Annotated in this window: 16 protein-coding genes (1 of these 16 running past the window's edge); 5 read left to right on the top strand and 11 right to left on the bottom strand. The window is 76.6% G+C overall.

The window, feature by feature from the left end; translation table 11 throughout:
* From ACFRQN_RS04905 to ACFRQN_RS04870, 8 genes are all read right to left on the bottom strand, one after another.
* On the bottom strand, positions 1-1,879 hold the 5' portion of the coding sequence (locus ACFRQN_RS04905; protein ID WP_380738288.1) for a DUF2264 domain-containing protein. The gene continues 182 nt to the left of window position 1, outside the view; 1,879 of the gene's 2,061 nt are visible here — the first part of the coding sequence; it begins with the start codon at positions 1,877-1,879; its stop codon lies beyond the left edge, outside the window.
* An 81-nt stretch (positions 1,880-1,960) separates the two neighbouring features.
* Complete coding sequence (locus ACFRQN_RS04900) at positions 1,961-2,473, bottom strand: GNAT family N-acetyltransferase (protein ID WP_375873067.1); 513 nt, start codon at positions 2,471-2,473, stop codon at positions 1,961-1,963.
* Between the two features lie 93 nt (positions 2,474-2,566).
* On the bottom strand, positions 2,567-2,770 hold the full coding sequence (locus ACFRQN_RS04895) for an MbtH family NRPS accessory protein (protein WP_049649584.1): 204 nt from the start codon (positions 2,768-2,770) through the stop codon (positions 2,567-2,569).
* A gap of 128 nt (positions 2,771-2,898) precedes the next feature.
* A complete protein-coding gene (locus tag ACFRQN_RS04890) occupies positions 2,899-22,767 on the bottom strand; it encodes a non-ribosomal peptide synthase/polyketide synthase (RefSeq protein ID WP_380738285.1) in 19,869 nt (6,622 codons plus the stop codon).
* A gap of 13 nt (positions 22,768-22,780) precedes the next feature.
* Positions 22,781-40,180: a non-ribosomal peptide synthase/polyketide synthase gene (locus tag ACFRQN_RS04885; protein WP_380738283.1), complete on the bottom strand. Its 17,400-nt coding sequence runs from the start codon at positions 40,178-40,180 to the stop codon at positions 22,781-22,783.
* A 140-nt stretch (positions 40,181-40,320) separates the two neighbouring features.
* On the bottom strand, positions 40,321-41,688 hold the full coding sequence (locus ACFRQN_RS04880; protein WP_380738281.1) for a serine hydrolase domain-containing protein: 1,368 nt from the start codon (positions 41,686-41,688) through the stop codon (positions 40,321-40,323).
* A gap of 919 nt (positions 41,689-42,607) precedes the next feature.
* On the bottom strand, positions 42,608-44,020 hold the full coding sequence (locus tag ACFRQN_RS04875; protein ID WP_380738279.1) for a glucose-6-phosphate dehydrogenase: 1,413 nt from the start codon (positions 44,018-44,020) through the stop codon (positions 42,608-42,610).
* Complete coding sequence (locus tag ACFRQN_RS04870) at positions 44,017-45,846, bottom strand: glycoside hydrolase family 15 protein (protein WP_380738277.1); 1,830 nt, start codon at positions 45,844-45,846, stop codon at positions 44,017-44,019. Before ACFRQN_RS04870 ends, ACFRQN_RS04875 begins: the two co-directional genes overlap by 4 nt.
* Positions 45,847-46,097: 251 nt before the next feature.
* Here ACFRQN_RS04870 and ACFRQN_RS04865 point away from each other — a divergent pair, with 251 nt between their 5' ends.
* Positions 46,098-47,144 carry a lactonase family protein gene (locus ACFRQN_RS04865; RefSeq protein WP_380738275.1) on the top strand — a complete coding sequence of 349 codons (1,047 nt, stop codon included), beginning with the start codon at positions 46,098-46,100 and terminating at the stop codon, positions 47,142-47,144.
* A gap of 55 nt (positions 47,145-47,199) precedes the next feature.
* Here ACFRQN_RS04865 and ACFRQN_RS04860 read toward each other — a convergent pair whose 3' ends face one another.
* The 3 genes from ACFRQN_RS04860 to ACFRQN_RS04850 are packed head-to-tail and all read right to left on the bottom strand — an operon-like array spanning position 47,200 to position 52,335.
* Positions 47,200-49,947, bottom strand: a complete 2,748-nt coding sequence (locus ACFRQN_RS04860; RefSeq protein ID WP_380738273.1) for an alkaline phosphatase family protein — start codon at positions 49,945-49,947, stop codon at positions 47,200-47,202.
* A gap of 4 nt (positions 49,948-49,951) precedes the next feature.
* The gene (locus ACFRQN_RS04855; RefSeq protein ID WP_380738271.1) at positions 49,952-51,394 is read right to left on the bottom strand and encodes an ABC transporter permease; all 1,443 of its coding nucleotides are present in this window, start codon (positions 51,392-51,394) and stop codon (positions 49,952-49,954) included.
* On the bottom strand, positions 51,391-52,335 hold the full coding sequence (locus ACFRQN_RS04850; protein ID WP_380738269.1) for an ABC transporter ATP-binding protein: 945 nt from the start codon (positions 52,333-52,335) through the stop codon (positions 51,391-51,393). The genes ACFRQN_RS04855 and ACFRQN_RS04850 overlap by 4 nt, the downstream gene beginning before the upstream one ends.
* Positions 52,336-52,617: 282 nt before the next feature.
* Here ACFRQN_RS04850 and ACFRQN_RS04845 point away from each other — a divergent pair, with 282 nt between their 5' ends.
* The 4 genes from ACFRQN_RS04845 (at position 52,618) to ACFRQN_RS04830 (ending at position 57,605) form a co-directional block, all read left to right on the top strand.
* Positions 52,618-53,376, top strand: a complete 759-nt coding sequence (locus ACFRQN_RS04845; protein WP_049656014.1) for a trans-aconitate 2-methyltransferase — start codon at positions 52,618-52,620, stop codon at positions 53,374-53,376.
* A 174-nt stretch (positions 53,377-53,550) separates the two neighbouring features.
* Positions 53,551-55,062 (top strand): Y4yA family PLP-dependent enzyme, encoded by a 1,512-nt coding sequence (locus ACFRQN_RS04840; RefSeq protein ID WP_380738267.1) that lies wholly within the window; start codon positions 53,551-53,553, stop codon positions 55,060-55,062.
* Positions 55,059-56,393: a pyridoxal-phosphate dependent enzyme gene (locus ACFRQN_RS04835; RefSeq protein ID WP_380738265.1), complete on the top strand. Its 1,335-nt coding sequence runs from the start codon at positions 55,059-55,061 to the stop codon at positions 56,391-56,393. Before ACFRQN_RS04840 ends, ACFRQN_RS04835 begins: the two co-directional genes overlap by 4 nt.
* A gap of 12 nt (positions 56,394-56,405) precedes the next feature.
* On the top strand, positions 56,406-57,605 hold the full coding sequence (locus ACFRQN_RS04830) for an aminotransferase class V-fold PLP-dependent enzyme (protein WP_380738263.1): 1,200 nt from the start codon (positions 56,406-56,408) through the stop codon (positions 57,603-57,605).
* The last annotated feature ends 66 nt before the right edge of the window (positions 57,606-57,671 follow it).

The following is a 57,671-nucleotide window of genomic DNA, read 5'->3' as shown; positions in this document are numbered from 1 at the left end:
GTCCTGACGACTCGTCACATCCCTGTGCCGGAGCGGGCGGTAGCACGAGGAGGGGAACGGCGCAGCGGTGGCCGAAGGCGTTCGCCCCCTCGCGGCGGTGCACCTCCGCCGCCGTCCAGCCGTGCAGCCCGAGCACCGCGCTGACCAGCCCCGGCCCGTTCGCGCCGGGTGCCGTCCGGACGGCCGCGCCCGGAAGCTCCCGCAGGACCGTCTCCGGCGCCGCCTCGGCCGCCAGTGCGTAACCCCCCTCGCGCAGGCCCCAGCCGGGCGGCCGGCGCAGGCCGTGCACCCTGATCTCCCAGGGCCCGGCCGGCACCGAGACGCTCACCACGGGCGGCGGCGCCGCGCCGGGGACGGGCCCGCCCGGGGGCAGCGGCCGGTGCCAGGAGGCGGCGTACCGGTCGGTCACGGCGAGCGGGTGGATGCGCTCGCGGCGGGTGGCGGTGCCGTCGGGCAGGAGCAGCGCCAGGTGGTTGTCGATCCGTGGCGCCTCCGGGCCGATCACCGGCCCCGTGCGGGTCGAGTAGGCGAGCCTGGCGTAGTGCGGCTCGTCGCGTTCGACGGCCGGCGGGGCGGTCAGGTAGCAGGAGCCGTGGTTGAGCACCCGGACGAGCCCGTCGGCGGCGGTCCGGTGGACGAGGAACCCGGGGACGGGCAGCGCGGCCGTCAGGTCGGCGCGCTCCCCCGCGAGCGGCTCCTCGGGCGCCGTCCACACCGGGTGGCCGGCCGGGAGCAGCAGCCCCAGGAACCCCATGGCCGCCGCGTACGGGGAGCCGGGCGAGCTGTAGACCTGGGCGGCCGCGCTCTGCTCCCCGTACCAGCCGAGCGGGAGCAGGCCGCGCGGGTCGGTCGCGCCCCGCTCGGTGAAGTGCCGCAGCACGCCGGAGGCCAGGCGGCGGGTCTGCCCCGGGGTGAGCGGGGTCGCGCCGTCCAGCGCCCCGAGCCAGAACGGGGCCAGGCAGGCGAAGCGGTAGCTCAGCGACCGACCCTGGTGGAGCACCGCGCCGTCCGGCCCGAACAGCCAGCGGTACTGGGCGAGGAAGCGGTGCAGCCGTTCGCGGTACAGCACCGCCCTGGCCCCGGCGCGTTCCCCGGCGATCCGCGCCCAGAGCAGCGGGTAGAGGTGGAACCCCCAGGCGTTGTAGTGGTCGAAGCGGCGGCCGGCGTCGTAGGCCGCTTCCGGGCCGACGGCGAACTCCCGCGGGCCGCCCGAGCGGTAGTCGTGGCGGGTCTCCGGCCCGTCCAGGTACCAGCCGTCGCCGGAGTACCAGGGCTCGATCCGGTCCAGCCGGTCCTCGATCTCGCCTCGGTCGTGCCCGGCGCCGACGGAGGCGAGGAACTCGCCGACCACCGCCTGGAAGAGCACGTGGTTGTTCTCCCGGACGCCCCGGCCGACCGTCCCGCCGAGCCAGCCCGCCACCTGCTCGCGCTGACCGGGGGTCAGCCGCTCCCAGATCCACGGGCGGGACTCGTGCAGGGCCACCGCGAGCGACGCGGCCTCGACGATCTGCTGGGAGTAGTCGGTGACGGCCGGCCAGCGCTCCGGCCCGCCGGGGTCCGTGCCGGCGAGCAGCCCGGCGGTGACCTGGTCGGCCAGCTCTCCGAGGCGGCCGCGCGCCGGCTCGTCCCCGGCCGCCAGCCGGACGGCGGCCAGCACCGCCGTCCGCGCGAAGCCCTCCAGGCCGTCGGTGTCGCCGCCCGACCAGCTGCCGCGCCCCGGCGGCGAGATCCGCGCCCCGAGCGGGCTGCGGTAGGGCCGCAGGGACGCCAGCAGATGGTCCGCGACGGCGATCCAGTGCCGCCGGGTCCAGCCCGTCACCGGCGCGCCCGCCCGGTCCTCGGGCGGCAGGTCGAGCCCCGCGGTCGGTCGGTCCCGCATACGGCGGCCTCCTGGTGGCGACGGTGCCGGCGGCTCCGGCACCCTCACCGTACGGCCGGGCGCGCCGCGGGCCCGGGCGGCTCAGGCCGGGTCGGCGGTGGAGACGGCGAGCAGCTTGGTCACCGAGCCGTCGTCCCCGACGACGTCGCGCAGGTGGCGGAAGCCGAGCCGCCGGCACATCGCCAGGCTCGGGGTGTTCTCCGCGCCGACCATGCCGTAGACCTCCTTGAGCCCCAGTTCGTCGCCGGCGTAGCGGATCAGGCCGCGGACCACCTCGGCGCCCAGGCCCCGGCCCCAGAACTCCGGGGCCAGCGCGGTGACCAGCTCGTGGCCGTCGACGTTCCCGGTGCGCTTGACCTCGGCGTGGCCGGCGTACGCGCCGTCCAGCCAGAGGCCCCAGATGTCGAAGAGGTGCTGCGGGTAGACGTCGGTCAGGATCGCGCGGAACAGCGTGCGGATGTCCGGCTCGGGCACCAGGTCCTGGCCCATCCAGCGGCACACGTCCGCGTTGCGGAGCAGGGAGACGAAGGCGTCCTCGTCCTCGGGCCGGTAGGGGATGAACTCCAGGTGCTCGGTGCGCAGCTGAGGGGTCATGCCGCTCTCCTCTTGGGTCGTGGTGGTTCGGTGGTGCGGCAGCCGTGGGGCGGGGCCGGTCGGCGCGGCCGGCGGCCCCGTCCCCGCGGCCGGTCAGGCTCGGGCGTTCTCCATGCGCTCGCGCAGGCTCTTCGGGCGCATGTCGGTCCACACCTCGTCGACGTAGGCGGTGCACTCGGCCTCGGTGCCCTCGGTGCCGACGGGCTGCCAGCCGGCCGGGACGTCGAGGTCGGCGGGCCAGAGGGAGTACTGCTCCTCGTCGTTGCGCAGCACCTGGTAGCGGGTGTTCTCGTCCATGTCGGGCTCCTTCGTCATCGTCGGTCGGTCTCGGCGGGGTCGGTACGGGTCGGTACGGGTGGGCGGGGTCGGTACGGGGGCGCGGTGTCGGTACGGGGGCGCGGTGTCGGTACGGGTGGGCGGGGTCGTCACCGTCCTTCCCGGGCGTGCCGGGCGATCTGCCGCAGGGCGGCGGCGAAGTCCTCGGCGGCCCGGCGGACGGCCCCGGTGTCGTGGACGGCGGGCCGGTGGTGCCAGGTGAAGGCGAGGCGTCCGTGCTGGGCCGCGCCGACCACCTCCAGCGGGTGGGAGCCGCCGTCCCGGGGGTCGTGGTCCTGGCCGAAGGAGCCGAGTTCGGCGCGGACCAGGCCGTCGCCGGCGGCCTCGGGCCGGGCGTCCCACTGGCCGAGGTAGTTGAAGACCACCTGGCCGTGGCCGCCGGCGGCGAGGCGCTCGCGGACCCCGGGCGTCCCGAAGGTGCGCAGGGCGCCGAAGCCCAGGCCGTTGCCGGGCACCGCGCGCAGCTGGCGGCGGACGGACTTCACCAGGGCCCGCCAGTCGCGGTCCGGGCCGGGCTCGGCCGGGTCGGGGACGTGGAAGGTGACGGGGTGGACGGTGGTGAACCAGCCGACCGTACGGGACAGGTCGACGCCGTCCAGCAGGTCCTCGCGGCCGTGCCCCTCCAGGTCCAGGCCGATCCGCTGCTGCCCGCTCCAGCGGGCCAGGGCGAGGGCGAGGGCGGCCAGCAGCACGTCGTTGACCCGGGTGCGGTAGGCGGCGGGGGCGGCGCGCAGCAGCGCCTCGGTGTCGGCCTCGTCGAGTTCGACGGTGACCGCCGCGGTCTCGGCACCGCCGGGACCGGACGGACCGCCGGTCCCGGACGGGCTGCCGGGCAGGGCCGCCCGGGCGCCCACCGCCTCCTCCCAGTACAGGAGTTCGTGGTCCAGGCCGCCCTCGGCGACATGGGCGGCGAGCCGGTGCGCCCACTCCCGGAAGGAGGTGCCGCGCTCCCCCAGGGTGACCGGTCCGCCCTGGACGGCCTGGCGGTGGGCGCTCTCCAGGTCGTCGCGCAGCACCCGCCAGGAGACGGCGTCGACGACCAGGTGGTGGGCGACCAGGAGCAGCAGGGCCGGGTGCTCCGGGTGGCCGGTGAACAGGGCGGCGCGCAGCAGCGGGCCGCGGGCCAGGTCGAAGCCTGCGTGCAGCTCGTCGGCGGCCTTGGCCATGGCCGCGTCGGCGGCCCCGGCGTCCTGCCCGGTCAGGTCGTGGTGGACCAGGAGGTCCTCGGCGGGGGCGGGCGGCGGGTTGAACTGGTGCCAGCCGGCCTCGTCGCGGGTGAAGCGCATCCGCAGGGCGTCGTGGTGTTCCAGCAGGGCGTCGAGCGCGGTGCGCAACGCGGCCGGGTCGGGGTCGGCGGAGAGTTCGAGCAGGGTGGACTGGTTGAAGTGGTGGTGGGCGGCGCGCGGGGTGGTCAGGAACCACTCCTGGATGGGGGTGAGCGGCACGCCGCCGGTCACCGGGCCGTCGTCGGCGCGCTCGGTGGCGGTGCGTACGACGGTGGCCAGTTCGGCCACGGTCTGGTGGCTGAACAGGTCGCGGGTGGCCAGGTGCAGGCCGTCGCGGCGCAGCCGGGAGACCACCTGCATGCTGAGGATGGAGTCGCCGCCGAGGAGGAAGAAGTTGTCGTCGGCGCCGACCTCGTCGAGGCCGAGGACGTCGGCCCAGATCCGGGCGATCCGGCGTTCGAGGTCGGTCTCCGGCGCCCGGCCGGGGCCGGCCGCGGCCTGGGCGGGACCGGGGTCGGGCAGGGCCCGCCGGTCGAGCTTGCCGTTGGGGGTGAGCGGGAGCCGCTCCAGCGCGACGAAGGCCGAGGGGACGAGGTGCGGCGGCAGCGACTCGGCGAGGTGGAGCCGCAGGTCGAGGGCGGGGGCGCCGGCGGTGGCGTCGGCGGGGACGACGTAGCCGACGAGCCGGCCGCCGCCCGGGCCGTCGGCGCGGACGGTGACGACGGCGTCGCGCACCAGGGCGCTGCGGCGCAGGGCGCTCTCGATCTCGCCGGGTTCGATCCGGAAGCCGCGCAGCTTGATCTGCTCGTCGGCGCGGCCGGCGAACCGGAGCTGGCCGTCGGCGGCGCGGCGGGCGAGGTCGCCGGTGCGGTACATCCGCTCGCCGGGGGCGCCGTACGGGTCGGGGAGGAAGCTCCGGGCGGTGAGGCCGGGGCGGCCGAGGTAGCCGCGGGCGAGGCCGGGGCCGGCCAGGTAGAGCTCCCCGGTGACGCCGGGCGGCACCGGCCGCAGGGCGGTGTCCAGGACGTACGCGCGGGTGGCGCCGCTGGGGCGGCCGATCGCGGGGCTGCCGGTGCCGGGGGCGAGCGGGCCGGTCCAGGTGGCGACGACGGTGGCCTCGGTGGGGCCGTAGGAGTTGACCATGCGCCGGCCGGGGGCCCAGGTGTCGACCAGGTCGGCCGGGCAGGCCTCGGCGCCGACGACCAGGGTGCGCAGTCCGGTCAGGGCCGCGGCGGTCTCGGGTTCCAGGGTGGCCAGGGCGGCCGGGGGGATCAGGGTGTGGCTGATCCGGCGGGCGGTCAGGGCCTCGGCGAGCCGTTCGCCGACCAGCGGCCCCTCCTCGCCGGTGACGAGGGCGGCGCCGGAGAGCAGCGAGATGCACAGTTCCAGGACGGAGGCGTCGAAGCTGGGCGAGGCGAACTGGAGCACCCGGTCGCCGGGGCCGACGGCGTACTGCTCGGCGGCGGCGGCCGCGAAGACGGCGAGGCCGCGGTGGGTGACCAGGACGCCCTTGGGCGTTCCGGTGGAGCCGGAGGTGTAGACGGCGTAGGCGGGGTGGGCGGGGGTGAGGGCGCTGGTGCGGTCGGCGTCGGTGGGCGCGGTGTCCGGGCCCTCGGCGGCCCAGACCTGGGCCGGGTCGTCGAGCAGCAGGTGGGCGGCGGCGTCGCGGACCATGAACTCCCGCCGGGGCGCCGGGTAGTCGGGGTCGACGGGGAGGAAGGCGCCGCCGGCCTTGGCGACGGCGAGCTGGGCGACCACCATGGCCGCCGAGCGGGGCAGGGCGAGGGCGACCAGCCGCTCGGGGCCGACGCCGCGCCGGATGAGCTGGTGGGCCAGCCGGTTGGCGGCCCGGTCGAGGTCGGCGTAGCTCAGCTCCCGTTCGCCGTCGAGCAGGGCCGGTGCCCCGGGGGTGGCGGCGGCCCGGCGCTCGAACAGCTCGGGCAGGGTCGCCACCGCCACCGGCCGGAAGCCGCCGTGCGGCTCGGCGGGCGACTCGTCCGGGCCGGCCAGCGGCAGCGCGCCGACGGCGCGGGACGGGTCCTCGGCGACGGCGGTGAGCAGGGTGGCGAGCTGGCCGGCCATCCGCTCCACGGTGGCCGGGTCGAACAGGTCGGTGTCGTAGGTGAACAGGCCGTGCAGAGCGCCGCTCGCGGTCTCGACGAACTCCAGCACCAGCTCGAAGGGCGTCCGTACCGCGTCGGGCTCGATGCCGGTCACGTCGAGGCCCGGGAGGTCGGGTTCCGCGGACGGCGCGTTCTGGAGCACCACGTGGACCTGGAACAGCGGGCTGCGGCTGGTGTCGCGCACCGGCTGGACTTCGTCGACCACCTTCTCGAAGGGCACGTCCTGGTGGGCGAAGGCGTCCAGGACGGTCTGCCGCACCTCGCCGAGGAGGGCGTCGAAGGGCTGTCCGGGCTCGACCCGGGAGCGCAGCACCAGGGTGTTGACGAAGAACCCGACGAGCCGCTGGACCTCGGGCCGGTGCCGGCCGGAGGTGATGGTGCCGACGGTGATGTCGGTGTCCCCGCAGAGCCGGGCCAGGTAGGCCTGGGCGGCGGCGACCAGGGTGATGAACAGGGTGGCGCCGCGCCGCCGGCCGACCTCGGCCAGCCGGCGGGCGGTGTCGGCGGGCAGCTCCAGCCGGACGGTGGCGGCGTTGGCGGCGTTGGCGGTGCGCACCGCGGGCCGGGGCCGGTCGGTGGGCAGCTGCGGCGGGACCACGCCGGTCAGTTGGCCCTTCCAGTAGGCGAGCTGCTCCCCGGTAGGGGCCCCGGCGGTGCGCTGCCAGTGGGCGTAGTCGGCGTACTGCACCGGGAGGGGCGCCAACTCGGCTTCAGTGGAGCCGAGTTCGGTGCGGTAGAGGTGGGCCAGGTCGGTGAGCAGCACGCCGGTGGACCAGCCGTCGGTGACCATGTGGTGCAGGGTCAGCGCCAGCACGTGCTCGCCGTCGGCCAGCCGGGCCAGGGTGGCGCGCAGCAGTGGTCCGCGGCGCAGGTCGAAGGGGCGGGCGCGGTCGGCGGCGAGCAGGTCGCGCAGGGCCCGCGGCCGCTCGTCGGCGGGCCGCCCGGAGAGGTCGTGCAGCGGCAGCGGCACGGCGTGCGGCGGGTGGACCAGTTGGACGCCGTGGCCGTCGACGCTGTCGAAGGTGGTGCGCAGCGACTCGTGCCGGGCCGTCAGGGCGTCCAGGGCCGCGCCGAGGGCGCCGGTGTCGAGGGTGCCGCGCAACCGCAGCGCGAGCGCGACGTTCTCGGAGACGCCGGGCGTGAACTCCTCCAGGAACCAGAGGCGCTGCTGGGCGTGGGACATCGGGGCGGCGCCCGTGCGGGGCACCGGGACGACGGGCGGGCGGGCCGGGGCGGCGGGCTCCTCGGTGAGCAGCCGGGCCAGGCCGGCCGGGGTGGGGTGGTCGAAGACGGCGCGGGGGCCGAGCTCGGTGCCGAAGGCCTCGGTGAGGCGGGCGGCGAGCCGGATGCTGAGGATGGAGTCGCCGCCGAGGTCGAAGAAGCCCTCGTCGGTCCCGGGCGGGCGGATGCCGAGGACCTCGGCGAAGAGCTCGGTGGTGCGGCGTTCGGCCGCGGTGCGCGGTTCGACCCGCTCGCGGCGCCCGCCGGGCCGCTCCTCGGGGGCCGGGAGGGCGGCGCGGTCGACCTTGCCGTTGCGGCTCAGCGGGAGGGCGTCGAGCGGGACGAAGGCGGCCGGGACGAGGTAGTCGGGCAGGGCGCGGGCGGCGAACTCCCGCAGTTCGCCGGGGTCGGGGGCGCCGTCGGTGCCGACGGCGTAGGCGACCAGCCGGCGGGCGCCGGGCCGGTCCTCGCGGACGACCACGGCGACATCGGAGACCAGCGGGTGGGCGGCCAGGGCCGCCTCCACCTCGGCGGGCTCGACCCGGAAGCCGCGGATCTTCACCTGGTCGTCCGCGCGGCCGAGGAACTCCACGGTGCCGTCCGGGCGGCGCCGGGCGAGGTCCCCGGTGCGGTACATCCGGGCGCCGGGCGGGCCGGAGGGGTCGGCGAGGAAGCGGGCGGCGGTCGCGCCGGGGCGGCCCAGGTAGCCGCGGGCCAGGCCCTCGCCGGCCAGGTAGAGCTCGCCCGCGCAGCCCGGCGGGACGGGCCGCAGCCGGGCGTCCAGGACGTGCGCCCGGCGGTCGTCCAGCGGGCGGCCGATCGGGACGGTGTCGGGCACCGCGGCGGCGTCCGACAGCGCGTGGGCGGTGGCGAAGGTGGTGGTCTCGGTGGGGCCGTAGCCGTCCACCACGGTCAGCCCGGGGCAGGCCGCCAGGACGCGCCGCACGGCGGCGGCGGGCACCACGTCGCCGCCGGTCCACAGGGTCCGCAGGCCGCCGAAGCAGTCCGGCGCGTCCTGGGCGAGCAGCCGGAACAGCCCGGCGGTGAGCCAGAGCGCCGTCGGCCCGTCGGGGCCGGCGAGGCGGCGCAGCAGGGCGGCGTCCACCGGCCCGTCGGGGGCGACGAGCACGCAGCCGCCGTTCAGCAGCGGCGCCCAGACCTCGAAGGTGGCGGCGTCGAAGGCGACCGGCGAGTGCAGCAGCACCCGGGCGCAGCGGCCGCCGGTGAAGCGGCTGTCGGTGGCGAGCGAGGCGACGTCGCGGTGGCGGACGGCGACGGCCTTGGGCTCGCCGGTGGAGCCGGAGGTGTACATCACGTACGCCAGCCGGTCCGGGTCGGCGGGCGGCAGGTCCGGGGCGGCCGCTCCGTCGCGGGCGGCGGCGACCTGTCCGGCGGTCAGGGTCGCGGCCGCGCCGGCCCGCTCCAGCAGGGTGCGGCGGCGCTCCTCGGGGGCGCGCCCGTCGACGGGCAGGTAGGCGCCGCCGGCCTTGAGGACGGCCAGCTGGGCGACGACGAGTTCGGTGCCGCGGTCCACCGCCAGTGCGACCCGGTCCTCGGGGGCCAGGCCGTCGGCGAGCAGCCGGGCGGCCAGCCGGTCGGACCAGTCGTCCAGCCCGCGGTAGCTCAGCTCGCGCCCGCCCTCGCGCACGGCGGGGGCGTCGGGGGTGCGGCGGACCTGTTCGGCGAAGATCCGCAGCGGGCTGCGCGGCTCCGGCGGGCGGGCGGTGGTGTGCCAGGAGGCGAGCAGGTCGCGGTCGGCCGGGGTGAGCGGGTCCAGTGCGGCGAGGTCGCCGTCCAGGCCGTCGGCGAGGGCGGTCAGCAGCTGGGCGAGGCGGTCGGCGGCGTCCCGGGCGGTGCGCTGGTCGAAGAGCGCGGGGTCGTACGCCAGGTCGAAGGCGAGCTGTCCGCTCAGGTGGGCGCGCAGGCACCAGGGGAAGGTGGTGGCGTCGTCGGCGCGCACCTCGACCACCCGGACGCCGGTGCGGTCCGCGGCGGACTCGTCGACGGGGTAGTTCTCGAACACCAGCATGCTGTCGAACAGCGGCTCGCCGGCGGGCAGTTCGCTCAGGCCCTGGATCCGGGTCAGCGCCAGGTGGTCGTGGCCGCGGCCCTCGCTCTGCCGGTCCTGGAGGTCGCGCAGCCAGGGCAGCACGCCGCCCGAGGGGATCCGGACCCGGGCGGGCACGGTGTTGATGAACAGGCCGATCATCGTCTCGACGCCGGGCAGTTCGGCCGGGCGCCCGGAGACGGTGGTGCCGAAGACGACGTCCGCGGTGCCGCCGTAGCGGGCCAGCAGCAGTGCCCAGGCGCCCTCGACCAGGGTGTTGACGGTCAGTCCGGCGGCGGCGGCGTTCTCCCGCAGCCGGGCGGAGGCCGCCTCGTCCAGGACGCGGTGGACGGCGGCGGTGGAGCGGGCCCGGTGGGCGCCGGCGGGGCGGCGGTCGTAGGGCAGCGCGGTCCGTTCGGTGAACCCGGCGAGCGCGGCGCCCCAGTGCTCCTCGGCGGCCCGCCCGTCCTGCTCGCGCAGCCAGGCCAGGAAGTCCGCGAACGGGCGGCGGACGGGGCGGGGCGCCTGCGGGCCGCCGGTCAGCGCGGCGTACTCCTCGCAGACCTCGGTGAGCAGCTGGCCGGTGCTCCAGCCGTCCAGGATCACGTGGTGGGTGGACCAGAGCAGCAGCACCTCCTCCCCGGGCAGCGCGGCCAGGACGAGGCGGGTGAGCGGCGCGGTGCCCAGGTCCAGGCCGGCGGCCCGCTCCTCGGCGAGCAGCCGCTCGGTCTCCTCGGCCCGCCGTTCGGGCGTCAGGGCGCGCCAGTCGAGGTGGCGGACGGGCAGGGCGGCGCGGCGCGCGACCAGCTGGACGGGGTGCGGCAGGCCGCGCCAGTGCACGGCGGTGCGCAGCGCCGGGGTGCGGTCGGCGACCTGCTGCCAGGCGGCGGCGAAGGCCGCCGGGTCGCCGACGCCGGCCAGCCGGACGGCGATCCGGTCCACGTAGGCGCCGTCCTCGTCGACCAGGCCGTGGAAGAGCATGCCGGACTGCAGCGGGGTCAGCGGCAGCACGTCCGCGACCTCGCGGCCGTCGCCGACCAGGCCGTCCAGCCGTTCCTGGTCGAGGCCGGCCAGCGGGAAGTCGGACGGGGTGCGGCCGCCGGCGCCGGGGCCCGCGCAGTGCTCGGCCAGCTCGCGCAGCGCCTGGAGGGTCTGCTCGGCGAGGGCGCGGACGGCGGCCTCCTCGTAGACCTCCGCCGGGTAGGTCCAGCCCAGTTCGAGCCGGCCGTCCTGGACGGCCCCGATGACGTCGAGCAGGTAGGGGCGGGGCTCGTCGGGGTCGGTGTCGCGCCCGGCCGGGGGCAGCGAGCCACGCAGCAGCCCGTCGGCGCCGGTGCGGGTGTCCCACTGGCCGTGGTAGTTGAAGCCGACCTGCGGCGCGGCCGCGCCTTGCGGGAGGGCGGACGGGAGCAGGTGGCGCAGCGCGCCGTGGCTGAGTCCGCGCAGCGGGACGGCGCGCAGCTGCTCCTTGACCGAGCGCAGGGTGTGGTGCCAGCCGGCCTCGGGGTCGACGCGCAGGGCGAGCGGGAACTCGGCGGTGAACCAGCCGACCGTCCGGGAGAGGTCCTGGTCGGGGAAGAGGTCCTCGCGGCCGTGGCCCTCCACCCCGATCAGCACCGTGTCCCGGCCGCACCAGCGGGCCAGCGTGCGGCCGAGGGCGCTGAGCAGGACGTCGTTGACCTGGGTGCGGTAGACCTCCGGGACGCGGCGCAGCAGCGCCCCGGTGGTCGCCTCGTCCAGCGTCACGGTGACGGTGGCGGCGGCGCCGTGGGTGTTGGCGCCCGGGCGCCCGGCGGGCAGTCCGGCCGGGGCCTCGCCGGTGCGGGTCCAGTACGCGGTGTCGCCGTCCAGGGCGCCGGAGCGGGTGTGCCGCTCCAGCCGGGCGGCCCACCGGGTGTAGGAGGTGCCCGGCTCCGGCAGCCGGACGGGCGCGCCCGTGCGGGCGGCGTGGTGGGCGGCTTCGAGGTCGGCCAGCAGGATGCGCCAGGAGACGCCGTCCACGGCCAGGTGGTGGATCGTCAGCACGAGCTGGCCGGGCCGGCCGGCGCCGCCGTCGAAGTACAGGGCGCGCAGCATCCGGCCCTGGAGCGGGTCGAGGGAGCGCTGGGCCTCCTCGGCGGCCCGCTGCACCTCCGTCTCCAGGACGCTTCGGTGGTGGGTGAAGACGCCGTCCGGCGCCTGCTCCCGGACCTCCTGGTGCCAGCCTCCCTCGCCGTGGCGGAAGCGGGTGCGCAGCGCCGGGTGGTGCTCCACCAGTGCGAGCACCGCCTGCCGCAGCGCGGCCGGGTCGGTGTCCGGGGCCAGCACCAGCCGCTGGGTCATGGTGAAGCGCAGCGCCTCGCCGGGGCGGCGCCCGTCGAGGTACCAGTGCTGGATCGGGGTGAGCGGGGCCTCGGCGGGCTCGGCCTCGTCCGCTTCCGTCCGTACGGTCGACTCCCCGGCGCAGAGGGCGAGTTCGGCGACGTTCTGGTAGCGGAAGACGTCCTTGGTGGTGAGGGCGAGTCCGGCGGCGCGGGCCCGGGAGACGATCTGGATGCTGAGGATGGAGTCGCCGCCGAGCGCGAAGAAGTTGTCCCGGGCGCCGACCCGCCGCACGCCCAGCACCTCGGCCCAGATCGCGGCGAGCCGCTCCTCGGTGCCGGGGCGCGGGGCGACGTACGGGGTGGTGCGGTCCGGCTGGGCGGGCGGGGCGGGCAGGGCGCGCCGGTCGGTCTTGCCGCTGGTGGTGCGCGGGACGCGGGCGAGCGGGACGAACGCGGTGGGCACCAGGTGGTCGGGCAGGGTGCGCCGCAGCCAGGCGCGCAGCTCCTCGGCGGGCGGCACCCGGTCGCCGGCCGGCACCGGGTAGCCGACCAGCAGGGTGCGGCCGCCCTGTTCGCGGGCGGCGACGGCGCAGTCCGCGAGGTCGGGGTGGGTCAGCAGGGCGGCCTCGACCTCGCCGGGCTCGATCCGGAAGCCGCGGATCTTGACCTGGTCGTCGGCCCGGCCGAGGAACTCCAGCTGCCCGGCGGCGTCCCAGCGGGCGAGGTCGCCGGTGCGGTACATCCGGGTGCCGGGGGCGCCGTACGGGTCGGCGAGGAAGCGGCCGGCGGTCAGCCCGGGCCGGCCGAGGTAGCCGCGGGCGACCTGCCGACCGGCCAGGTACAGCTCCCCCGGCATGCCGGGCGGCACCGGGCGCAGCGCGCCGTCCAGCACGTAGGCGGTGACGCCGCGGCCCGGCCGGCCGATCACCGGGCGCCCGGGGTGGTCGGCGCAGCGGGCGTAGGCGGCGTCGACGGTGCACTCGGTGGGCCCGTACAGGTTGTAGACGGTGACGCCGAGTCGGGCCCGGACCTCGGCCAGCTCCCGCCAGGTGGCGGCGGGGATCGCCTCGCCGCCGAGCTGGAGCAGCCGGGGGTGGTGCGGGGCGGGGCCGAACAGTCCGGCGGCGGTGAGTTCGCGCAGGTAGGAGGGGGTGACGTTGACGACGTCGAGCCGCTGCTCGACGATCCTGGCGCAGAAGGCCTGCGGGTCCAGCCGGACGTCCTCGTCGATCAGGTGGAGCTCCTGGCCGGAGACCAGCAGCAGCGGGCCCTCCCAGCTGGTGTCGAAGGAGAGGGAGGCGCTGAGGGCGACCTTCAGCCGGGCGCCGTCGGCGGTGTGCGGGGCGAGCATCCCCTCCCGGTGGTCGCGGCAGAGGTTGACCAGCTGGCGGTGCTCGACGACCACGCCCTTGGGGCGGCCGGTGGAGCCGGAGGTGTGGATCAGGTAGGCGGCGTTCCCGGGCCGCAGCGGAGCGGTCCGCTGGGCGTCGGTCAGGTCGTGGCCGGGCAGGGCGTCCCAGGGCACCTCGCGCAGGTCCCGCTCGGTCAGCACCGTGCGCGGCCGGGTGTCCGCCAGCAGCAGGGCGGCCCGCTCCTCGGGCAGGTCCGGGTCGACGAACTGGAGGACGGCCCCGGCCTTGAGCACCGCGAACAGCGCCACCACCAGGTCGGAGGTGCGCGGCAGCCGGACGGCGACCACCTGCTCCGGGCCGGCGCCGAGGGCCGCCAGGTGGCGGGCGAGTCGGTTGGCCCGGGCGTTGAGGGCGGCGTAGTCCAGCGTGGCGTCCCGGGCAACCAGCGCGGTGGCGTCCGGGGTGCGGGCGGCCTGCTCCTCGAACAGGGCGGTGAAGGTGGTGTCCGGCCCGGGCAGCGGCTCGCCCCGGCCCTGGCGCAGCACCTGCCGCCGCTCGTCCCCGCTCATCAGCGGCAGCTCGCCGACGGCCGTCCCGGGCGCCTCGGCGACGGCCGCCAGCAGGGTGGTCAGCCGGTGGGCCAGCTGCTCGGCGGTCCGCGCGTCGAACAGCCCGGTGCTGTACTCCAGGTAGCCGGTCAGGCCGCCGTCGTGCTCGGCGAAGTCGAAGGAGAGGTCGAAGGCGGCGCTGCGGACCGGCGGGGTGACGGGTTCGACCGTCAGGCCGGGCAGCGGGGGCGTCTCGGCGCCGAGGTTGTGCAGTGCCACCATCACCTGGAACAGCGGGGTGCGGCTGGTGTCGCGCTCCGGCTGGAGGGCGTCCACCAGCCGTTCGAAGGGCACCTCCTGGTGGGCCAGGGCGTCCAGCACGGTGTGCTGGGCGGCGGTCAGCAGCTCGTGGAAGGTCAGGTCGGGGCGGACGTCGCCGCGCAGCACCAGGGTGTTGACGAACATGCCGACCACGTCGTGGAGTTCGCCCTGCTCGCGGCCGGAGGTGACGGTGCCGACGGCGACGTCGCGCTGCCCGGACCAGCGGGCCAGCAGCACCTGGCAGGCGGCCAGCAGGACGGTGTAGAGGGTGCCGTCGGCCTCGCGGCCGCGCTCGCGCAGCCGGGCGGTCAGCTCGGCGGGCAGCGTGAAGGTCGTCAGCGCGCCCTCGCGGGTGCGCACCGCCGGGCGCGGCCGGTCGGTGGGCAGTTCCAGCGGGGCCAGGCCGTCCAGGGCCCGGCGCCAGTGGTCGAGGTCGGCCTCGGCGGCGGCGGTGCGGGTGCGCTGCCAGGCCGCGTAGTCGGTGTACCGGACGGGCAGCGCGGGCAGCCGCGGGCTCCGCCGTTCGAGGGCGGCGGCGTACAGCTCGCCGAGGTCGCGGCCGAGCACGCCCATCGACCAGCCGTCGGTGGCGATGTGGTGCACCGCCAGGGCGAGGACGTGCTCCTCGGCGGCCGTCCGGGCCAGATGGGCGCGGAGCACGGGGCCTTCGGCGAGGTCGAAGGGGGCGGTGGCGATCCGCTCCAGGTGGGCGTCCAGCTCCGCCGCCGGGACGTCCGCGCAGGGCAGCTCGACGGGGTGCGGCGGGCGCACCACCTGCCGGGCCCGGCCGTCCCGTTCGGCGTACGTGGTGCGCAGCGCCTCGTGCCGCTCGACCAGGGCGTCCAGGGCGGCGCCCAGGGCGGCCCGGTCGAGGGCGCCGCGCAGCCGCAGCACGGACAGCGAAGTGTACTCGGTGCTGCCGGGCTCGAAGCGGTCGAGGAACCAGAGCCGCTGCTGGGCGTAGGAGAGCGGCGCCTCGGCCGCCGGGTCGGCGGCGGGGATGACGGCCGGTGCGGCGCCGGGGCGGGGTGCGCCGAGCGCCTCGGCCAGGTCGGCGAGCACCGGGTGGGTGAACAGCACCCGGGGCGAGAGGTCGGCGGCGCCGAAGGCGGCGCGCAGCCGGGCGGTGACCCGTACGGCGAGGATGGAGTCCCCGCCGAGGGCGAAGAAGTCGTCCTCGGCGCCGACCGCGCCGGTGTCCAGGACCTCCGCCCAGGCCTCGGCGACCAGCCGCTCGGCGGGGGTGCGGGGCGCGGTGCGCCCGCGGCCGGCGGCGAAGCCGTCCGGGCCGGGCACCGGCAGGGCGCGCCGGTCCAGCTTGCCGTTGGGGGTGAGCGGCAGGGCGGCCAGCGGGACGTAGGCGGCGGGCACCAGGTAGGCGGGGAGCAGGCGTTCCAGGTGGGCGCGCAGCTCGGCGGCGCCGGGCGGCCGGGCCGGGTCCTCCCCGACGAGGTGGGCGACCAGCCGGCGGGTGCCGGTGGCGTCCTCGTGGACGCCGACGGTGGCCAGGGCGACGCCCGGGTGGGTCTGGAGGGCGGCCTCGATCTCGCCGGGTTCGATCCGGTAGCCGCGGATCTTGACCTGCTGGTCGGCGCGGCCCAGGTAGCGCAGGGTGCCGTCGGCCTGCCAGCGGGCCCGGTCGCCGGTGCGGTACATCCGGGTGCCGGGGGCGCCGAAGGGGTCGGCGAGGAAGCGGCCGGCGGTGAGGCCGGGCCGGTTGAGGTAGCCGCGGGCCAGCCCCTCGCCCGCCACGTACAGTTCGCCGACGGCGCCCGGGGGCACCGGGGCGAGGTCGCCGTCGAGCACGTACAGCCGCAGGTCGGCGATGCCGGTGCCGATCGGGCCGGGGCCGCCGGCGGTGGCGGTCGCCGGGTCGAGCGCGGTGTGGGTGACGTGCACGGTGGTCTCGGTGATGCCGTACATGTTCACCAGGCGCGGCGCGTCCTCGGGGTGGCGCCGGTACCAGTCGGCGAGCCGGGTGACGTCCAGCGCCTCGCCGCCGAAGACCACCGTGCGCAGCGCCAAGCGGGCTGATATGTCCGGGAGTTCGGCGTCGGCGCGGGCCAGCTGGTGGAACGCGGACGGGGTCTGGTTGAGGACGGTGACCCGCTCGTCGGCGAGCAGCCGCAGGAAGTCCTCCGGGGAGCGGGCGGTGTCCTCGGGCACCACGACGAGCCGGCCGCCGTGCAGCAGCGGGCCCCACAGCTCCCAGACCGAGAAGTCGAAGGTGTAGGAGTGGAAGAGCGTCCAGACGTCCTCGGCGCCGAAGCCGAACAGCTCCCGGGTCTGCTCGAACAGCCGCACCACGTTGGCGTGCGGCACCACGACGCCCTTGGGGCGGCCGGTGGAGCCGGAGGTGAAGATGGCGTAGGCGGGGCTGTCGGGCAGCGGGCGGTGGCCGGCGCCGAGCGGGCCGGCCGGGCGGCGGGCCAGGTCGGCGCGCACCGCGGGGTCGGCCAGGGCGAGGACGGGCACCTCGACGCCGGTCGGATCCGCCGGGGGCTCCAGGGTGACCAGGGCCACCGGGGCGGCGTCGCGCAGCAGTTCGGCGCGGCGTTCGGCGGGCAGGCCCGGGTCGAGCGGCAGGTAGGCCGCGCCGGTCTTGAGGACGGCGAGGACGGCCACCACCAGCTCGGCGGTGCGGGGCAGCGCCAGGGCGACGTACCGCTCGGGGGCGGCGCCGAACCCGGCCAGCCGGTGGGCGAGCCGGTCGGCCCGGGCGTCCAGCTCGGCGTAGTCGAGGTGCTCCCCGCCGCAGGTGACGGCCTCGGCCCGCGGGGTGCGGGCGGCCCGCTCCTCGAACAGGTCGACCAGGGTGCGCGCGGGCCGGCCCTGCGCGGTGCCGTTCCAGTCGACCAGCAGCCGGCGGCGCTCCTCCTCGGTGGTCCAGGCCAGCGCGCGCAGCGGGCGGTCCAGCCCGGCGGCCAGCTCGGTGAGCAGCAGCCGCAGCCGCCCGGCGAGGGCGTCCACCGTCGCGGCGTCGAACAGCTCCGGGTCGTAGGCGAGGTCGAAGCCGACCTGCCCGCCCTGGTAGGCGCGCAGCACCAGCGGGAAGCTGGTGGCGTCCCGGGAGGAGACCTCGGCCAGGCGCACCCCGGTGCCGGCGGCGCGGGCGTCGTCGAAGGGGTAGTTCTCGAAGGCGACGATGCTGTCGAACAGCGCGCTGCCGGCGGGGACGTCGCTGAAGCCGGTGAGTTCGGCGAGCGAGACCGCCGAGTGCCGGCGGGCCTCGGCCTGGTCCGCCTGGAGCTCCCGCAGCCAGTCGGCGGCGGTGCGCTCGCCGTCCACCCGGACCCGGGTGGGCAGGGTGTTGATGAACATGCCGATCATCGACTCGACGCCGGGCAGCTCCTCGGGCCGGCCGGAGACGGTGGTGCCGAACAGCACGTCCGGCTCGCCGCTGTAGCGGGACAGCAGCAGCGCCCAGGCACCCTGCACCACGGTGCCGAGGGTCAGCCCGGACTGCCGTGCGGTGCGGGCGAGTTGCTCGGAGACCTGCTCGGACAGGGCGGCGCTGAGGCTGCCCGCCGAGCGGGCCCGGTGGGCCTCGCGCCGCGCCCGGTCGGCGGGCAGCGGGGTGGCGGTGGCGAAGCCGTCCAGGACGGACCGCCAGTGGGCCCGGGCGGCCCCGGCGTCCTGCCCGGCCAGCCAGTGCACGTAGTCGGCGAAGGGCCGGCGCACCGCCGGGGCGGGGGCGGCGCCGGTGGTGAGCGCCGCGTACTCGGCGAACACGTCGGTGAGCACCTGGGCGAGGCTCCAGCCGTCCAGGACCAGGTGGTGGGAGGTCCACAGCAGCTGGACCCGGGCCTCGGGCAGCCGGACCAGGGTGAGCCGGGTGAGCGGGGCGGTGGCGATGTCCAGGCCGAGGGCGAGGTCCTCGGCCTTCAGCCGCTCCAGCCGTTCGGCGCGCTCGGCCGGGTCGACGGCCCGCAGGTCGAGGTGGGTCACCGGCAGCCGGACGCCCCGGCGCACCACCTGGAGCGGGGCGGGCACGCCCTCCCAGACCACGGAGGTGCGCAGCGCGGGCGTACGGTCGGCGACCCGCTGCCAGGCCAGGGCGAGGGCGTGCGGGTCGGCGACGCCGTCCAGCAGCAGGGCGGCCTGGTCGAGGTAGACGTCGTCCTCGCCGCCGACCAGGCGGTGGAAGAGCATGCCCTCCTGGAGCGGGGTGAGCGGCAGCAGGTCCGTCACGTCCCGGCCGTCGCCGACCAGTCGGTCCAGCGCGGCCTGGTCGAGGCCGGCCAGCGGGAAGTCGGAGGGGGTGCGGCCGCCGGCGCCGGGGCTCGCGCAGTGCTCGACGATGCCGGTGAGCGCGGCGGCGGTGGCCTCGGCCAGGGCCCGGACGGTCTCCTCCCGGTGCACCCGGTCGCTGTAGTGCCAGGTGAGTTCCAGCTCGCCGTCGGCGACGACGGCGGAGACGTCGAGCAGGTGGTCCAGCGGCTCGTCGGGGGCGAGGTCGCGGCCGGGGGCCTGCCCGGCGGGGGCGAAGTCGCCGCCCTCGGGGGCGGTCCACTGGCCGTGGTAGTTGAAGCAGACCTGCGGCAGCGGACGGTCCCTCAGCGCGGCGGCCGAGCCGAGCCGGGCGAGGGCCTCGTAGCCCAGGCCCCGGCGGGGCACGGCGCGCAGCCGCTCCTTGACCCGCTTGAGGGTGGCGGCCCAGTCCGTCCCTTCCGGCAGGTCCAGGGTGACGGGGTACTGGGTGGTGAACCAGCCGACGGTGCGGGAGAGGTCGAGGCCGTCGAAGAGGTCCTCGCGGCCGTGGCCCTCCAGGGCGACGGCGACCCGCCCGGTGCCGGTCCAGTCGGCGAGGGCCCGGCCCAGCGCGCTGAGCAGCACGTCGTTGACCTGGGTCCGGTAGGCCTCGGGGACCTTCCGCAGCAGCGCCTCGGTGGTGGCCCGGTCGAGCCGGTGGCGCAGGGTGCGCACCGAGCCGGCGGTGGGGGTGCCGGGCAGGTCGACGGGCAGCGGCCCGGCGGGGGCGGCGGTCTCGGCGGTCCAGTACGGCAGGTCCGCGTCCAGGCCGCCGGTCCGGACGAGTTCGGCGAGCCGGTGGGCCCAGTCGGTGAAGGCGGTGGGCTCGGGCGCCGGGTCGGGGGTGCGGCCCTCGGCGGCCTGCCGGTAGGCCTGTGCCAGGTCGGCGAGCAGGACCCGCCAGGACACGCTGTCGACGGCCAGGTGGTGGGCGGTCAGGAGGAGTTGGGGCCGGGCGCCGTCGGCGGGCCGGAACAGGACGGCGCGCAGCAGCGCCCCGGTGGCCGGGTCCAGCTCGGCGCGGGCGGCCTCGGCGGCCGCCTCCCGTTCCGCCTCCCGGTCGTCGGCGGGGTCGGTGGCCGGGTCGAGGGCGGTCAGCAGCGCTCCGGCGTCCGCGGCCGGTTCCTGCCGCCAGCCGTCCCCGGTGCGGGTGAAGCGGGTGCGCAGCGCCGGGTGGGCGGCCACCAGCGCGCCCAGTGCCCGGTCCAGCGCGGCTTCGTCCAGCCCGTACGGCAGGTCGAGCAGCATCGACATGGTGAAGTGCCGCAGCGGGCCGTGGGCGGCGAAGAACCACTCCTGGACGGGGGTCAGCGGGGCGGGCCCGTCCTGGTGGTGGCGCGGCGCGGGGGCGGCCGGCGGCTCGGCGGTGCGGGCCGCGGCGGCCAGGTCGGCGACGGTCTGGTGGCGGAAGACGTCCTGGGAGCCGATCCGCAGGCCCGCCGCGCGGGCCCGGGAGACGGCCTGGATGCTCAGGATCGAGTCGCCGCCGAGTTCGAAGAAGTTGTCGGTGACGCCGACCCTGGGCACGCCCAGCACCTCGGCCCAGATGGCGGCGAGGGTCTCCTCCTCGGGGGTGCGCGGGGCGGTGAACTCCCCTTCCCGGGCGTCGGTTTCGGGGGCGGGCAGGGCGCGGCGGTCGAGCTTGCCGCTGGTGCCGAGCGGCAGGGCGTCGAGCACGGTGAAGGAGGACGGCACCAGGTGGTCGGGCAGCACCCGGCGCAGGGCGGCGCGCAGGGCGGCGGCGGGGCGGGCGGCGCCGTCGGCGAAGACCAGGTAGGCGGCCAGCCGGTGGTGGCCGTGGGCGTCGGGGACGGCGGCCACGGCGGCGGCGCGGACCTCGGGCAGGTCGAGCAGGGCCGCCTCGATCTCGCCGGGTTCGATCCGGTGGCCGCGCACCTTGACCTGGTCGTCGGCGCGGCCGAGGTACTCCAGGCGCCCGTCGGCCGTCCAGCGGGCCAGGTCGCCGGTGCGGTACATCCGGGTGCCGGGCGGGCCGTACGGGTCGGCGGTGAAGCGGGCGGCGGTCAGGCCGGGGCGGCCGTCGTAGCCGCGGGCGACCTGCTCGCCGGCCAGGTGGAGCTCACCGCTGACCCCGGGCGGCACGGGCTGGAGCCGGCCGTCCAGGACGTAGGCGCGGACGTTGGGCAGCGGGCGGCCGATCAGCGGCCGGTCCCCGCCGTCGATCCGGCAGGCGATGGCGTCGACGGTGCACTCGGTGGGGCCGTAGTAGTTGTAGGCGGCCGTCTCCGGGCGGGCGGCGAGCTCGCGCCAGAGCCGGGGGGCGACCGCCTCGCCGCCGAGCATCAGCACCCGGGGGCGGTGGCGGGGGTCGTCGAGCAGCCCGGCGGGCAGCAGTTGGCGCAGGTAGGAGGGGGTGAGGTCGAGGAAGTCGATCCGGTGGCGGACGACGTACTCGACCAGGGCGGCCGGGTCCATCCGGGTGGTCTCGTCGACGAGGTGCAGCGGGTGGCCGTCCGCGAGCAGCAGCAGGCCCTCCAGCGAGGTGTCGAAGGAGAAGGAGGCGGTCAGGGCGACGTTCAGCGGGCCGCCGCCCGCGTCGGCGACGAAGCCGGCCCGGTGGGCGGCGAGCAGGTGGGCCAGGGCGCGGTGCGGGACGCTGACGCCCTTGGGGCGGCCGGTGGAGCCGGAGGTGTAGAGCACGTACGCGGGGGTCGCGAGGTCCGGCGTGGGAAGGACGACGTCGACCGGGTCGTCGTTGCCCGACAGGTCGCGCAGGGTGTCCTCGTCCAGGAACAGGGCCGGCCCGGCGTCCTCGAGCACGTAGACGACCCGCTCCCAGGGCAGCGCCGGGTCGAGCGGCAGGTAGCCGGCGCCGACCTTCCAGACCGCGAGGACGGCCACCACCAGGTCGGCGGTGCGCGGCAGTCGCAGCGCGACCAGCCGTTCGGGGCCGGCGCCGGTGGTGGCCAGTCGGCGGGCGAGCCGTTCGGCGCGGGCGTCCAGTTCGGCGTAGTCGAGGCGCTCCTCCCCCGCGACCAGGGCCAGGGCGTGCGGGGTCCGTTCGGCCCGGCGCCGGAGCAGCTCCGGCAGGCTGACGGCCTCGACGGGCAGCTCGGTGGCGTTCCAGCCCCGGGTGACCTGCTCGGTCTCCCGCGCGGAGAGCAGCGGCAGGGTGGCGAGCGGGCGGTCCGGTTCGGCGGCGGCGCCCTCCAGCAGGCGCAGCAGCTGCTCGGCCATCCGGCCCGCGGTGGGGGCGTCGAAGAGGTCGGCGCGGTACTCCAGGACGCCGGTGAGCGCCTCGCCGTCGGGGACGAACTCCACGCTGAGGTCGAAGGTGGCGGCCTGCCGGGGCACGGTGACCGGGGCGGTGGCGAGTCCGGGCCGGTCCCCGGCGGTGGGCGGGGCGGGGTGCAGCAGCACCAGGACGTCGAACAGCGGGTTGCGGCCGGCCTCGCGGGGCGCGCCGACCGCCTCGACGATCCGTTCGAAGGGCGTGTCGCCGTGTGCGAGGGCGTCGTTGCCGGTCTCGGTGGCGGCGGCGAGCAGTTCGCGGAAGGAGGCGTCGGGCGCCACCCGGGTGCGCAGCACCACCGTGTTGACGAAGCAGCCGACGGCCCGTTCCAGTTCGGTGCGGGTGCGCCCGGCCATCAGCGAGCCGACGGTGACGTCCTGCTGGCCGGACCAGCGGGCGAGCAGCGCCTGGGTGCCGGCCACCAGCGCGGTGTTGAGGGTGCCCTGCTGCTCGGTCGCGAGGGCGCGCAGCCGGGCGGTGAGCGGCGCGGGGACGGTGAAGGTGTGCAGGCCGCCGGGGCCGGCCTCCTCGCCGCGCCGCGGGTGGTCCAGCGGCAGGTCGGACGGCACGGCGCCGGCCAGCTTCTCCCGCCAGTGGGCGAGCTGCCGCTCCAGCCGGTCGCCGGCGAGCTGCTCGCGCTGCCAGGCCGCGAAGTCCGGGTACTGGGCGGCGACTTCGGGCAGTGCGGGGTCGGCGCCGCGGGCCAGGGCGTCGTAGGCGGTGCACAGTTCGTCCAGGACGACGCCCATCGACCAGCCGTCGGTGACGATGTGGTGGGCGGTCAGCTGCAGGACGTGGGCGTGCGGCGTCTCGGCGACCAGCAGGGCGCGCAGCAGCGGCCCCCGTTCGAGGTCGAAGGGCCGGGAGTACTCCTGGAGCAGGACGGCGTCCAGGCTCTCGCCCTCGGCCGGTTCGCGGACCGGCAGCTCCACCGGCCCGGGCTCCCGGACGGTCGGCACCGGCCGGCCGTCGCTCTCCGCGAAGGTGGTGCGCAGCGCCTCGTGGCGCGCCACCACGGCGGTCAGCGCCGCGGCGAGCGCGGTGCGGTCCAGCTCGCCGGTGAAGCGCAGGGCGACGGCGCTGTTGTAGCGCGGGTCCCCGGGGCGCAGCCGGTCGAGGAACCAGAGCCGCTGCTGGACGAAGGACGGCGGCAGCGGACGGCCGCGGTCGGCGCGCGGGATGGCCCGCTCGGCGGCGGCCCCGTCGCCGCCGGACCGGCCGGCCAGCCGCCGGCGCAGGGCTTCGCGCAGGTCGGCGGGCAGGGCCGCGGCGCGGTCCCGCTTCGAGGGCGTCGGAGGCGTCGAAGGCGTCATGGTCGTCGGGTCCTCACCGTTCGTCATCGTCGGGGCTGCCGGGGGCGGCGGGTTCGTCGGGGCCGTCCAGCGCGGCGGCTTCGAGTTCGCTGAGCACCAGGTCCTCCACCAGGTCGGCCAGGGCGGCCACGGTGCGGGAGACCAGCACGTCGCGGGGGGTGAGCGTGACGCCGAAGGCGTCGTTGGCCCGGGAGGCGATCAGCAGGGCGCGCATGGAGTCGCCGCCCAGCTGGAAGAAGTCGTCGGTGGCGCCGACGGCGGTGCGCAGGGCCTCGGCCCAGATCTCCGCCACCGCCTCCTCGGTGGGGGTGCGGGGGGCCACCCGTCCGGCCGGCTCGGCCTCGGCCGGGTCGGGGGCGGGCAGGGCCGCGCGGTCGGTCTTGCCGCTCGCGGTGAGCGGGAAGCGCTCCAGTACCGCGAAGGCCGTGGGGACCATGGGGCCGGGCAGGGCGCGGGCGGCCAGGGCGCGCAGTTCGGCGGCGGTCGGCGGTTCGGCGCCGGGGGCGGCCAGCAGGTGGGCGACCAGCCGGGGCAGTCCGGGCTCGTCCTCCCGGATGCTCACCACCGCGTCCAGGACGGCCGGGTGGCGCGCCAGCACGGCCTCCACCTCGCCCGCCTCGATCCGGTGGCCGCGCAGCTTGAGCTGGTGGTCGGTGCGGCCCAGGTAGTGCAGTTCGCCGTGGCGGTCGCGGCGCACCAGGTCGCCGGTGCGGTACATCCGGCCGCCGGGCGGCCCGTACGGGTCGGCGGTGAAGCGGGCGGCGGTCAGGCCGGGGCGGCCGAGGTAGCCGCGGGCCAGGGCAGGGCCGCTCAGCCACAGTTCGCCGGGGACGCCGTCGGGCACCGGCCGCAGCCGGGCGTCCAGGACGTACGCGCCGGTGCCGGGCAGCGGGCGGCCGATCGGCGGGGCGGCGCCGTCGGCGGTGAGCGGCGCGGACCAGGTGGCGACGACGGTGGCCTCGGTGGGGCCGTAGGAGTTGACCATCCGGTGGTGCGGGGCCCAGCGGGCGACCAGGTCGGGGCCGCAGGCCTCCGCGCCGACGATCAGGGTCTTCAGCGCGGGCAGGCTTCCGGGGGTGTCGGCCGGCAGGGTGGCGAGGGCGGCGGGCGGCAGCAGGGTGTGGGTGATCCGCTCCGCCCGGAGCAGTCCGGCCAGGTGGGCGCCGAGCAGCGGTCCGGGCTCGGGCACCACCAGCCGGGCGCCGTGCGGCAGGGCCAGGCACAGTTCGAGCACGGAGGCGTCGAAGCTGGGGGTGGCGAAGGCCAGCACCCGGTCCCCCGGGGCCACCTGGTAGTGGGCGGCCTCGGCGGCGGCGAAGGCGGCGAGGCCCCGGTGGGTGACCACGACGCCCTTCGGGGTGCCGGTGGAGCCGGAGGTGAAGATGACGTAGGCGGGGTCGTCCGGGTCGAGCGGGCGGGTGCGGTCGGCGTCGGTGGGGCGGTGGCCGGGGGCGCCGTCGGGGTCGGCGGCGAGCAGCTCGGCGACCTCCTTGGCGTCCAGGGTCAGCGCGGGCGCCGCGTCGCGCAGCATCGCCCCGATCCGCTCCTCCGGGTAGTGCGGGTCGACGGGCAGGAAGGCGGCGCCGGTCTTCGCCACCGCCAGTTCGGCGAGCACGGTGTCCGCCGAGCGGGGCAGCAGCAGGGCGACGGTCTCCCCGGGGCCGGCGCCGCGCGCGATCAGCCGGTGGGCGAGGCGGTTGGCGTGCGCCTCGGCCTCGGCGTAGGTCAGCTCCAGGCCGTCCGCGCTCAGCGCGACGGCCTCCGGCCACCGGTCCGCGGCGGCCTCGACCAGGGCGGGCAGGGTCGCCGGGGGCACCGGGGCGAGCGCCGGGCGGGCGGGGCCGTGCAGCAGCCGCTCCCGTTCGCCGGGCGGCAGCAGGTCGAGCCCGTCCAGCGGGGTGGCGCCGTCCGAGGCGGCCAGCGCGTTCAGGGTGTGCAGCAGCTGGTCGGCGAGCCGCCCGGCGGTCCGCCGGTCGAGGAAGCGCGGGTCGTGGCCGAGTTCCACGGCGAGCCGCTCGCCGGGCGAGACGACCACGGTGAGCGGGTAGTTGGTGGCCTCCCGGGCGTCCAGGTCGCGTACCAGCAGGCCGTACGCGCCGGCCGTGGCGTCGCCGACCGGGTAGTTCTCGAAGACCACCAGGCTGTCGAACAGCTCGGTGCCCGGCGGGACCTGACTCAGCCCGTGCATCCGGGCGAGCGGCAGGTGGTCGAAGCGGCGGTCCTCGGCCTGTTCCTCCTGGAGGGTGCGCAGCCAGTCGGCGCAGGGCTGCCGGCCGTCGACGGCGACCCGGGCGGGCAGGGTGGTGATGAACAGGCCGACGATGCCGTCGGAGCCGGCCAGGTCGGCGGGCCGGCCGGAGACGGTGGTGCCGAAGCAGACCCGCTGCTCCCCGCTCCAGCGCGACAGCAGCAGCGCCCAGGCGCCCTGCACCACGGTGTTGAGGGTGAGGCGGTGGCGGCGGGCGAACTCCTGGAGCCGCGCGGTCGCGGCCTCGTCCAGCCGGTGCGAGAGCCAGTCGCCGGAGCGGGCGGTGTCGCCCTGGGCTGGCCGGCGGTCGTAGGGCAGCGGGGTGGGGGCGGCGAGGTCGCCCAGCACGCCGCGCCAGTGCTCGACGGCGGCACCGGTGTCGCGGGCGGCGAGCCAGCGGACGTACTCGGCGAAGGGGCGGCGCTCGGGCAGCTCGGGGCGCTCACCCCGGGCCAGGGCGGCGTGCGCGGCCAGCACGTCGGCGAGGACGTGGAAGACGCTCCAGCCGTCCAGCAGCACGTGGTGGAAGGCCCAGACCACCCGAACCTGCTCCGGGCCGAGCCGGACCAGGTCGAGCCGCAGCAGCGGGGGCCGGTCCAGCACCAGCGGGCGGGCCCGCTGCTCGGCGAGCAGTTCCTCCAGCCGGGCGGCGCGCTCGGCCTCGCCCAGCTCGCTCCAGTCGTGCTCGGCGACCGGCAGCACCGCCTGCCGGTGGACCACCTGGAGCGGCACCGGCACGTCGCGCAGCACCACCGAGGTGCGCAGCACGGGAGTGCGGTCGACGACGTGCTGCCAGGCGGCGGCCAGCAGGCCCGGGTCGCGGGCGCCGTCCAGGACGAAGGTGATCTGCTCGACGTACAGGCCGTGTTCGGCCTCGTCCAGGCCGTGCACCACCATGCCGGTCTGGGTGGGGGTGAGCGGCTGGATCTCCGTCACCTCCCGTCCGGTGCCGGCCAGCCGGTCGACGCCGGCCTGGTCGAGGCCGGCCAGCGGGAAGTCGGAGGGGGTGCGGCCGCCGGCGCCGGGTTCGGCGCAGTGGCGGACGAGCTCCCGCAGCTCGTCCAGCAGTTCGGCGGCCAGCCGGGCGACCGTCCCGCTGTGGTGCACCGCGCGGGAGTAGGACCAGGTGAAGGAGAGCCGGCCCTCGGCGACCAGGCCGAGCACGTCCAGCAGGTGGGGGCGGCGGGCGGTGCGGTCCATGCCGCCGGTGAGCGGGCCGGCCGGGGCGTGCAGCAGGCCGCCGGGGGTGGCGGTCCAGTCCTGCCGGCCCAGGTAGTTGAAGCCGATCCGCGGCAGCGCCAGGCCCGGCACCGGCTTGAGGTGGCGCAGGGCGCCGTGGCCGAGGCCGCCGCCGGGGACGGCGCGCAGGCTCTCCTTGACGGCCTTCAGGGCGGTGCCGGGGTCGGCGTCCGGGGGCACGTCCAGGGCGACGGGGTACATCGTGGTGAACCAGCCGACGGTGCGGGAGAGGTCGACGCCGTCGAAGGGCTCCTCGCGGCCGTGGCCCTCCAGGGCGACCAGCACCCGGCCGCGTCCGGTCCAGCGGGCCAGTACCCGGCCGAGGGCGCAGAGCAGGACGTCGTTGACCCGGGTGCGGTAGGCCTCCGGGACGTCCTGGAGCAGCCGGCGGGTGGACTCGGCGTCCAGGGCGAAGGTCAGCGACTCCTCGGTGTCGGCGGTATTGGCGCCGTCCAGGTCCACCGGCAGGTCGCCGTCCACCAGGCCCTGCCAGTACGGGAGTTCCGCGTCGAAGCCGCCGGCCGCGGTGTGCGCGGCGAGCCGTTCGGCCCAGGCCCGGAAGGAGGTGCTCTTGGCGCCGAGGTCGGGCCGCTCGCCCGCGCTCAGCGCGTTGTGGGCGCGCTCCAGGTCCTCCAGCAGGATCCGCCAGGACACCGCGTCCACCACCAGGTGGTGCGCGGCCAGCAGCAGCACCGGGCGGGGGTCGTCGGCGAAGCGGCAGAGCTCGGCCCGCAGCAGCGGCCCGGCGGCCAGGTCGAAGCCCTCGGCCAGTCGCTCGCCGAGGTCCCGCAGGACGGTCGCGCGCTGCTCCCCCTCGGCGGCGGGCAGCTCGTGCGGGCGCAGTTCGGGGGCCTGGCCGGGGGCGGTGCCGTGCTGGCGCCACCGGCCGTCGGCGAGCGGTTCGTAGCGCAGCCGCAGCGCGTCGTGGTGGTCCAGGACGGCGGCCAGCGCGGCCCGCAGGGTTTCCTCGTCGGTGTCCGGGGCGAGGGTGAAGGAGACGGACTGGGTGAGCTGGGCCGGGTCGCCGTCCAGGGTGTCCAGCAGCCAGTGCTGGACGGGGGTGAGCGGGGCCTCGCCGACCACCGCGCCCTGGTCGGCGGCGGGCTCGGGCCGCGGTGAGCGCTCGGCGGCGCGGGCGAGTTCGGCCAGGGTCTGGTGGGCGAACAGGTGCCGGGGGGTCAGCGCGAGGCCGTCCCGGCGGGCCGCCGAGACGATCTGGATGCCGAGGATGGAGTCCCCGCCGAGGGCGAAGTAGTTGTCGTCCGCGCTCACGTCGGGCACCCCGAGCACCTCGCGCCAGATGGCGGCGAGGGCTCGCTCGGTGTCGGTGCGCGGGGGCCGGCCGGCCTCCGTCGCGGGCGCGGCCCACACCGGCTCGGGCAGGGCGCGCCGGTCCAGCTTGCCGGTGGCGCCGAGCGGCAGCCGCTCCAGCGGCACCACCAGGGCGGGCACCAGGTGGCCGGGGAGGGTGTCGCCGAGGAAGGCCCGCCACTCGGCCTGGTCGGGCAGGGCGCCGTCGCGCGGCACCGCGTAGCCCACCAGCCGCTTGTGGCCGTCCTGGTCGACCACCCGGGCGGCGGCCGCCGTCACCCGGGGGTGGCGGGCCAGGGCGGCCTCGACCTCGCCGAGTTCGATCCGGAAGCCGCGCACCTTGACCTGGTCGTCGGCGCGGCCGAGGTAGTCGAGGCCGCCGTCGGCGCTCCAGCGCACCCGGTCGCCGGTGCGGTACATCCGGGCGCCGGGCGGGCCGTACGGGTCGGGCAGGAAGCGGGCGGCGGTCAGGCCGGGGCGGCGCAGGTAGCCGCGGGCCACGCCGGTGCCGGCCAGGTACAGCTCCCCGGGCGCGCCGACGGGCACCGGGCGCAGCCGCTCGTCCAGGACGTAGGCCCGGGCGCCGCCGACCGGGCGGCCGATCGGCGGGTCGCGGTCCGGGTCGGCGGGGTCGCAGGTGTGGGCGGTGGCGTAGACGGTGGCCTCGGTGGGGCCGTAGACGTTCAGCACCCGGCAGCCGGGGACGGCCTCGCGGACCTGCCGGACGGTGCGGGCGGGCAGTGCCTCGCCGGCCAGCACCACGGTGTCCGCCGCGAGGTGCACGGCGCCGTCAGCGAGCAGTCCGCCGAGGGCCGAGGGCACCGCGCTGAGCAGGCCGGCCCGCCAGGGGCCGGGGCGCTCGGCCAGCGCCAGCAGGTCGCGCAGGAGTTCCACGCGGCCGCCGGAGAGCAGCGGCGCGAAGATCTCGAACACCGACACGTCGAAGTTGAGCGAGGTGGCGGCGAGCACGTGGGCCAGGCCGCCGTCGGCGAACTCGGCGGCGGCCCAGTCGGTCAGGGCGAGCACCGAGCTGTGGGCGACCACCACGCCCTTGGGGCGGCCGGTCGAGCCGGAGGTGTGGATGACGTACGCGGGGTGCTCCGGGCGCAGGGCGCCGTGCCGCTCCTCGTCGCGGACGGCGTCGGCGCGGGCGGCGGCCAGGCGCTCGCGGCAGGCGGGGTCGTCCAGCACGATCCGGGTGGACGGGCCGTCGGGCAGCCGTCCGGCGGTCGCCGTGCCGGTGACGACGGCGTCGGGCCGGACGTCCTCGAAGAGGTAGGCGATCCGCTCGGCCGGGTAGCCGGGGTCGACGGGCAGGTAGGCGGCGCCGCTCTTGAGCACCGCGATCAGTGCCACGGCGAGTTCGACGGTGCGGGGCAGCGCGAGCGCGACGAAGCGCTCGGGGCCGGCCCCGGCCGCGATCAGCAGCCGGGCCAGCCGGTTGGAGCGCTCGTCGAGCTCCCGGTAGGTCAGCTGCTCGTCGCCGGAGCGGACCGCCGGGGCGTCGGGGGTGCGGGCGGCCTGCCGGGCGAAGGCCTCGGGCAGGGTGCCGTCCGGCGCCTCGGCGAACGCCCCGCCGAGGCGGGCCACCAGTGCGCGCCCCTCGGCCGGCTCCAGCAGCGGCAGTTCGCCCACCGGCCGGTCGAGGCCGGCCGCCATTCCGGCGAGCAGGGTGCGCAGGCCCGCGCCGAGCCCTTCGACGGTGGCGGTGTCGAAGAGGGCCGGGTCGTGGTCCAGGCCGACCTCGATGGACTCGCCGGGCGCGACCACCACGCTGAGCGGGTAGCTGGTCGGCTCCAGCACCTGCTCGGTCTCCACGCCGAGGCCGTGCCGGGTCAGCGACTGGGCGTCGAAGGGGTAGTTCTCGAAGACCACCAGGCTGTCGAACAGGGCGGTGCCGCCGGGCAGTTCGCTCCAGCCCTGGAGCTGGGCCAGCGAGACGGCGTCGTGCCGGCGGGCCTCGGACTGGTGGTCCTGGACCTCCCGCAGCAGCTCCCGCAGCGGGCGCCGGGGGTCGATCCGCACCCGGGTGGGCAGGGCGTTGATGAACAGCCCCACCATCGAGGTGACGCCGGGGAGTTCGGCGGGCCGGCCGGAGACGATGGTGCCGAACACCACGTCGTCCCCGCCGCCGTAGCGGGAGAGCAGCAGCGCCCAGGCGCCCTGGAGCACGGTGTTGACGGTCAGCCCGGCCTGCCGGGCGGTGTCGCGCAGCCGCTCGGACAGCTCGGCGCCGAGGGCGACCCGCACCGAGGCCGAGGAGGAGGCGCGGTGGGCGCCGGCCGGGCGGCGGTCCCGGGGCAGTTCGGTGGGGGCGGGGAAGCCGGCCAGGGTGTCGCGCCAGTACCGCTCGGCCTCCGCCCCGTCCTGGCCGGCCAGCCAGCGCAGGTAGTCGGCGTAGGGCGCCCGCTCGGCCGGAGCGGGGGCGCGTCCGGCGGTCAGGGCGGCGTAGCGCTCGCACACCTCGTCGAAGACCTGGGCGGCGCTCCAGCCGTCGAGCAGCACGTGGTGGAAGGTCCACACCACCCGGACCCGGGTCGGTGTCAGCCGGATCAGGGCGAGGCGCAGCAGCGGCGCGCCGCCGAGGTCGATGCCGGCCGCCCGGTCCTCGGCGAGCAGCCGGGCGGTGTCCCGCTCGACCTGTTCGGCGGGGCGGCCGGTCCAGTCGTGGTGGACGACCGGGACGGCGGCCCGGTGCTGGACGACCTGGAGCGGTTCGGCGCCGTCCTGCCAGCTGAGCCGGGTGCGCAGGATCGCGTTGGCGTCGGCGGTCCGCTGCCAGGCCTCGGCCAGCGCGTGCGGGTCGGTGACCCCGTCCAGCACCAGCTGGACCTGGTTGACGTAGGTGTCGCCGTCCGGGTCGAGCAGGCTGTGGAAGAGCATCCCGGCCTGCATCGGGGTCAGCGGGTAGACGTCGGCGACGGCTCGGCCGTCCCCGGCGATCCGGTCCACGGCCGCCTGGTCGAGCCGGGCGAGCGGGAAGTCGGCGGGGGTGCGGCCGCCCGCGCCGGGCTCGGCGCAGTGGGCGACGATCTCCTCCAGGGCGCCCAGCATGGCGTGGGCGAGGCCGGTGACGGTGTCGGCGCGGTGCCGGCCGGTGCTGTAGTACCAGCCGATCTCCAGCTCGCCGTCCTCGACCCGGGCGACCACGTCCAGCAGGTGGGGGCGCTCGGTGCCGGGCGCCTCCGCGCCGCCGAGGCCGCCGGGGACGGCGCCGACCAGGGCGGCGCCGTCGGCGGACCAGTCGAAGCGGCCCAGGTAGTTGAAGGCGATGCCGGGGGCGGGCGCGTCGGCGAGCGCCACGTCCCCGGCGAGGTGGCGCAGCGCACCGTACCCGAGGCCGCGGTCGGGCACCGCCCGCAGCTGCTCCTTGACGGCCTTCAGGGCGGTGCCCCAGTCCCCCGCCGGGACGTCGAGGGCGACGGGGAAGAGCGAGGTGAACCAGCCGACCGTGCGGGACAGGTCGAGGCCGTCGAACAGCCGGTCCTCGCGGCCGTGGCCCTCCAGGCCGACGGCGACGGTGCCGCGCCCGGTCCAGTCGGCGAGCACCCGGCCGAGCGCGGTGAGCAGCACGTCGTCTATCCGGGTGCGGTAGACCGCGGGGACCTGGCGCAGCAGGGCGTCGGTGCGGTCGCGGTCCAGCCGGACGGTCACCTCGCGCAGGTCGGCGGCGGTGTTGGTACCGTCGCCGTCCACCGGCAGCGGGGTGGCGCAGGCCCGGGCGGCGGCCGCCCAGTGGTCGCGCTGCCCGTCGAAGCCGCCGGCCGCGGTGTGCGCGGCCAGGCGGCGGGCCCACTCCCGGACGGAGCTGGTGCGGGCGGGCAGCCGCAGCGGGCGGCCCTCGACGGCCTGCCGGTAGGCGGTCTCCAGGTCCTCCAGCAGCACCCGCCAGGAGACGCCGTCGACCACCAGGTGGTGGACGGCCAGCAGCAGCCGGTCGGGCCGGGCGCCGTCGGCCTGGAACAGCCGGGCGGTGAGCAGCGGACCGTCGGCCGGCCGGAAGGAGGCGTGGGCGGCCGCGGTCACCGCCTCCTCGGCGCCGTGGCCGTGGACCTCCAGCAGCTCGGGCGCGGCCTCCTCGGCGGGGGCGCAGTGCTGCCGCCAGGTGCCGTCCTCGGCGCGGGTGAAGCGGGAGCGCAGCGCGTCGTGGTGCGCCCACAGGGCGGCCAGGGCGCGGCGCAGGGCCCGGGGGTCGACGGCGCCGGGGGCCTCCACCACCAGGGACTGGTCGAAGTGGTGGGCGTACGGCGGGTTCGGGTCGAGGAACCAGTGCTGGATCGGTGTCAGGCCGACCTCGCCGCCGACCGGTTCGGTGCCCGCGACGGTGACGGCGCTGCCGGCGGCCGCGGCCAGGGCGGCGACGGTGGGGTGCCGGAACAGGTCGCGCGGGGAGAGCGCGAGGCCGGCGGCGCGGGCCCGGGAGACCACCTGGATGCTCAGGATGGAGTCGCCGCCGAGCAGGAAGAAGTCGTCGTCCAGCCCGACCCGTTCGACCCCGAGCAGCTCGGCCCAGATCGCGGCGAGCAGCCGCTCGCGGTCGGTGCCGGGGGCGCGGTGGGGGCGGTCGCCGCCCGTCGACCAGTCGGGGGCGGGCAGCCGGCGGCGGTCCACCTTGCCGTTGGCGGTGAGCGGGAGTTCGGGCAGGGTGACGAAGGCCGCGGGCAGCATGTAGTCGGGCAGGTCGGCGGCCAGGTGGGCGCGCAGCTCGGCGGCGCCGGGCGGCTCGGCGCCCTCGGCGGGCACCAGGTGGGCGGCGAGGCGCTTGCGTCCGGCGTCCTGCTGGAGCGAGACCACGGCCTCGGCGACGGCCGGGTGGGCGGTGAGCCGGGCCTCGATCTCGGCGGGTTCGATCCGGAAGCCGCGGATCTTGATCTGGTCGTCGGCGCGGCCGACGAAGTGCAGTTCGCCGTCCGCGCTCCACCGGACGGTGTCGCCGGTGCGGTACATCCGGGCGCCGGGCGGGCCGAAGGGGTCGGCGAGGTAGCGGGCGGCGGTCTCGCCGGGGCGGCCCGCGTAGCCGCGTGCGAGCCCGGCCCCGGCGATGTACAGCTCACCGGTGATGCCCGGCGGTTGGGGCTGGAGCGCGCCGTCCAGGACGTACACCCGGGTGTTGTCCAGCGGGCGGCCGATCGGCAGCGTGGCGGGCAGCTCGTCGCCCTCGCGGAAGGCCCGGCGGGTGGCGAAGGTGGTGGTCTCGGTCGGCCCGTAGCCGTCGACCACGGTGAGGCCGGGGCAGGCCGCCAGGACCTTGCGGACGGCGGCGCCGGGCACCGCCTCGCCGCCGGTCCATACCTCGCGGGCGCCGCGCAGGCAGCCCGGGTCCTCCTGGGCGAGCAGCCGGAACAGCCCGGCCGTCAGCCACAGGCAGGTCACGCCCCGTTCGGTGACGGCGTGCCGGACGGCGGCGGCGTCCAGGTCCTCCGGCGGGGCGAGGACGGCGGTGCCGCCGCGCAGCAGCGGCACCCAGAGCTCGTAGGTGGCGGCGTCGAAGGCGTGCGGGGAGTGCACCAGCACCCGGTCGTGGCCGGTGAAGGCGCGGTCCAGGGCGAGCGCGGCGACGTCCCGGCGGCGCACCGCGACGCCCTTGGGGGTGCCGGTGGAGCCCGAGGTGAACATCAGGTACTGGACGTTGTCGGGGTGGACGGCCGCCGGGGGCGCGGCCGGCACCCCGGTGCGGTCCGGCCGGTCGACGCGCAGCACCCGCTCGGCGGGGCGCAGCTCGGCGGCGGTCTCCGCCCAGCGGGCGTCGGTGAGCAGCAGCTCGGCGCCCGCCTCGGCCAGCATCCGGTGCAGCCGCTCGCGCGGCGCCCGGCCGTCCAGCGGCACGAAGACGCCGCCGGTGCGGACCAGTGCCAGCTGGGCGACGACCAGCTCGACGGAGCGCTCCATCAGCACCCCGACCGGCTGCTCCACCCGGACCGCGTGCGCGGCCAGGTGCCCGGCCAACTCGGCGGCCCGGGCGTCCAGTTCGCGGTAGGTGAGGCGCTGCTCGCCGGCCTCCAGGGCGACCGCCCCGGGGGTGCGGAGCACCTGCTCGGCGAACAGCTCGGCGATGTCGGCCGCGGGCTGCTCGGCGGCGGTGGCGTTCCAGTCGACCAGGACGCGGTGCCGCTCCTCGGCGGTCAGCAGCGGCAGCCGCGCGGGCGGGCGGTGGGCGCCGGCGGAAAGGCCGGTCAGCGCGGCGGTGAGCTGGTCGGCCAGCCGCCGCACGGTGGACTCGTCGAACAGCCGCGGGTCGTAGCAGAGCCGCAGGGACAGCTCCGGGCCGGGGTAGGCGAGCAGGGCGAGCGGGTAGTTGGTGGTCTCGATGCCGTCCAGGTCGCGCAGCCGCAGGCCGTGGGCGTCGGCCGCGTCCTCGTCGACCGGGTAGTTCTCGAAGACCACCAGGCTGTCGAACAGGCCGGTCTGCTCGGGCAGTCCGGTGCCGGCCCGCATCCGGGTGAGCGGGACGAAGCCGTACCGCCGGTCCTCGCTCTGCTCCCGCTGGAGGGCCTGGAGCCAGTCCAGCAGGGTGCCCTCGGCGGGCACCGTGGTGCGGGTCGGCAGGGTGGTGATGAACAGGCCGGTCATCGACTCGACGCCGGGCAGCTCGGGCGGGCGCCCGGAGGAGGTGGTGCCGTACACCACCTCGGCCCGCCCGGCCTGGCGGCCCAGCAGCACCGCCCAGGCGCCCTGGACCAGGGTGTTGAGGGTCAGCCCGGAGCCGCGCGCCAGGTCCTCCAGCGCCCTGGTCGCGGCGGCGGGCAGGGTGAACGGCACCGCCCGGGTGGACTCCGCGCGGTGGCTCTGCACCGGCTCGCGGTCGTACGGCAGCGGCGTCGCCTCCACCAGCCCGGCGAGGCGGGTGCGCCAGTGCCGTTCGGCCTCGGCGTGGTCGCGCCCGCCCAGCCAGGCCAGGTAGTCGCGGTAGGGCCGGCGCTCCGGCACGGTGCCGTACGGGACTTCCGCTCCGGGGGCGGCCAGGGCGGCGTGCACCGCGAAGACGTCCGAGAGCACCTGGAACAGACTCCAGCCGTCCAGCACCAGGTGGTGGAACGACCAGAGCACCCGCACCCGGCTGTCCGAGAGGCGGATCAGCAGCAGCCGCTGGAGCGGGGCCCGGGCGAGGTCGAGGCCGCGGGCCCGGTCGCGGTCCAGCAGTTCGGCCAGCCGGGTGCGGCGCTCCTCCTCGGGCAGCGCGCGCCAGTCCAGGTGGCTGACCGGCACGGCCACCCGGCGGTGCACCACCAGCAGCGGCTCGGGCACCTCCTGCCAGCGGACGTGGGCGCGCAGCACCGCGGTGCGGTCGGTGACCCACCGCCAGGCCTCGGCGAGGCGGGCCGGGTCGGGCACCCCGTCGAGGACGAAGTCCAGCTGCTGGAAGTAGGCGCCGCTGTCCTCCTCGGCGAGGCCGTGGAAGAGCATGCCGGACTGGGTCGGGGTGAGCGGCAGGACGTCCTCCACCGCGCCCGGGTCGGCGCCGGTGATCAGGTCCACCGCCGGCTGGTCGAGCCGGGCGAGCGGGAAGTCGGACGGGGTGCGCCCGGCGGCGCCGGGGGTGGTCGCGTGGCGGGCGAGGTCGGCCAGCTCCTCGGCGAAGCGCCGGGCCAGGGCCTCGACGGTGGCACTGCCGTGGACGGCGGCGGAGTGGAACCAGGTGAACTCCAGCGCGTCGCCGTCCAACCGGCCGACCACCTCCAGCGGGTGGGGGCGCTCGACCGCCGGGTCGGCGTCCAGCTCCAGCGGCCGGAAGGTGCCGCGGAACAGCCCGTCCGGGTCGTCCGGCAGGGCGATGCGGCCCAGGTAGTTGAAGCTGATCCGGGCGGCCGGCACCTCGGGCGCCGTACCGGGGCGGCCGAGGTGGCGCAGCGCCTCGAAGCCGAGGCCGCGCCGGGGGACGGCGCGCAGCTGCTCCTTGACCTGCTTGAGGACGGTGTCCCAGCCGGCTCCGGCGGGGACGGCCAGGGCGACGGGGTGGCGGGTGGTGAACCAGCCGACCGTACGGCCGAGGTCGAGGTCGGCGAACAGCTCCTCGCGCCCGTGGCCCTCGACGTCCACCACGACCCGCTCCAGCCCGCTCGCCCCGCACAGCGCCCGGCCCAGCGCGCTCAGCAGCACGTCGTTGGCCTGGGTGCGGTAGGTGTCGGGCAGGGTGCGCAGCAGGGCGGCGGTGTCGGCGGGGCTCAGCCGGACGGTGACGGAGCGTTCGGTGGCGTAGCTGTCGGGGCCGTCCAGCTCGGCGGGGAAGGGCTCGGCGGGGAACGGCTCGGCGGCGGGCTTCCCGAGCTCTTCGGCGGACGGCCCGGGCACGGCCCCGGCCCAGTACGCGGACTCGTCCTCGAAGCCGCCCGCGGCGGCGAAGGCGCTCAGCCGCTCGGCCCACTGCCGCAGCGGCGAGGACTTCGCCGGGAGGGCGGCCGCGCCGTCCCGGCCCTCGCGGCGGGCCCGGTACACGGTGTCGAGGTCCTCCAGCAGGACCCGCCAGGAGACCCCGTCGACCACCAGGTGGTGGACGGCCAGGTGCAGGACCGGGGGCCGGCCGTCGGCGCGCTCGTGCAGGACGGCGCGCAGCAGCGGGGCGCCGCCGGCCAGGTCGTACGGCCCGAAGTGCGGGGTGTCCTGGTCGGGGCCGGTGTGCCGGGCCAGGGTGGTGCGGGCCGTCGGCTCCTGGATCCGCCAGCGCACCGCGCCGGCGCCGTCCGGGGCCGTGAAGGCGGAGCGCAGCGCGTCGTGGTGGGCGACCAGGTCGTTCAGGGCCTCTTCCAGGGCCGCCCGGTCGAGGTCGCCGGGCAGCAGCAGGGAGACGGCCTGGGCGAAGTGGCCGGCCCGACCGGCGGCCCGCTCGAACCACCAGCGCTGGATCGGGGTCAACGCGGCCTCCCCGGTGGCGGCCACCGGCGCGGGCGTGGCGGGCGCCTCGGCGTCCTCCGCGGCCAGGGCGAGCGCGGCGACCGTCTGGTGGCGGTAGAGGTCCCGGGAGGTCACCGCCAGTCCGGCCTGCCGGGAGCGGGCCACCACCTGGATGCCGAGGATGGAGTCGCCGCCGAGGTCGAAGAAGTTGTCGTCGGCGCCGACCCGCTCCAGCCGCAGCACCTCGGCCCAGATGCCGGCCAGCGCGCGTTCGGCGGGGGTCCGGGGAGCCACATGGCGGGGGGCGGCCGCGGCGGGGGCGGGGGCCGGGTCGGTCTCCCCGCCGCGGGGCTTCGCCCGCTCCTCGACCCGGCCGAGGTGCTCCAGTCCGCCGTCGGCGGTCCACCGCACCAGCTCCCCGGTGCCGTACATCGCCTCCCCCGGCGCGCCGTACGGGTCGGGGACGAGCCGCTCGTCCGGCTGGTCCGGGAAGTAGCCCGCGAGGTACAACTCGCCGGGCACCCCGACGGGTTGGGGGCGCCGCGCGCGGTCGAGGACGTGGACCCGGCTCCATCCGGACGGCCGGGCCGGGTCGGTGCCCGGGAGCTCCCGCGGCGGCTTCCGGGAGGCGAGCAGCGCGCGCTGCTCCTCCTCGGGGATCATCGGCAGCTCGGCGAGGGTGCGCCGCGGCCCGTCCGCCATCCCGGCCAGCAGCCGGTGCAGGTGGGCGGCCAGCGCGGTCACCGTCCGCCGGTCGAACAGGTCGGTGTCGTACTCGACCGTCAGCGTGCAGCCGCCGTCGGCCTCGTCGGGGGTGAACTCCAGCACCAGGTCGAAGCGGGCGGCCGGGCGGGGCAGCGGGTGGTCGGTGAAGCGCAGCCCGCCGGCGGGCGCCGGGGCGGCGGGGGTCTGCTGGACGACGGCGACCTGGACCAGCGGGGTGCGGCTGGGGTCGCGGGGCGGGGCCAGTTCCTCGACCACCCGGTCGAAGGGCACCTCGGCGTGGGCGAAGGCGTCCAGCAGGGTGGTGCGCATGGACTCCACGAAGCGGTCGACGGTGGCCCGCTCGTCCACGTCGCCGCGCAGCACCACGGTGTTGACGAAGAAGCCGGTCACCTCCTCCAGCTCGCGCCGCTCCCGCCCGTTGACGACGGTGCCGAAGGCCACGTCCCGCTGGCCGGAGTGGCGAGAGAGCAGCAGCGCGGACGCCCCGGCGAACAGGGTGAACACGGTGGTGCCGCGGCCCGCGGCGAGGTGGCGCAACCGGTCGACCAGCTCGGCCGGGAGGTGGTGGCGGTGCGCCGCGCCGTGGCCGGCGCGCTCGGCGGGCCGGGGGCGGTCGGTGGGCAGCCGCAGGGTGGGCAGGCCGGCCAGGGCGCGCTTCCAGTAGGCGAGTTCGGGGGCGTGGTCGGCCGGGCGGTGCTGCTCCCAGTGGGCGTAGTCGGGGTACTGGAGGGCGGGGGCGGGCAGGCCGTCGGGTTCGCCGGTGGCCTCCGCCCGCAGGAGGGCGGCCAGTTCGCGGGTGAGGACGCCGACCGACCAGCCGTCGGTGACGATGTGGTGCTGTGCCAACAGCAGCAGGTGCTCGTCGGCGGCGAGCCGGACCAGCAGCGCCCGGCTGAGCGGGCCCCGCGCCAGGTCGTAGGGCCGCTCCAGCTCCTCGGCGAGCAGGCGGTCGGCCGCCTCGGCGCGCTCCCCGGCGGGCAGGGCGCCGAGGTCCTCGGTGCGCAGCGGCAGGTCGGCCCGCTCGGCGACGTGCTGCTCGAGCCGCCCGTCGACGGCGGTGACGGTGGTGCGCAGCGCGTCGTGCCGGGCGGTGAGCCGCCGCAGGGCCCGGCCGAGGGCCTCCCCGTCGAGGTCGCCGTGCAGCCGCAGGGCGACGCCGGTGTGGTTGCCGGTGCCGCCGGTGGCGAGGTCCTCCAGGAACCAGAGCCGGCGCTGGGCGCTGGAGAGCGGCAGCGGCTCCCCGCGCGGGGCGGGCGGGACGGGCCCGGTGGGCGCGGCGGCGGCCGGCCGGTCGAGCAGCGGGGCGAGGGCGGCGACGGTGCGGGCGGTGAACACGTCCCGCAGGGTGAGCCGGACGCCGAGGCGTTCGGTGATCCGGGCCAGGGTGCGGGCGGCGAGGACGGAGTCGCCGCCGAGGTCGAAGAAGTCGTCCTCGGCCCCCACCGCGTCGAGGCCGAGGACCTCGGCCCAGACGGCGGCCAGGGCGCGCTCCCGTTCGGTGCGCGGGGCGAGCCCGCCGGCGGCGCCCTGCCGGGCGGGCGCGGGCAGCGCCCGCTGGTCGATCTTGAGCTGCGGGGTGAGCGGGAAGGCGGGCAGCACGACGACGGCGGCGGGCACCACGTGGGCGGGCAGCGCGGCGGCCAGGGCGGTGCGCAGCGCGGCCGGGTCCGGGGGCAGTTCCGGGTCGGCGGGCGTGGCGTAGCCGACCAGCCGGGTGTGGCCCGGTTCGTCCTCGCGGACCACGACGACGGCCTGGTCGACGGCGGGGTGGGCGCGCAGCGCGGCCTCGATCTCGCCCGGCTCGATCCGGAAGCCGCGGACCTTGACCTGCCGGTCGAGCCGGCCGAGGAACTCCAGCTCCCCGTCGGCGGTGAACCGGGCCCGGTCGCCGGTGCGGTAGAGCCGGGCGCCGGGCGGGCCGAAGGGGTCGGCGACGAAGCGGGCGGCGGTCAGGCCGGGGCGGCCGAGGTAGCCGCGGGCGACGCCCTCGCCGCCGAGGTACAGCTCGCCGTCGGTGCCGGCCGGCTGGGGCCGCATGGCCTCGTCGAGCACGTACACCCGGGCGTGCGGCAGGGCGCCGCCGATGGTGGGCGCGCCGGTGCCGGCGGTGAGCGGGCCGGTCCAGGTGGCGACGATGGTGGCTTCGGTGGGGCCGTAGGAGTTGACCATGCGCCGGCCGGGCGCCCAGCGGTCGACGAGTTCGGCGGAGCAGGCCTCGGCCCCGACGATCAGGGTGCGCAGGTGGCGGCCCGCGCCGGCCGGGACGGTGGCCAGGGCGGCGGGCGGGATCAGGGTGTGGGTGATGCGCTGCCCGTCCAGGACGGCGGCGAGCTCCTCGCCGAGCCACGGGCCGTCCGGGGGGATCACCAGGGTGGCGCCGGTGAGGACGGAGACGAACAGTTCCAGGACGGAGGCGTCGAAGCTGGGCGAGGAGAACTGGAGCACCCGGTCGCCCGGCCCGACCGCGTAGTTCTCGACGGCCGCCGCCGTGAAGCCGGCGATCCCCCGGTGGGTGACGACCACGCCCTTGGGCGTCCCGGTGGAGCCCGAGGTGTAGATCACGTACGCCGGGTGGTCGGTGCCGTCGGCGGCCGGGAGGTCGGTGTGGTCCCGGTCCTCGGGGCGGTCCGTCTCCAGGGCCGCGCGGACGGCGGCCGGGTCGTCCAGGACGAGCGCGGGGGCGGCGTCGGCGAGCATCAGCGCCCGCCGCTCGGCGGGGTAGCCCGGGTCGACGGGCAGGAAGGCGGCGCCCGCCCGGACGACGGCCAGTTCGGCGGCGACCAGCTCCATGGAGCGCGGCAGGACCAGGGCCACCGTCCGCTCCGGCCCGGCGCCGCGCCGGCCCAGATCGCGGGCCAGCCGCTCGACGCGTTCGGCCAGGTCGCGGTACGTCCAGCTGCGCCGCCCGTCGGTCAGCGCGGGCGCGTGCGGCGTGCGGGCCGCCTGGGCGGCGAACAGGGCGTCCAGGGTCCGGGGCGCCGCCGACGGTGCGGTGGTGCCACCGGCCGGCGCCTGCGGCGGGGCGGTCGGGCGCACGGGCTGGGCAGGCCGGTCGGCCATGGCGGAAGGTCCTTCCGAGGGGGGCGACGACGAGGGCGGCGGGGCAGGCGGTGGCCGGCCCTCGGACCCGGGGAACGGTGCGGGGTGTCGGTGCGGGGTGTCGGTGCAGGGGTGGGCGTACGGCGGCCGGGCCGGTCGGCTCAGTCGGCGGCGGCCCGGCGGGCGGTGCGCCCGGAGACCTGCACCCGGTCGATCCGGCCGGTGGCCGGGTCCCGGTGGAAGCGCCCGCCGGGTTCGGGGCGCCCGGTGTCGGGGGCGATCAGGTCGTAGGAGAGGTCGGCGTAGCAGCGCAGCGGGATCGGGAGGTCGCCGTCGACCGAGAGGGTGGCCGGTCCGGCGCCGGCCGGCTCGACCCGGTAGCGGATGGCGCCGTTGCGGTAGTCGCCCGCGCACTCGGCCAGGGTCGCCGGGGCGGCGAGCAGCACGGGTCCGCCCGCGCCGACCGGTTCGATCCCCGCGGGCACCCGTACTCCGGCCAACTCCTCCAGGTCGGCCGCGAGTTCGCGCCAGAGGGCGGTGGCGGCGCCGGCGTTGCCGGTGAAGGCGACCACCAGGCCGCTGTCCGGGTCGGCCCGCAGGTGGCAGGAGGTGCCCATGGCGTTGCCGTCGTGGCCGCACCACAGCCGTCCGTCCTGCCGGTAGAGCGCCGCGCCGGCGCCCCAGCCGTCGGCGAGCGCTCCCGGCCGGGCGCCGGGCTCCGGGCGGCGCATCAGCTCGGCGGTGTCCGGGGGCAGCACCTTGGCGCGGCCGACCAGGGCGGCGCCGAGCGCGGCGAGGTCCGCGGCGCTGGCCAGCAGGGCGCCGGCCGGGGCCTCCAGCGGGGCCAGGTTCTGCCGGACGGCCCGGGGCAGGCCGGTCGCGGCGTTGAGCGCGTGCCCGGCGGCGACCGGTCGCCCGGGGGCGGCGGTGTCGACGAACACCGGCCCGGTGCCGAAGGGTTCGAGCAGCAGGGCGCGCACCGCCTCGTGCCAGGGCATCCCGGTCACCGTCTCGACCAGGCGCCCGGCGGCGACGTAGCCGGCGTTGGAGTAGGAGAAGTCCGTCCCGGGCGGGAACAGCGCGTCCGGGGCGGTGCAGACGGCGGACAGGTAGCGGGTCGCGGTGGTGCGGGCGGCGGCGTCGGAGTCCGGTCCGGTGGGCAGTCCGCCGGTGTGGCTCAGCAGGTGACGAATCGTTACTTCAGGCAGCTGCCGGAACTCCGGAAGGTGCTCGGCGACCGGCTCGTCGAGGTCGAGGTCGCCGTCGTCGGCGAGCAGCATCACCAGGGCGGCCGTGTAGGGCTTGGTGAGCGATCCGACCGGAACGGCGGTGTCCTCGGTGAACGGCGCCCCGGTGCCGGTGTCGGCCACCCCGGTGTGCAGGACGACGGCCTCCGGGCCGGTGTCCAGCACCAGTTGGGCGCCGGGCACCCGGTGGGCGCGCGCGAGCGTGTCGAGCCGGTGCTGCAGCTCGCCGCGCAGGAGGAGCGGCGACCGCTCGCGGGCGGGCGCCGGACTGGCGTACGGCATGGCGGAACTCCCGTTGACTGGTTCTCGGGTGCGGGCGCGCCGGGCGCCCGCGGTGGAATCGCGGATTGGGAGGCGGCACAGCGGGAATTCCCGGCCGTCGTCGCCTGCTTCAGGACGCGCGGGAACGGGGGGAATCGGCGTCGGCCCGGCCGGCGGAGGCCGTCCGGCCCCGGGAACGGGAATCCCCGGACGCCCGCGGCCGGGCACCGCACCCGCCCTCGCGGAGCCGTTCCGCGGTCGCGTCGGCGCGCCCGGACCGGGCGGTGCGAATACGATCCGGATTTCCCTCCGCGCGATGAACGGCGGACCGGATCGCGGTGAACCGCGAGCCTCCGAATACTCTTACCCCGCCGGCACGTTCGAACAGAAAACCGTCCCCCGGCGGCCGGCCGCTCTCCCGGCCCCCACCTGCGCAACGGCCGTACCCGGCATGCCCATTCCCCCTTTTGGCGATCCACCCCCGCAACCGCCGCGCGGAACGCGCCGACACGGTCGGGGAGTCGCACAATCCCTGTCGTCCCGAACGTCCGGACGACGAACGCGCAACAGTCTTCACGGCGGGTCAGCCGCTCGCAACCCCTTCCGATTGAACGGAGAGCGACCGCCGTCGGTAATCGGAACGCCAAAATCCCAGGTGCGACTCCCGGCCGCGCCCGGAACGCCCGAGAACGGGCGCGAATTCTTTGGCCGAAAATATGAGGTTCGGATCCCACCAGCCACTCGAACAGTCATTCGTCGAAATAGCCGAGTGATTTACCGGGCGCCTGTGACGAATGTGGTGACTGTGATGCCTGGGATTGCTGTGCCGGAATGCGACGGAATTCACCGGGCGGGCCGCGAGTGGCACTGCCCGGGGCCCGAGCGCCCGGGCTCCGGCCGACCGGCCCCCCACCGGCCGGTCACCCGGGCACCGGCGCGGCTACCACCAGTGCGGCGGCGGCCCCTGCGAGCCCGCCGGGTACTCGTCCAGCGGGACGAGCCCCCGCTCCCAGGCGGCCAGCACCGGTTCGAGCACCCGCCAGGCCTCCTCGGCCTCGTCGCCGCGGATGGACAGCGCCGGATCGCCGTTCAGGACGTCCAGCAGCAGCCGCCCGTACGCGGGCAGGTCCTGCGGCTCCATCCGCGCGGTCAGCGAGAGCGGGACGAGCTCGTGGGCGTGGGCGCCGATGCCGGTCAGGTCCAGGGCCAGCCCCTCCGGCTCCAGCTCGAACCGCAGCACGTTGGGCCGGGCCTCCCCGCCGTGGGCCTCCCCGCCGGAGCCCTTCCCGCCGTGGCTCTTCCCGCCGGGGCCGAACGGCAGGTGGGGCACCGGGCGGAAGTGCACCGCGACCTCCTTGCGGTCCGCCCCCAGGGCCTTGCCGCTGCGCAGCCGGAACCGCGTCCCGGCCCACCGCCAGCTGTCCAGCTCCAGTTCCACCTCGGCGAAGGTCTCGGTGCCGCGCGCCGGGTCCACGCCCTCCTCCTCGGCGTACGCGGGGACGTCGCGGTCCCCGATCCGGCCCGGCAGGTAGCGGGCCCGCCGGGTGCGGTGCACCACGTCGTGCTCGGTCAGCGGCCGTACGGAGCGCAGCACGTCCACCTTCCGGTCGCGCAGGTCCCGTTCGCCGAGCGTGAGCGGCGGTTCCATGGCCACCAGGCAGAGCAGTTGCAGCAGGTGGTTCTGGACCATGTCCTTGAGCGCCCCGACCCGGTCGTAGTACCCGGCCCGGCCCTCCAGCGCCAGCGTCTCGTCCCAGGTGATGTCCACCTCGGCGATGTGGGTGCTGTTCCAGAGGGGTTCGAGCACCCGGTTGGCCAGCCTGCTGCCGAGGACGTTCTGGACGGTCGTCATGGCCAGGAAGTGGTCGACCCGGAACACCGCCCGCTCCGGCAGGAGTTCGGCGAGCAGCCGGTTCAGCTCCCGCGCGCCGGCCAGGTCCTCGCCGAACGGCTTCTCCAGCACGATCCGGCTGCCCTCCGGCAGGCCCGCCGCGTGCAGGGCGGTGACCGCGGCGGGGAAGAGCGCCGGCGGGAGGGCGAGGTAGACGGCCACCGGCCCCTCCCCGGCGACGACCGCGGCCACGTCGGCGGGGTCGGTGACGTCGGCCCGCCGGTAGTCGAGGGCGGAGACCACCGCCTCCCCGGCCCCGGCCGGGAGGGCGCCGCCGTGCCGGTCGAGCCGCTCCGCGGCCCACGCCCGGTACCGCCCGGTGTCCCAGTCCTCCCGGCTCGCCCCGGTCACCCGGAGCGCGTCGCCGGTGTGCCCCGCCGCCCGCAGCGCGGCCAGTGCCGGCAGCAGGAAGCGGGCGCTGAGGTCCCCGGTCGCGCCGAGGATCGCGAGCCGGTCGATCATGCCCGTCCCCCCGCCCTCGCCCGGGCCAGGTTCACGCCGCTGGAGATGATCCCGATGTGGCTGAACGCCTGGGGGAAGTTGCCCATGAACTCTCCTGTGGACGGGTCGATCTGCTCGGACACCAGCCCCAGCGGGCTCGCCCGGGAGCACAGCGAGGCGTACAGCTCCCCGGCCTCGTCGGTCCGGCCCTGGCCGACCAGGTTGTCGACCAGCCAGAAGCTGCACAGCACGAAGGCGCCCTCGTCGCCCGGCAGCCCGTCCGGGGACTCCTCGTGCAGGTAGCGGTAGAGCAGCCCGCCGCCCGCCGACAGGCGCTCGGCGACGGCCGCGGCGGTCGCCACCATCCGCGGGTGGCCGGCCGGCACCACCCGGCGCAGCGGGAGCGCGAGCAGGCTCGCGTCCAGCGTGCCGCCGCCGTCCAGGTGGGCGCTGAGGGTCTTGGCGTCCTCGTCCCAGGACTGCTCCAGGACGAGCCGGCGCAGCTCCTCGGCCGAGGCGCGCCAGCGGTCCGGCCCGTCGGACCGGCCGAGCCGCTCGCCGATCCGGGCGGCCCGGTCCAGGGCCACCTGGCACAGGCCCGCCGAGTACGTGAACACCCGGCCCTCGCTGCGCACTTCCCAGATGCCCTGGTCCGGCTCCCGCCAGGCCTGCCGGGCGGCGTCGGCCAGCTCGGCCAGGCCGGCCCAGAGCGCGGGCTGGATCTCGCCGCCGGAGCGCAGCCACTGGTGGGCGCAGTCCAGGATCTCGCCGTAGACGTCGTGCTGGCGCTGGTCGGTCGCGCCGTTGCCCCAGCGGACCGGGGCCGAGCCCTGGTAGCCCTCCAGTTCGCCGTCCACGACCTCGTCCGGCACCGGGCCGCCGCGCAGGTCGTACATGATCCGGGGCCGCCGGCTGGTCTCGAAGGCGTCCAGGACCCAGCCGAGGAAGGCGTCGGCCTCGCCGCCGAAGCCGATCCGGCGCAGGGCGAACACGGCGAACGCCGCGTCGCGGATCCAGCTGTAGCGGTAGTCCCAGTTGCGGATCCCGCCGATCGGCGCGGGCAGCGAGGAGGTGGGGGCGGCGACCAGCGAGCCGTTGGCCCAGTCGTCGCAGAGCTTCAGCGTGATCGCGGCCCGCCGGACCAGGGGCTCCTGGGGGCCGTCGTACGCGAAGTGCCCCATCCAGCGGCGCCAGGCCTCGGCGGTGGCCTTCAGCGTCGCGTCGGTGTCGAAGCGGTGGTGGCGGTGGAAGCGGCCCCAGGACAGCACGAGGTCCAGGCGTTCGCCCTGCCGCAGCTCGTGGGTGCCGCACAGGCCGGTCAGCGGGCGGTTGGAGCGCAGGTGCAGCCGCAGGTCCGGGCGCCGGTGCGGGCGCACCTCCAGTCCGCTGAACAGGGCGCGGGCCTGCGCGCCGCCGCGCGGCTCCAGCTCCGCCCGCAGCCGGACCGTCCCGTCCAGCACCACGGCCGAGCGCACGAGTTCGCCCCGGTCGGCCGGCGCGTCGTCGGTGAGGTCGGCGCCGGAGCGCAGGGTCAGCGCGTCGGTGACGCGCACCAGGCCGGTGGGGCCGCGCAGTTCGGTGACCAGCACGCCGGTGTCCGGTTCGTAGCGCTGCCTGGCCTCCACCAGGCCCTCCGGGGCGAGGGTGAAGTGCCCGCCCCGGGCGTGGTCCAGCAGGCCGCAGAACAGCGGCTCGGAGTCGAAGCGGGGCAGGCACAGCCACGGGATGGCGCCGTCCAGGCCGACCAGCGCGGCCGTCGCGCCGTTGCCGATCAGGCCGAGGTCCTCCAGCGGCGGGTAGCCGTTCCGGTGGCGGACCGGCCGCAACGGTGGGTCGGGGTCGTACATGCCGCCTCGCTTCCGCAGCGCCAAGGGGGGTGGTCGAAGGGGCGTCGTCCCGGTGCGGACCGCCGGGCCGACGGCGACCCGGCCGCGCGGCCAACGGCTCCCACGTTCCCGGGGATCGGGCCGGTCCGCGATCCGGCCGCTCCGGCAGCGGTGCTTTCCAGTGAAAAAGCGCTCTCCGGCGAAAGAGCCCGGACCCCGCACCTGCTAGCGTTCGAGCCCGGACGGCGGATGGTGGACGACGGAGGTTTGCGGTGGCGGACAGCGGCGCGGAGCGGGCCTTCATCGGGTCGTTCACCTCGGAGGGCGGGCGCGGGATCGTCCTGGCATCGCTGGATCCGGACTCGGGGGCGCTGACCGCCACCGGTGTCGTCGAGGCCGTCGACCCGTCCTACCTCGCCCTCGGGCTCGCCGCCGGCGGCCCGGTGCTCTACGCCGTCTCCGAGACGAAGCCGGGCGCCGCCACCGCCCACGACCTCGCCGCCCCGGTGCCCCGCCCGCTCGGCGCCCCCGTCCCGGTGGACGGGGACCACCCCACCCACCTGAGCCTCAGCCGGGGCCACCTGCTGACGGCCAACTACGGCTCCGGCAGCGTCAGCGTGCTGCCGCTCGCCGACGACGGCACCCCGCGGCCCCCGGCCACCGTGCTGCGCCACCGGGGCAGCGGGCCGCACCCGGACCGCCAACGGGGCCCGCACGCCCACCAGGTGCTCCCCGACCCGTCGGGGCGCTGGGTGCTCGCCGTCGACCTCGGCACCGACGCGGTGCGGGTCCTCGCCCTGGACCCGGCGACGGGGGAACTCACCGTGCACACGGAGACGGCGCTGCCGCCCGGCACCGGGCCGCGGCACCTCGCCTTCCACCCCTCCGGCCGACTCGCGTACGTGCTCGGCGAGCTGCGCCCCGTCGTGACGGTCTGCCGCTGGGACGCGGCGGCCGGGGCGCTCGAACCGGTCGCGGAGGTCCCGCTGTTCCCGGACGGCGTCGAGGGCCCGGTCTCGCCGTCGGCCCCGGTGGTCTCCCCCGACGGCCGGTTCCTGTGGGCGGCCGAGCGCGGCACCGACACCATCGTGGTGCTCGCCCTCGACGCGACGGGCGAGCGGGCGCACGTGGTCACCTCGGTGCCCTGCGGGGGCCGCTGGCCGCGCGACCTGGTGCTCGGCCCCACCGGCACCCGGCTGTACGCGGCGAACCAGCACTCCGGCGACGTCACCTGGTTCGACCTGGACGCCGCCACCGGTGTCCCCCGCCGGGCGGGCTCGCTGGCCGTCCCGGCGGCGTCCACCGTCCTGTTCGCCTGACGCGCGGGCCCCGGGCCGGGGAAGCGGCCCGGGGCCCGGTGCGGGCGCGGCGGGATCAGCCGTCGCTCTCCGGCGAGGGCAGGTAGGCGCCGGGCACGTCGTCCGGCGCGAGGATCGTGCTCTCCCCCGGGTACGGCGCGGTCCAGTTGTGCGTCTGGTACCAGACCAGGTGCTCCATCTGCGCCGGGTTGGCGTGGTCGGCCACGGCGTTCGGGCCGGTCAGCCGCTGGTGCGACTTCCAGGCCTCCCACCGGTCCACGACCGGCTGCTGCGCGGCCGGCGGCGCGGTCGTGACCGGCGCCGCCGCCCTGAGGTCCTGCTCCCCGGGGACGTCGAGGCCGCAGGAGGGCGGCGTCTTGAGGCCGTCGGTCAGCGAGGTGCGGTTGGGCACCGCGGTGAACGGCGTGTAGTCCGGCCGGTCGGTGAAGGCCCCGGTCATCGGGCTGGCCGCGCTGTCCTTCTGGTTCATCGGGTGGATGCCGAGGATCTGCTCGATGGTGCGGACCATCGTGATCTGCGAGTAGTAGCGGCTGTCCACGGCCCCGTGCTGCGCCCAGGGGCTGATGATCTGGATCGGGGCGCGGTGGCCGTCCACGTGGTCGAGGCCCGCCTGGGAGTCGTCCTCGACGACGAAGATCGCCGAGTCCTTCCAGTACGGGCTGTGGGTGATCTCGTCGACGATCCGCCCGGTCGCCAGGTCGTTGTCGGCGACCTGCGCGGCCGGGCTCGCCGGGCCGCCGGTGTGGTCGCTGGACAGCCAGAGCATGTTGAGGTTCGCCGGGCCGTTCCGCTCGAAGTCCTGCTTCCAGATCTGGTAGCGGTACAGGTCCGGCACGTCGGTGTCGAACCTCGGGAAACCGGGCACCGAGACGCTGTTGAGCGAGGGGATCGGCGAGGAGGACTTGAGGGCGTAGGCGCTGCCCTGCCCGGTCGCGTCCATGGTCCTGGCGTCGCAGTACAGGTTCTGCCAGGTGGCGTCGGCGGGCTTGTCCAGGAACTGGTGGAACTCGCCGAAGTCGCGCACGGTCTTCCCCGCCGCCTGCGCGCCCGTCCACAGGAAGCCGGAGCGCTGGTGGCCCAGGGCGTCGTCCTCGGTGTCGTAGCTGCGCTCGTACTCGCCGGCCGAGGACTCGGTGTACTCCGGGTTGTCCGCCTGCATCAGCCAGTTGTGGCCCTCGGCGGAGTTGGTGCCGATGTCGTAGGTGTTGTCGTAGAGCCCGAACTGCTCGGCCAGGGCGTGCTGGTTGGGCGTCACGGCGGCGCCGAACTGGGCCAGCTTCGGGTCGCCGTCGCCCTCGGCGACGTCGCCGAAGACCTGGTCGTAGGTCCGGTTCTCCTTGACGATCAGGAAGACGTGCTTGATCGGCGACGGGTCGCCGATCCGCTTGGGCACCACCTCCTCCTTCGCCTTGTGGCCGTTCGCGAGCTTGACCGCGTTGTTGGTCCAGCCGTTCTGCTGGAACACCTTGGCGGTCTGCGCGCGGATCACCTTGTCGCTCGGCAGCGTGAACCGGGTGAGGCTGGAGGTGGTGTCGTGGGTCTTGTGGGCGCCGGTGCTGTTGGGCCGCCGGGCGTCGATGCCACGGGTGTTGGAGACGATCACCTCCGAGCCGACGGTGGCGACCTCCGCCGGGAAGTAGTCGGTGGGCAGCAGGCCGACGTAGCTCACCGGCTCCTGCGCGCCGGCGAAGCGGTAGACGGCCACGGCGTTGGCCCGGCCGAGGGTGACCAGCAGCCGGCCGTCCTCGGTGAGCGTCACCGCGGTGGGCTCGTAGCCGACGGAGGCCTCCGGCCACGGCTTGGTGGAGACGGTCTGGACGACCTTGTCGTGCGCGGTGTCGATCACCGACACCTCGTCGCTCGCGGTGTCGGCGACGAACAGCACCCCGTTCTTCGCGTACAGCGCGGTCGGGTGCAGGCCGACGGCGATGGTGCCGACGGCGGCAGCCGGGTCGGCGAGGTCGATCACGCTGACCGTGCCGGTGGTGGTGGCGGCGGTCGCCGGGTCGGCCGGGACCTGGGTGCCGTAGGAGTTGATCGTGGTGTCCCCGGCGGTGGCCGTGCGCCCGCCCTCGTTCGAGACGTACAGCTTCCCGCCGACCCGGACGACGCCGCGCGGCGCGTTGCCGACCGTCCAGCTCCGCTGGACCGCGCCGGTCGCCGCGTCGATCGCGACCACCCGGTTCTGCCCGTTGACGGCGGCGTACACCGTCGAGCCGTCGGCGGAGAACACCGCCCCGGAGGCCAGCGCGTGCTTCTCGCCGTCCGCCGGGATCTTCACCGCCACCGGGGCGGCGAGGGTGCCGTCGGGCTGCACGGTGAACCGGGTGTAGCCGTCCAGCTGGCCCAGCCACAGCTGCTTGCCGTCCGGCGAGTAGACCGGGGACTCCTGGCCGACCGAGCCGTTGGGGATGCGCAGTTCGTCCGCCTTGTTGGTGCCGACGCGCTGCTTCACCTTGCCGGTCCTCAAGTCCACCACGACCAGCGCCGCGTCGCCGTCGGTGACGGCGGCGGCCAGGTGGGCGCCGTCCGGGCTGACCGTGGAGCCCATGATCTTGCCGTTGTCCAGGACCTGACGGCTGCCGTACGGGGCGAGGTACTGGTCGCTGGAGATCACCAGCCCGTTCTCGGTGGTCTGGCCGACCTGGTCCTCGTCGAACTGGTGGGTGCTCGCGAAGGCCGTGCCGGTGGCCACGGCCACCGCCGTGACACAGGCGGTGGCGAGTGCGGCCTTGCGGCCCACCCGGCGGCCCAGGAGGACCACGTGGGCGTTCCGGCTGCGTCGACGACGCGTTACCTGCATGGCGTCAGCCCTTCGTTGAGTTCGTCGTGCTGGTGGGGGAGGTAAGCAGTGCGACCTGGCCGTCGAACTGCCAGAGCGGGTTCGGCGCGTCCCCGGTCGGGGTGCGCACCAGGAAGTAGCCGTTCACTTCCTTCGGGCCGTCGCCGTCGGCCGTCAGCCGTCCGTCCGAGGCCACGTCGAGCTGGTAGACCGCCGTCCCGGGCGCGTCCGTGCCGGGCAGGTGCCAGGTGACCACGCAGCGCCAGTCGTTGCCCGGGCCCTCCGGCTCGACCTGGCCGTCGCCCCGCCGGCAGTCCGCGGTGGCCCGCAGGTCGGCCTCGGTCACGGCGGGGCGGTGCAGCTGCTCGGTCTGCAGCCGGTACAGGTGCGCGAACACGATGGCGACCTCCTGCTGCACCTTCGCCTGCGTGATCCCCGAGCCGCTGGAGGGGGTGGCCACCGCGAGCGCGCCGGTGGTCAGCGCGAGCAGCCCGGCCAGCGGCAGCACCCCGGCGAAGAGCGTGCGGCGCCCCACCCCGTCCTCGCTGCCGGTGGTGAAGTCCCGCCGGACGAAGAGCAGGTAGGCCGCCGCGGTGGCGGCCGCCGCCCAGAGCAGGGCGATCGCGACGGCGATCAGCGGCTCGTCGAGCCGGCCCGGGTCCGCGAACAGCCCGTTCCAGGCGACGAAGGCGTACCCGGGCAGGGCGAGGCGCAGCGCCACCGGCAGCGGCAGCAGCTGGGCCAGCTGCATCGCGACCGCCGCCAGCGCGGGGACCAGCAGCCCCATCGGCGAGCGGCCCAGCAGGACGGAGCCGAGCAGTCCGAGCGCCGCCAGGGCCAGGGTCGGCGCCAGCGCGCACGCCCAGGCCAGCAGGACGCTCACGGCCGCGTCCGACGGCACCAGCAGGTGTCCGTCCACGCCGACCAGCGGCTCGTCGCCGACCGCCGCCAGCCCGCCGACGGTGCTCGACGCCGCCAGGCCGGCCGTCAGCAGCACGATCACGGTGGCGCCGGCCAGCGCCTTCGCCGCGAAGATCCGCCGCGGCGAGCGGACCGTCACCAGCAGGTGCCGCCAGGTCCCGAGCCGGTCCTCGGCGGCGAACACGTCGCCCGCGACCACCGAGGTCAGCAGGGGCAGCGCCCACGAACCGGCGAAGCCGAGGACCACCAGCGGCCCGGCCCAGCCCGTGGCGTGCATCCAGCGGCCGAACAGGGTGTCGGAGGGCAGCGTCCCCTGCTGGGCGACGGCGGCCGTGAACAGGCCCGGCGCGCTCCAGCAGGCCAGCACCAGCAGCCTGATCCGCCACTGCGAGAGCAGCTTGACCAGCTCGAAGCGGTACACCCGGCCCACCGGCACCGGGCGCTCCCCGGGGGCGACGCCGGCGGCGGCCGCCGCGCGTCCGGCCGTGACCGTGCTCGTGCTCGTGCGCCCGCCCCGCTCGATGACTCCCTCGCCGCGCTCGCTCATCGTCCGTCCTCCTGTTGCTCGGTCAGGGCGAGGAACGCCGCCTCCAGGGGCGGGACCACCGGGGCGACCTCGCGCACCCGGACGTCCGCCCGCACCAGCGCCGCCACCAGCTCCTCGACGGCCGGGCCCGGCGCGCGCACCACCAGCGCCCCGGCCGCGCGTCCCGTCCCGGCCTCCGCCGCGACCCGCACCCCGGCGACCCGGGCGGCCACCCGCCGGGCGGCGGCCGGATCGGAGGTGAGCAGCCGGTGGTCGAGCGCGCGGTCGTCCGCGGCCAGCTCGCCGAGCGGGCCGGAGAAGCGGACCCGCCCGGTCGCCAGGATGGTGACCTCGTCGCAGAGCGCCTCCAGGTCGTCCATCCGGTGGCTGGAGAGCACCACGGTCACGCCGTCGGCGGCCAGCCGGCGCAGCGCCCCGTGCACGTGCTGCTTGCCCGCCGGGTCCAGGCCGTTGGACGGCTCGTCGAGCACCAGCAGCCGGGGTTCGGTGAGCAGCGCCGCGGCCAGTCCGAGGCGCTGCCGCATGCCGAGCGAGAAGCCCCGCACCCGGTCGTCGGCTACGTCGCTGAGCCCGACCTCGGCCAGCACCTCGTCGATCCGCCCGGCCCGGCCGTCCTGCCCGCGCAGCGTCGCCAGCGCGGCCAGGTTCCGCCGTGCGGTCAGCGACGGGTAGAGCCCGGGCCCGTCCACGAAGCCGGCCACCCCGGGCGGCGCGGGCCGGGCCCGGCCGACCGGTCTGCCCAGCACCTCCAGGTCGCCCTCGTCGGCGGCGGCCAGTCCGAGCAGCAGCCCGAGCAGCGTGGTCTTCCCGGCGCCGTTGGGCCCGGCCAGTCCGTGGATCCGCCCGGGCGCGAGCTCCAGTCCGACGGCGTCGAGCGCGACGACGTCGCCGAAACACTTCGTCAGTGCCCGTGCGCGTACGGCAGGTTGGTTTTCCGTCATGGCTCCTTCTCGCGGTTCCCCAGGGAACCTAGGGGGTTGACCGGGCGCCGTCAGGTGCGCCCGGTTGAACTCCGGCGGAACAGCAGCGGCCCGCGCCGTGGCGGTCCTGCGAGCATCCTGCGGGCGCACCGGGTGGAAACCTTCACATGAAAACGGATATCGTTTCGCTGGCCGGGCACGATCCGCCGGGCCCGCGCCGGACCGGTTGCGGAGCCTGGTGAACATGACAAACATGGGCGGAAGGCGAAGCCTCGAATGCGCACGGACACGGCGGGAGTCGGGATGCGAGTGGACGCCGCTCTGGCCGGGACCTGGGTGGACCGCTGGGAGCGCCAGCAGGAGCGGTACGCGGTGGAGCGCGAGGAGCGGTTCACCGTCATCGCCGACGTACTGGAACAGACCGTCGGCCACCGCGCGCGGCCGCTCGTCGCGGACCTCGGCAGCGGCCCCGGCTCGCTGTCGGCGCGGGTCGCGGCCCGCCTGCCGCACGCCGAGATCATCGCGGTCGACATCGACCCGCTGCTGCTCGCCCTCGGCCGCGCCCGGCACCCCCGGGTGGCGCGCTGGGTCGAGACCCTGATCGGCCGCCCCGGCTGGATCGGGGACCTCGCCCTCGACCGCCCGCTGGACGCCGTGGTGTCCACCACCGCGCTGCACTACCCGCCGCCGGACGCCCTGCTCGGGATCTACCGCGACCTCGCCGGCGCGCTGCGGCCCGGCGGCGTCCTGGTCAACGGCGACCACCTCATCCCCGAGGAGCCGCCGCTCGCCGAACTCGCCCTCGCGATCGGCCGCCGCCGCGCCCAGCGCAAGGGCACCGGCGCCGCCGAGGACTGGTCCCAGTGGTGGGCCGCGGCCGGGCGGGTCCCCGAGTTCGCCGACCTGCTGACGGCCCGTGAGCGGCAGCTGCCGCCGACCGACGGCCCCGGCAACGGCCTGTCGGCCGCCCGGCACGGCGAGCTGCTGCGGGAGGCCGGCTTCCGCCAGGCCGGACCGGTGTGGCAGTACGGCACCAGCTCCGTCCTGGTGGCCCTGCGCTGACCCCGCCCCAAGTGCCCATGCGGGAAGCCGGGTTCCGCATGGGCACAGTCTTTGCGAGGGCGTGACAGAAAGCGCCCTGTTGATCACCCAGGGAAACAGTTACCGTTTCCCTCGGTCGCCGACGTCCCTGCCGCGCACGCCTCACGCCGACTTCTCACGGAGAGCTGGTTTCGCATGCGGTCCTCACCGCTGTATCTCGAACCACGGTTGGAGCCCCCGCTCCGGTCCCTCCTGGCGGAACGCGACCTCCTGCACACCCTGACCTACGCGCTGGGCTCCCCCCTCAACCTGCTCCTGCCCGAGCAGATCGCGGACAACCTGGCACGCTTCCGGGCCGTCTACCGCAAGCACCGCCTCACCGGCCGGATCCACTTCGCCCACAAGGCGAACCGCTCCAGCGCCCTGGTCCGCCGGCTCGCCGCCACCGACGCCGGACTGGACGTCGCCTCGCTCGCCGAACTCCAGCACGTGCTCGGGGCCGGCTGCCCGCCCGAACGGATCATGGCGACCGGCCCGAAGAACCGGGAGTACCTCTGGCTGGCGGCCCGCACCGGCGCCACCGTCCACCTGGACTCCCGCGCCGAACTCGACGCCCTGGCCGGCCTCGTACGCGCGCACGCCCTGCCCCCGGTGCCCGTCATGCCGCGGCTGTCGGGCTTCCGGGCGCCGGGCACCACGGTGCTCACCCGGCCGAGCCGGTTCGGCACCGACGTCGCCGAACTCGACGGCCTGCTCGACGCGTTGGAGCGCCACCGGGACGCCGTCGAGACCACCGGCGTCGCCTACCACCTGGACACCACCGGCGTGCCGGAGAAGGCCGTCGCCCTGGAGACCTGCGTCACGGTGCTGAACGAGTGCCGGCGCCGGGGCCTGAACCCCCGCACCATCGACATCGGCGGCGGGTTCGGCGTCAGCTACCTGGCGGACGCCGCCCAGTGGGAGCGGTACACCAGCGAGCTGACCGACGCCGTCCTCGGCCGGCGCCCCGCCCTCACCTGGCAGGGCCACGGCTACGGGCTGCGCGCCGAGTCCGGCCGGCTGCGCGGCGCCCTCGGCCTCTACCCGGCGCACCGCCCGGTGGCCGCCGAGGCCTACCTGGACGAGCTGCTCTCGACCCCGGCGCCCACGCTCGGCCGGCCGCTCGGCACGCTGCTGCTGGAGAACCTCTACGACCTGGCGGTGGAGCCCGGCCGGGCGCTGGCCGACCAGTGCGGGGCGACGCTCGCCCGCGTCCTGGAGGTCCGGCAGACCCCGGCCGGCGAGCGCCTGGTACGGCTGGAGATGAACGCGCGGGACGTGGGCCTGGAGGAGCACGGGGTGCTGATGGACCCGTTGCTGGTCCCCCGCCCCGGCGCCCCGGCCGCGCCGGACGGCTCGGAGGGCCCGGACTCGCCGGACGGCCCGGTCGGGGTGTACCTGATCGGCAACCTCTGTCTGGAGACCGACCTGATCACCCGCCGGACGGTCTTCCTGCCCCGCCTCCCCGCCCCCGGCGACCTGCTCGCCTTCGCCAACACCGCGGGCTACCTGATGGACTTCAGCGCCGGCTCGGCGCTGCGCCAGCCCGTCGCGCGCAAGGTCGCCGCGTACCGGCAGGACGGCGCCTGGCGGTGGAGCCTGGACGAGCAGTACTGGCCCGTCGACGTGACGGCGGGCGCGGAACACCGGGGGGACGGACACGCATGAGGTACGACAGCATCACCGACGCCATAGGCAACACCCCGCTGGTCCGGATCGACCCGGCGGTCACCGGCCTGCGGCACATCGACCTGTACGCCAAGCTGGAACTGCTCAACCCCTTCGGCTCGGTCAAGGACCGCGCCGCCTGGAACATGACCCGCGAGGCGATCCCCGGCGCCGTCGAGCGCGGCGACACCGTCGTGGAACTGTCCAGCGGCAACACCGCCAAGGCGCTCGCGCTCATCGCCGGCCTGCACGGACTGCCGTTCAAGAGCGTCACCAACCGGATGCGGGTCCCCGAGATCAAGGACCTGCTCCTGCTGCTCGGCGCCGAGATCGAGGAGCTGCCCGGCCGCACCGAGTGCCTCGACCCGACCGACACCGACGACCCGCTCACCCGCATCCACCGGATGCTCTCCGAGGCGGAGTCCGGCTACCTGCACACCGACCAGTACTACAGCCGGCTCAACCTCGACGCCCACCTCACCGGCACCGGCCCCGAGATCGTCCGGGACCTCGACGGCCGCGCCCCGGACCACTTCATCGCCTGCGTCGGCACCGCCGGCTCCTCCACCGGCGTGGCGGCCGTGCTGCGCGCCCACGACCCGGCCGTCGACGTGCTCGGACTGGTCGCCCACAAGTCCGACTTCATCCCGGGCATCCGCACCATCGACGAGGTGCACGAGGTCGGGCTGTTCGACCCCGCCACCTACGACACCATCGCGACGGTGACCGCCGACCAGGCCATCGACGGCATGCTCACCCTGGTGCGCCGCTGCGGCCTGCCGGCCGGCCCGACCGGCGGCGGCGCCTTCTTCGGCGCGCTGCGCCACCTCCGCTCCGTGGACGAGGAGTTGACACAGCGGGGCTCGGGCGAGCGGCGCACCGCCGTGTTCATCGTCTGCGACCGGGTGGAGAGCTACCTGAGCTACATCCGCAAACGGCGGCCCGAGCTGTTCAACCAGCCCGCCCGGCCGAACACGGTGGCCACCGTGACGCCGGCCGAACTGGCCGCCGCCCGGGTCGTCGAGGTCGACGCCGCCCGGAAGTGGATCGCCGAGGAGCGGCCGCTGGTGGTCGACCTGCGCGGGCCGGCCGCGTACGCGGCGCTGCACATCGAGGGCTCGGTCAACATCGTCGACGAGCTGTTCGACGAACTCCTGCACGGCGGGCTGCCGTTCGGCACCCGGCAGCCGGTGCTGCTGGCCTGCCCGGTCGGCGAGAAGTCGGCGGTCTACGCGGCGCTGCTCACCCGGATGGGACACCTGGACGCGCGCAGCCTGGCCGGCGGCGTCATCGCCTGGCGCGACGCGGGCGCGCCGCTGGTCCGGGACTGAGCGGGGCCGGCCGTGACCACCCCCGACGAAACCCTCGGCGAACTCCACGACTGGCACCGCGCGTTGCGGGACCAGTTCCCCATCGTCACCGGCCACCCCGACCAGGCGTACCTGGACAGCGCGGCCACCTCGCAGAAGCCCCGGGCGGTGCTCGACACCGTCCAGCGCTACCTGACCACCGCCAACGCCAACGCCGGCCGCGGCACCTACACCTGGGCCAACGCCACCACCGCGCTGGTCGACCGCACCCGCACCCGGGTCGCCCGCTTCCTCGGCGACCCGGCCCCCCGGCAGCGCTCCGGCGTCCACTTCGTCAGCGGCGCGACCGAAGGGCTGCGCGCGGTGGCCCGGGACTGGCTCCCCCACCACCTGCGGGACGGCGACGAGATCATCGTGCCCTTCGCCGACCACGAGGCCAACGCGCTGCCCTGGCTGGAGGCCCGGCAGCTGCTGGCCGACCGGGGCGTGCGCGTCACGGTGCGCGAACTGCCGTACGACCCCGCCTCGCAGGACTACGACCACCGGGCGCTGGCCCGGCTCGTCACCGAACGCACGGCGTTCGTCGCCGCCACCCACGTGCACCACGTGTACGGCGCCGACATGAACGTCCACCGCATCCGGGCCGCGGTCGGGCCCGAGGTGCCGATCTGCCTGGACGCCGCGCAGAGCGTCGGCCACCTGCCGGTGGACGTCGGCACCCTGGACGTCGACTTCGTGGTCTTCTCCGGGCACAAGGCGCTGGCCCTGCCCGGCACCGGCGCGGTGTGGGCCCGCAACACCCGGGGCCCGGCCTTCACCCCCGGCGGCTGGGCCGGCACGCCCAACACCGCCGGGATCGCCAGCCTGGAGGCCGCCCTGGACTGGCTCGACGCCGCCGGGCCGGACCGCATCCGACGGTGGAACAGCGCGCTGGCCGCCCGGCTCACCGACGGGCTGCGGACCCTGGCCCCGTACGAGGTCCTCGGCTGCCAGCGGAGCCTGGCCGCCGACTCCGAGGTCCAGCGGCGCGAGGGCATCGTCACCTTCCGGCACCACGGCATCGGCTCCAACGACCTGGGCTTCATCCTCGCCAGCCACGGCCTGATGGTGCGCGCCGACGGCCACTGCCAGGCGCGGGCCGGCGAGAGCGAGAGCTCGGTGCGGGTCAGCCTGCACGTCTACAACTCCCCGGAGGAGGTCGACCTGCTGCTCTCCGTGCTGCGCGGGCTGTAGCGGCCTCGGTGCCCCCGAGTGGCTTCGGTGGCTCCGTACCGTGCCGGCGGCGGGGCCGATCCGCCC

Source organism: Kitasatospora sp. NPDC056800 (assembly GCF_042789775.1).
In the GTDB taxonomy this organism is placed as follows: domain Bacteria; phylum Actinomycetota; class Actinomycetes; order Streptomycetales; family Streptomycetaceae; genus Kitasatospora.
Note: the sequence above shows the minus strand (reverse complement) of the source record. Positions and strands in the feature narration are given on the sequence as shown.

What these genes read in the sequence shown, in the direction of transcription:
- ACFRQN_RS04900 (WP_375873067.1), bottom strand. Translation starts at nt 2,473, where the DNA reads ATGACCCCTCAGCTGCGCACCGAGCACCTGGAGTTCATCCCCTACCGG.
- ACFRQN_RS04895 (WP_049649584.1), bottom strand. Translation starts at nt 2,770, where the DNA reads ATGGACGAGAACACCCGCTACCAGGTGCTGCGCAACGACGAGGAGCAG.
- ACFRQN_RS04890 (WP_380738285.1), bottom strand. Translation starts at nt 22,767, where the DNA reads ATGACGCCTTCGACGCCTCCGACGCCCTCGAAGCGGGACCGCGCCGCG.
- ACFRQN_RS04885 (WP_380738283.1), bottom strand. Translation starts at nt 40,180, where the DNA reads ATGGCCGACCGGCCTGCCCAGCCCGTGCGCCCGACCGCCCCGCCGCAG.
- ACFRQN_RS04880 (WP_380738281.1), bottom strand. Translation starts at nt 41,688, where the DNA reads ATGCCGTACGCCAGTCCGGCGCCCGCCCGCGAGCGGTCGCCGCTCCTC.
- ACFRQN_RS04875 (WP_380738279.1), bottom strand. Translation starts at nt 44,020, where the DNA reads ATGATCGACCGGCTCGCGATCCTCGGCGCGACCGGGGACCTCAGCGCC.
- ACFRQN_RS04870 (WP_380738277.1), bottom strand. Translation starts at nt 45,846, where the DNA reads ATGTACGACCCCGACCCACCGTTGCGGCCGGTCCGCCACCGGAACGGC.
- ACFRQN_RS04860 (WP_380738273.1), bottom strand. Translation starts at nt 49,947, where the DNA reads ATGCAGGTAACGCGTCGTCGACGCAGCCGGAACGCCCACGTGGTCCTC.
- ACFRQN_RS04855 (WP_380738271.1), bottom strand. Translation starts at nt 51,394, where the DNA reads ATGAGCGAGCGCGGCGAGGGAGTCATCGAGCGGGGCGGGCGCACGAGC.
- ACFRQN_RS04850 (WP_380738269.1), bottom strand. Translation starts at nt 52,335, where the DNA reads ATGACGGAAAACCAACCTGCCGTACGCGCACGGGCACTGACGAAGTGT.
- ACFRQN_RS04845 (WP_049656014.1), top strand. Translation starts at nt 52,618, where the DNA reads ATGCGAGTGGACGCCGCTCTGGCCGGGACCTGGGTGGACCGCTGGGAG.
- ACFRQN_RS04840 (WP_380738267.1), top strand. Translation starts at nt 53,551, where the DNA reads ATGCGGTCCTCACCGCTGTATCTCGAACCACGGTTGGAGCCCCCGCTC.
- ACFRQN_RS04835 (WP_380738265.1), top strand. Translation starts at nt 55,059, where the DNA reads ATGAGGTACGACAGCATCACCGACGCCATAGGCAACACCCCGCTGGTC.